57 protein-coding genes and 1 riboswitch (2 of these 58 running past the window's edge) are annotated in these 57,193 nt (G+C 63.6%); of the genes, 30 read left to right on the top strand and 27 right to left on the bottom strand.

Going from position 1 to position 57,193, the window contains the following annotated elements; translation table 11 throughout:
- From RA302_RS17365 to RA302_RS17355, 3 genes are all read left to right on the top strand, one after another.
- Positions 1–105: the 3' portion of a PPOX class F420-dependent oxidoreductase gene (locus tag RA302_RS17365; RefSeq protein WP_042445944.1), read on the top strand. Its footprint begins 291 nt before the window's first position; 105 of the gene's 396 nt are visible here — the last part of the coding sequence; the start codon falls outside the window, past its left edge; the stop codon is at positions 103–105.
- Between the two features lie 96 nt (positions 106–201).
- Positions 202–660: a DUF5994 family protein gene (locus RA302_RS17360; RefSeq protein ID WP_042921868.1), complete on the top strand. Its 459-nt coding sequence runs from the start codon at positions 202–204 to the stop codon at positions 658–660.
- Positions 661–980: 320 nt separating this feature from the next.
- A complete protein-coding gene (locus RA302_RS17355; RefSeq protein WP_228232664.1) occupies positions 981–1,298 on the top strand; it encodes a hypothetical protein in 318 nt (105 codons plus the stop codon).
- 42 nt (positions 1,299–1,340) lie between these two features.
- Here RA302_RS17355 and RA302_RS17350 read toward each other — a convergent pair whose 3' ends face one another.
- Entirely contained in the window at positions 1,341–2,282 is a 942-nt protein-coding gene (locus tag RA302_RS17350; protein WP_042445952.1) for an alpha/beta hydrolase, read from the bottom strand.
- A gap of 110 nt (positions 2,283–2,392) precedes the next feature.
- Between RA302_RS17350 and RA302_RS17345 the strand changes: the two genes are divergently transcribed.
- Together RA302_RS17345 and RA302_RS17340 are read left to right on the top strand one after the other, a co-directional pair.
- Positions 2,393–3,358, top strand: a complete 966-nt coding sequence (locus tag RA302_RS17345) for a YafY family protein (RefSeq protein ID WP_007735427.1) — start codon at positions 2,393–2,395, stop codon at positions 3,356–3,358.
- 121 nt (positions 3,359–3,479) lie between these two features.
- A complete protein-coding gene (locus RA302_RS17340; RefSeq protein ID WP_070160807.1) occupies positions 3,480–4,100 on the top strand; it encodes a YdeI/OmpD-associated family protein in 621 nt (206 codons plus the stop codon).
- A gap of 143 nt (positions 4,101–4,243) precedes the next feature.
- Here RA302_RS17340 and glnA read toward each other — a convergent pair whose 3' ends face one another.
- On the bottom strand, positions 4,244–5,680 hold the full coding sequence (gene glnA / locus RA302_RS17335; protein WP_003941609.1) for a type I glutamate--ammonia ligase: 1,437 nt from the start codon (positions 5,678–5,680) through the stop codon (positions 4,244–4,246).
- A 213-nt stretch (positions 5,681–5,893) separates the two neighbouring features.
- Here glnA and RA302_RS17330 point away from each other — a divergent pair, with 213 nt between their 5' ends.
- Positions 5,894–6,367 carry an RDD family protein gene (locus RA302_RS17330; RefSeq protein WP_338477328.1) on the top strand — a complete coding sequence of 158 codons (474 nt, stop codon included), beginning with the start codon at positions 5,894–5,896 and terminating at the stop codon, positions 6,365–6,367.
- A 73-nt stretch (positions 6,368–6,440) separates the two neighbouring features.
- Here RA302_RS17330 and RA302_RS17325 read toward each other — a convergent pair whose 3' ends face one another.
- From RA302_RS17325 to sucB, 5 genes are all read right to left on the bottom strand, one after another.
- Positions 6,441–7,196 carry a DUF4191 domain-containing protein gene (locus RA302_RS17325; RefSeq protein ID WP_003941625.1) on the bottom strand — a complete coding sequence of 252 codons (756 nt, stop codon included), beginning with the start codon at positions 7,194–7,196 and terminating at the stop codon, positions 6,441–6,443.
- Positions 7,197–7,272: 76 nt separating this feature from the next.
- Entirely contained in the window at positions 7,273–8,283 is a 1,011-nt protein-coding gene (gene lipA / locus RA302_RS17320) for a lipoyl synthase (protein ID WP_003941610.1), read from the bottom strand.
- Between the two features lie 51 nt (positions 8,284–8,334).
- Positions 8,335–9,096 (bottom strand): lipoyl(octanoyl) transferase LipB, encoded by a 762-nt coding sequence (lipB, locus tag RA302_RS17315; protein WP_003941602.1) that lies wholly within the window; start codon positions 9,094–9,096, stop codon positions 8,335–8,337.
- 29 nt (positions 9,097–9,125) lie between these two features.
- Positions 9,126–10,013: a TIGR01777 family oxidoreductase gene (locus RA302_RS17310; protein WP_003941584.1), complete on the bottom strand. Its 888-nt coding sequence runs from the start codon at positions 10,011–10,013 to the stop codon at positions 9,126–9,128.
- Positions 10,014–10,133: 120 nt separating this feature from the next.
- Complete coding sequence (gene sucB / locus RA302_RS17305) at positions 10,134–11,882, bottom strand: 2-oxoglutarate dehydrogenase, E2 component, dihydrolipoamide succinyltransferase (RefSeq protein ID WP_058039509.1); 1,749 nt, start codon at positions 11,880–11,882, stop codon at positions 10,134–10,136.
- Between the two features lie 364 nt (positions 11,883–12,246).
- Here sucB and RA302_RS17300 point away from each other — a divergent pair, with 364 nt between their 5' ends.
- The gene (locus tag RA302_RS17300) at positions 12,247–12,597 is read left to right on the top strand and encodes a hypothetical protein (protein WP_003941713.1); all 351 of its coding nucleotides are present in this window, start codon (positions 12,247–12,249) and stop codon (positions 12,595–12,597) included.
- Between the two features lie 56 nt (positions 12,598–12,653).
- Here the strand turns inward: RA302_RS17300 and RA302_RS17295 are convergent, their stop codons facing one another.
- Complete coding sequence (locus tag RA302_RS17295) at positions 12,654–14,171, bottom strand: leucyl aminopeptidase (protein WP_019748919.1); 1,518 nt, start codon at positions 14,169–14,171, stop codon at positions 12,654–12,656.
- Between the two features lie 158 nt (positions 14,172–14,329).
- Here RA302_RS17295 and gcvT point away from each other — a divergent pair, with 158 nt between their 5' ends.
- Both gcvT and RA302_RS17285 read left to right on the top strand, forming a co-directional pair.
- On the top strand, positions 14,330–15,430 hold the full coding sequence (gene gcvT / locus RA302_RS17290; RefSeq protein WP_003941726.1) for a glycine cleavage system aminomethyltransferase GcvT: 1,101 nt from the start codon (positions 14,330–14,332) through the stop codon (positions 15,428–15,430).
- A gap of 32 nt (positions 15,431–15,462) precedes the next feature.
- Complete coding sequence (locus tag RA302_RS17285) at positions 15,463–16,566, top strand: branched-chain amino acid aminotransferase (protein WP_003941766.1); 1,104 nt, start codon at positions 15,463–15,465, stop codon at positions 16,564–16,566.
- Here RA302_RS17285 and RA302_RS17280 read toward each other — a convergent pair.
- The 6 genes from RA302_RS17280 to RA302_RS17255 form a co-directional block, all read right to left on the bottom strand.
- Positions 16,560–17,381, bottom strand: a complete 822-nt coding sequence (locus tag RA302_RS17280; protein ID WP_082661511.1) for a dienelactone hydrolase family protein — start codon at positions 17,379–17,381, stop codon at positions 16,560–16,562. The two genes, RA302_RS17285 and RA302_RS17280, sit on opposite strands and share 7 nt — an antisense overlap.
- A gap of 123 nt (positions 17,382–17,504) precedes the next feature.
- Complete coding sequence (locus RA302_RS17275; RefSeq protein WP_064113258.1) at positions 17,505–18,479, bottom strand: helix-turn-helix domain-containing protein; 975 nt, start codon at positions 18,477–18,479, stop codon at positions 17,505–17,507.
- A gap of 9 nt (positions 18,480–18,488) precedes the next feature.
- Entirely contained in the window at positions 18,489–19,256 is a 768-nt protein-coding gene (locus RA302_RS17270) for an adenosylcobinamide-GDP ribazoletransferase (protein ID WP_080961137.1), read from the bottom strand.
- Positions 19,257–19,258: 2 nt separating this feature from the next.
- Complete coding sequence (cobT, locus tag RA302_RS17265) at positions 19,259–20,404, bottom strand: nicotinate-nucleotide--dimethylbenzimidazole phosphoribosyltransferase (protein WP_050793993.1); 1,146 nt, start codon at positions 20,402–20,404, stop codon at positions 19,259–19,261.
- 23 nt (positions 20,405–20,427) lie between these two features.
- Positions 20,428–21,015, bottom strand: coding sequence for a bifunctional adenosylcobinamide kinase/adenosylcobinamide-phosphate guanylyltransferase (cobU, locus tag RA302_RS17260; RefSeq protein ID WP_064113259.1), 588 nt, complete (start codon positions 21,013–21,015; stop codon positions 20,428–20,430).
- A gap of 2 nt (positions 21,016–21,017) precedes the next feature.
- Positions 21,018–21,674, bottom strand: a complete 657-nt coding sequence (locus RA302_RS17255; protein WP_007730051.1) for a DUF3043 domain-containing protein — start codon at positions 21,672–21,674, stop codon at positions 21,018–21,020.
- A 134-nt stretch (positions 21,675–21,808) separates the two neighbouring features.
- On the opposite strand from RA302_RS17255, the gene RA302_RS17250 reads away from it, so the two are divergent.
- The 3 genes from RA302_RS17250 to RA302_RS17240 all read left to right on the top strand — a co-directional run bounded on the left by RA302_RS17250 (position 21,809) and on the right by RA302_RS17240 (position 24,551).
- On the top strand, positions 21,809–22,876 hold the full coding sequence (locus tag RA302_RS17250) for a glycerate kinase (protein WP_070160822.1): 1,068 nt from the start codon (positions 21,809–21,811) through the stop codon (positions 22,874–22,876).
- Between the two features lie 150 nt (positions 22,877–23,026).
- Positions 23,027–23,377: an iron-sulfur cluster assembly accessory protein gene (locus RA302_RS17245; protein WP_007730053.1), complete on the top strand. Its 351-nt coding sequence runs from the start codon at positions 23,027–23,029 to the stop codon at positions 23,375–23,377.
- 196 nt (positions 23,378–23,573) lie between these two features.
- Positions 23,574–24,551, top strand: a complete 978-nt coding sequence (locus RA302_RS17240; RefSeq protein WP_003941700.1) for a carbohydrate kinase family protein — start codon at positions 23,574–23,576, stop codon at positions 24,549–24,551.
- 63 nt (positions 24,552–24,614) lie between these two features.
- Here the strand turns inward: RA302_RS17240 and asnB are convergent, their stop codons facing one another.
- Positions 24,615–26,540 carry an asparagine synthase (glutamine-hydrolyzing) gene (gene asnB / locus RA302_RS17235; RefSeq protein WP_070160819.1) on the bottom strand — a complete coding sequence of 642 codons (1,926 nt, stop codon included), beginning with the start codon at positions 26,538–26,540 and terminating at the stop codon, positions 24,615–24,617.
- Positions 26,541–26,859: 319 nt separating this feature from the next.
- Between asnB and RA302_RS17230 the strand changes: the two genes are divergently transcribed.
- Positions 26,860–27,924: a cytochrome c oxidase subunit II gene (locus RA302_RS17230; protein ID WP_030537048.1), complete on the top strand. Its 1,065-nt coding sequence runs from the start codon at positions 26,860–26,862 to the stop codon at positions 27,922–27,924.
- A gap of 39 nt (positions 27,925–27,963) precedes the next feature.
- Positions 27,964–28,380, top strand: a complete 417-nt coding sequence (locus RA302_RS17225) for a cytochrome c oxidase subunit 4 (protein WP_003941723.1) — start codon at positions 27,964–27,966, stop codon at positions 28,378–28,380.
- Between the two features lie 109 nt (positions 28,381–28,489).
- Here the strand turns inward: RA302_RS17225 and RA302_RS17220 are convergent, their stop codons facing one another.
- Entirely contained in the window at positions 28,490–28,879 is a 390-nt protein-coding gene (locus RA302_RS17220; protein ID WP_030537047.1) for a DUF3224 domain-containing protein, read from the bottom strand.
- Between the two features lie 66 nt (positions 28,880–28,945).
- Between RA302_RS17220 and RA302_RS17215 the strand changes: the two genes are divergently transcribed.
- Complete coding sequence (locus RA302_RS17215) at positions 28,946–29,242, top strand: antibiotic biosynthesis monooxygenase (protein WP_019748908.1); 297 nt, start codon at positions 28,946–28,948, stop codon at positions 29,240–29,242.
- A 149-nt stretch (positions 29,243–29,391) separates the two neighbouring features.
- Here RA302_RS17215 and RA302_RS17210 read toward each other — a convergent pair whose 3' ends face one another.
- The 4 genes from RA302_RS17210 to RA302_RS17195 form a co-directional block, all read right to left on the bottom strand.
- Positions 29,392–30,996 carry a cytochrome bc complex cytochrome b subunit gene (locus tag RA302_RS17210; RefSeq protein WP_007730057.1) on the bottom strand — a complete coding sequence of 535 codons (1,605 nt, stop codon included), beginning with the start codon at positions 30,994–30,996 and terminating at the stop codon, positions 29,392–29,394.
- A 59-nt stretch (positions 30,997–31,055) separates the two neighbouring features.
- A complete protein-coding gene (locus tag RA302_RS17205; protein ID WP_007730058.1) occupies positions 31,056–32,198 on the bottom strand; it encodes a ubiquinol-cytochrome c reductase iron-sulfur subunit in 1,143 nt (380 codons plus the stop codon).
- Positions 32,195–33,046, bottom strand: a complete 852-nt coding sequence (locus RA302_RS17200) for a cytochrome c (protein ID WP_003941682.1) — start codon at positions 33,044–33,046, stop codon at positions 32,195–32,197. Before RA302_RS17200 ends, RA302_RS17205 begins: the two co-directional genes overlap by 4 nt.
- Positions 33,047–33,110: 64 nt before the next feature.
- Positions 33,111–33,722 carry a heme-copper oxidase subunit III gene (locus tag RA302_RS17195; RefSeq protein WP_007730060.1) on the bottom strand — a complete coding sequence of 204 codons (612 nt, stop codon included), beginning with the start codon at positions 33,720–33,722 and terminating at the stop codon, positions 33,111–33,113.
- A 127-nt stretch (positions 33,723–33,849) separates the two neighbouring features.
- Between RA302_RS17195 and RA302_RS17190 the strand changes: the two genes are divergently transcribed.
- Together RA302_RS17190 and trpD are read left to right on the top strand one after the other, a co-directional pair.
- Positions 33,850–34,338 carry a hypothetical protein gene (locus tag RA302_RS17190; RefSeq protein ID WP_054826532.1) on the top strand — a complete coding sequence of 163 codons (489 nt, stop codon included), beginning with the start codon at positions 33,850–33,852 and terminating at the stop codon, positions 34,336–34,338.
- Between the two features lie 139 nt (positions 34,339–34,477).
- Positions 34,478–35,569, top strand: a complete 1,092-nt coding sequence (gene trpD / locus RA302_RS17185) for an anthranilate phosphoribosyltransferase (RefSeq protein WP_003941751.1) — start codon at positions 34,478–34,480, stop codon at positions 35,567–35,569.
- Positions 35,570–35,577: 8 nt separating this feature from the next.
- Here the strand turns inward: trpD and RA302_RS17180 are convergent, their stop codons facing one another.
- Positions 35,578–35,853, bottom strand: coding sequence for an Lrp/AsnC ligand binding domain-containing protein (locus tag RA302_RS17180; RefSeq protein ID WP_003941677.1), 276 nt, complete (start codon positions 35,851–35,853; stop codon positions 35,578–35,580).
- A 78-nt stretch (positions 35,854–35,931) separates the two neighbouring features.
- A complete protein-coding gene (locus RA302_RS17175; protein ID WP_176741994.1) occupies positions 35,932–37,692 on the bottom strand; it encodes a DEDD exonuclease domain-containing protein in 1,761 nt (586 codons plus the stop codon).
- Between the two features lie 521 nt (positions 37,693–38,213).
- A riboswitch (cyclic di-AMP (ydaO/yuaA leader) is annotated at positions 38,214–38,392 on the top strand.
- Positions 38,393–38,406: 14 nt separating this feature from the next.
- Between RA302_RS17175 and RA302_RS17170 the strand changes: the two genes are divergently transcribed.
- The 4 genes from RA302_RS17170 (at position 38,407) to RA302_RS17155 (ending at position 42,980) form a co-directional block, all read left to right on the top strand.
- Positions 38,407–38,964: a C40 family peptidase gene (locus RA302_RS17170; protein ID WP_003941754.1), complete on the top strand. Its 558-nt coding sequence runs from the start codon at positions 38,407–38,409 to the stop codon at positions 38,962–38,964.
- 324 nt (positions 38,965–39,288) lie between these two features.
- A complete protein-coding gene (locus tag RA302_RS17165; protein ID WP_003941704.1) occupies positions 39,289–40,341 on the top strand; it encodes a C40 family peptidase in 1,053 nt (350 codons plus the stop codon).
- Positions 40,342–40,415: 74 nt separating this feature from the next.
- Positions 40,416–41,774: a hypothetical protein gene (locus tag RA302_RS17160; protein WP_230691661.1), complete on the top strand. Its 1,359-nt coding sequence runs from the start codon at positions 40,416–40,418 to the stop codon at positions 41,772–41,774.
- 78 nt (positions 41,775–41,852) lie between these two features.
- Positions 41,853–42,980: a glycosyltransferase family 4 protein gene (locus RA302_RS17155; RefSeq protein WP_064444143.1), complete on the top strand. Its 1,128-nt coding sequence runs from the start codon at positions 41,853–41,855 to the stop codon at positions 42,978–42,980.
- A gap of 96 nt (positions 42,981–43,076) precedes the next feature.
- Here RA302_RS17155 and RA302_RS17150 read toward each other — a convergent pair whose 3' ends face one another.
- Positions 43,077–44,888 (bottom strand): long-chain fatty acid--CoA ligase, encoded by a 1,812-nt coding sequence (locus RA302_RS17150; RefSeq protein WP_070160817.1) that lies wholly within the window; start codon positions 44,886–44,888, stop codon positions 43,077–43,079.
- Positions 44,889–45,047: 159 nt separating this feature from the next.
- Between RA302_RS17150 and RA302_RS17145 the strand changes: the two genes are divergently transcribed.
- From RA302_RS17145 to RA302_RS17110, 8 genes are all read left to right on the top strand, one after another.
- On the top strand, positions 45,048–45,434 hold the full coding sequence (locus RA302_RS17145) for a polyketide cyclase / dehydrase and lipid transport (RefSeq protein WP_054827545.1): 387 nt from the start codon (positions 45,048–45,050) through the stop codon (positions 45,432–45,434).
- Between the two features lie 63 nt (positions 45,435–45,497).
- Positions 45,498–45,935 carry an SRPBCC family protein gene (locus RA302_RS17140; protein WP_003941701.1) on the top strand — a complete coding sequence of 146 codons (438 nt, stop codon included), beginning with the start codon at positions 45,498–45,500 and terminating at the stop codon, positions 45,933–45,935.
- Positions 45,936–47,186, top strand: coding sequence for an ArsA-related P-loop ATPase (locus tag RA302_RS17135; protein ID WP_007730068.1), 1,251 nt, complete (start codon positions 45,936–45,938; stop codon positions 47,184–47,186).
- Positions 47,183–47,578, top strand: coding sequence for a hypothetical protein (locus RA302_RS17130; RefSeq protein ID WP_042453569.1), 396 nt, complete (start codon positions 47,183–47,185; stop codon positions 47,576–47,578). Before RA302_RS17135 ends, RA302_RS17130 begins: the two co-directional genes overlap by 4 nt.
- A gap of 124 nt (positions 47,579–47,702) precedes the next feature.
- Entirely contained in the window at positions 47,703–48,743 is a 1,041-nt protein-coding gene (locus tag RA302_RS17125; RefSeq protein WP_020969875.1) for an ROK family protein, read from the top strand.
- A gap of 94 nt (positions 48,744–48,837) precedes the next feature.
- Positions 48,838–49,644, top strand: a complete 807-nt coding sequence (locus RA302_RS17120) for a lysophospholipid acyltransferase family protein (RefSeq protein WP_003941692.1) — start codon at positions 48,838–48,840, stop codon at positions 49,642–49,644.
- A 66-nt stretch (positions 49,645–49,710) separates the two neighbouring features.
- A complete protein-coding gene (locus RA302_RS17115) occupies positions 49,711–50,202 on the top strand; it encodes a polyadenylate-specific 3'-exoribonuclease AS (RefSeq protein WP_003941683.1) in 492 nt (163 codons plus the stop codon).
- 90 nt (positions 50,203–50,292) lie between these two features.
- Entirely contained in the window at positions 50,293–51,678 is a 1,386-nt protein-coding gene (locus tag RA302_RS17110) for a 3-deoxy-7-phosphoheptulonate synthase class II (protein WP_007730070.1), read from the top strand.
- Positions 51,679–51,761: 83 nt separating this feature from the next.
- On the opposite strand, the gene RA302_RS17105 is transcribed toward RA302_RS17110, so the two are convergent.
- Both RA302_RS17105 and pknB read right to left on the bottom strand, forming a co-directional pair.
- A complete protein-coding gene (locus RA302_RS17105; RefSeq protein WP_003941706.1) occupies positions 51,762–52,190 on the bottom strand; it encodes a protein-tyrosine phosphatase family protein in 429 nt (142 codons plus the stop codon).
- A 27-nt stretch (positions 52,191–52,217) separates the two neighbouring features.
- Entirely contained in the window at positions 52,218–54,281 is a 2,064-nt protein-coding gene (gene pknB, locus RA302_RS17100; protein WP_003941667.1) for a Stk1 family PASTA domain-containing Ser/Thr kinase, read from the bottom strand.
- A 334-nt stretch (positions 54,282–54,615) separates the two neighbouring features.
- Here pknB and RA302_RS17095 point away from each other — a divergent pair, with 334 nt between their 5' ends.
- On the top strand, positions 54,616–54,984 hold the full coding sequence (locus RA302_RS17095; protein WP_003941747.1) for an Rv2175c family DNA-binding protein: 369 nt from the start codon (positions 54,616–54,618) through the stop codon (positions 54,982–54,984).
- Positions 54,985–55,004: 20 nt separating this feature from the next.
- Here RA302_RS17095 and RA302_RS17090 read toward each other — a convergent pair whose 3' ends face one another.
- Complete coding sequence (locus tag RA302_RS17090; RefSeq protein WP_070160815.1) at positions 55,005–55,949, bottom strand: phytoene/squalene synthase family protein; 945 nt, start codon at positions 55,947–55,949, stop codon at positions 55,005–55,007.
- A gap of 10 nt (positions 55,950–55,959) precedes the next feature.
- Positions 55,960–57,193: the 3' portion of an alpha-(1->6)-mannopyranosyltransferase A gene (locus RA302_RS17085; RefSeq protein WP_003941737.1), read on the bottom strand. Its footprint extends 344 nt past the window's final position; 1,234 of the gene's 1,578 nt are visible here — the last part of the coding sequence; its start codon lies off the right edge, out of view; its stop codon occupies positions 55,960–55,962.

Raw genomic sequence — 57,193 nt, 5'->3', positions numbered from 1 at the left:
GGTGTGATGGTGCCTATTTCGAAATTCTTCAACACCCTTGGTCACATCGGTAATGGTCCGTTCCCGTACGGCGACACCGGCGTGATCATTTCCGTCGATGCGTAGTCGGGATTGCGTAGCGGAGTAGTCTGAAGGTATGGAACCCACGACCGGGCACCTCTGCCTGACGGTTCCACGAATCCTCCGTCAAGGAGCCTCGTCATGGCGCACATCAGCACTCTCGACTATGCAATGGAAGCGCCGCAGCGCCATGTCGGGCAACCTTTCCCGTCGCCGACGCGGACTCCGCGATTCCTGCTTCGTGGGCAAGGTGCCGTCAAGGCATCGGTTGACGGCGCGTGGTTCCCGTGGACCACGAACGTCACGGCGGAGCTTCACGATCTGATATCCGCACTTTCGCTGAGGTTGGGGCCGATCGCGCGGGTTGCGTTCGACTGGAACACGATCAGCAGCGCGCAGCGTCGTATCGACGAGGTCGACGGACTGGAAGTGCGGGGTCCGTACCCTGGCCAGCCCCACGATTTGATGTATCTCGACGATATCTATGGTCGTCAACTCGTTTTGATGATGATTCCGCCGTACACGGATCCGGACCGCGCGTACGAGGTCATGCGGCGGTTGGTGGATCCTGTCCGCAGCGAAACCTATCGGGTGCAGTGAGATCTTTCTGACGTGCGGGGGTCGAATCTCGCGATTCCTGAACATGCGTCCAGTTTGTCTGGTTTGATGGTTCTCGTAACCACGATCTCAGGCGCATTCCTTCAGGTCAGCGCTTGGGCGCGGCAGCTTGACTCCCTGCCGTGTCGTCGGTCCGGCATGTCCACCACCCTCCCACTGTGCGTGAGCGCCGGACCAGAGGAAGCCCCGCCCTCCCCACGGGGGTGGGGCTTCTACTCTGTTCGGGCTGAGCGGCGTTCGCATCGCCGAATCCGCCCGCTTGTTCGGCAGTTCGGGACGCCCTGGCCCGTAGCATCGCCACCGTGAACATTTCCCTACTCGGTGCGGCTGGGCTTCAGGACTGCGCCGACAGTGGAATGGACTGCATGGACGGATTCGAAGCATTCTTTCTTCTGTACGGCGGCGGATTCATTCTCGCCTTGATTTGGCTTTCCCTGTGTCTTGTCGGAACGGCCGATGTGGTTTCTGTGTCCGGGCGAGTCGGTGTGTGGCGCGCTGTCGCCTTCTCTGTCGGGATTTGGCTTGTGCCCATCGTCGGGTTGAGTGCATGGTTTGTTTACCGCCGCTCTCGCCAAATCTCGAAGACGGTCGGTCCGGATCAAGCCCCCTACTGGACTTGAATGAGACTGACATTTTCACTGAGACCGCACCTAGCCTTGAAACTATGTGGCATCCTGCCGTTCCAGCCAGTTCAAGATCGCTTGGTTGGTCTCTTCGGGTCTTTCTTGTTGGATCCAGTGACCGCAATCGAGATTGACTACTTCCACATTGGGCACGAACTCTGTCAGGTTCTCAGCTCTCGCGATCGCGTCACGGTCGCCGTAGATCATGAGTGTGGGCTGTTGGATGATCGGGTCCACCTCCGCCAGCAGATGCCAGTTGCGGTCAAGGTTCCTGTACCAGTTCACACTGCCCGTGAATCCTGTCGATTCGAAGGCGGAGACGAAAACGGCCAATTCTCTATCGCTCATCAGGGGCTCACCGAGTGGTGTCTCTGCTTTGGCGAGATCGATCAGCGCCATACCCGGCTGAGGTTCCCTGAGGGGTTCGTTCTTCCGGTACAGGTTGCGGAGGAACCGGAAGGTGTTGTCTTCGAACACCGCGTCCGCGACGCCCGGCTGTCGATTGAAATGGACGAAGTAGAAATCACCGCCAAGCACGGCTTCCATGAACTCAATCCACGGCTGCTCTCCGCGATCCTGGTAGGGCAGGCTCAGGTTGATCACTTTGTTTACCCGGTCCGGGTGCAACAGGGTAAGGCCCCACACGACAAAGGCACCCCAATCGTGACCGACAAAGGTGGCATCGTCGTAGCCGTAGTGATCGAGAAGTGCGATGAGATCACCCGCCAAATGTTCGATGTCATAGTCCGTCACTTCGGTCGGACGTGACGAATTGCCGTAGCCGCGTTGGTTCGGGACGATGACGTGGTAGCCCGCCTCGACAAGGGCGGGCACCTGGTATCGCCAGGAATAGGCGTGCTCTGGCCATCCGTGACACAACACGATGGGTTTCCCGGCATTGTGTCGCCCTGCTTCGAAGACTTCGAGTTCCACGCCGTTCACTGGGATGAGGACGGGCCTGGGGAAGTCGGATGGATTCACGGATGCTCCTTTGAGTCGAGTACCGATCTCGTGTCTGGATCGACCGGTTGCTCCGACGATAGGGAGCATCGTGGACACATAAAGTCCTAGATCGCTGGCAATCTGAAGAAATGCGGAACGATCCCACAGGCCGAGCACTGCAACTGCTCTCGCTCCTTCAGACTCATCGCTTCTGGCACTGTGCCGAACTTGCCGCACGACTCGATGTCACGCAGCGGACGGTGCGCCGCGACATCGATCGCCTACGCGACCTCGGCTATCCGGTCGATTCCACGTCCGGAAAATACGGGGGCTACCGACTTGCAACGGGGGCGCACGTGCCGCCCCTGATCCTCGACGATGACGAGTCCGTGGCGGTAGCCGTCGGACTGCGCTACGCCGCCGAGGCCGCCATCGGAGGCATCGAAGAAACGGCGCTGCGCGCGCTGACGAAGATCGAAACACTCCTGCCCCATCGACTACGCCGACGTGTGTCGGCACTGCATTCGAGCGTCAGTTCCATGCGGCGGGCAAATGACGACATCGTCGATCCCGAAGCACTCAGTGTGCTCGCTGCGGCATGTCGCGACCACGAGCACGTTCGTTTCGACTATCGGCGAGGTGATGGCGAGAGCAGCAGACGACTCGTCGAGTCGCACCGCCTTGTCACGGCGGGGCGTCGTTGGTATCTCGTAGCATGGGACCACCATCGTTCGGATTGGCGAACATTTCGACTGGACCGGCTCTCGGAGCCCTGGCTGGCAGGCAGTCATTTCACGCCACGCGAGATCCCGGGCGGTGACGCGGCAGGCTTCGTCGCGAGATCAGTTGGCTCGCCACCCCGTCACCACGATGCAAAACTCGCCATCGAAGCTACGTTCGCCGACCTCGAGGGCGTACTCAGATGGATTGACCACACACCGATCGAGGTGGCAGCGGACCGCTGCCTTGTCGAGATCCGCAGCGAAGATCTCGGCAGGCTCGCCATGACGGTTGCGCGCATTGCGCTCACCGCCCCAGTGGTCGTCATCGAACCAACCGAGCTTGCCGACACCGTCAGTCGGCTCGCCCTTCACCTCAGGGTCTCGCCACCATGACAGTCAGAAGAGGATTGCGCGACAAGACCATTCACGTCCAAGTTGCCGCGGGGACGTGTTCCCTGCGCAGGCCCCTCGTCTATCGAGACACGTATCCGATTCCCTCTAGGCTGGAGAGTAAGTGACCGATTCGAAATCATCGCCGCCGGCTTCCGTCCACCCTCAGACGTGGAAGTTCGACTACCCGATCATCCACGCCGAGACTCGCGAACAGTGGCGAACTTGGTTGACGGACAATCACACGTCAGGCCGCGGAGTGTGGTTGTGCTCCTGGCGCACCACCACCAGCCGACCACGCTGCCCCTACCCTCAGGCCGTTGAGGAAGCGATCTGCTTTGGGTGGATCGATTCCACCAACACCGTCTTCGACGAAGAGCGCAATTTGCAACTGTTCACACCGCGGAGACGCAAGAGTTCCTGGACCCGACTCAACCGCGAACGCGCAGCTGATATGGAGGCGCGTAGCCTCATGACCGCTGCTGGTCGTGGTGCCATTGCTGCCGCGAAATCCACTGGTTGGTGGACGATTCTCGACCAAGTCGAAGACCTCGAGGAACCATCTGACTTGCAGGCGGCGCTGGACCTGGACACGCAAGCGCGAAGCAACTGGGACAGTTTTCCGCCCAGCGCCCGCAAACAGATGCTGTGGTGGATCGTCAGTGCCGCTCGAGACGCAACACGGGCAGGTCGAATCGCCCATATCGTCAACAATGCGGCCATCGGTCAACGTGCCCGCGGCTGATCCGCGATTCGACCGCGTCCGGTATGAAGGCCGGTCATCATCTGTCCGAGGGGTTTCCCTCGGACGAAACAAGTCCACCCGCCCCGCAGAAGCGGGACGGGTGGACTCGGTACTCGCAGGTCTGACTTACGTCAGGATGCGGATCACACGTCGTAGTAGAGCTCGAACTCGTACGGGTGCGGACGCAGGTTGACCGGAGCGATTTCCTGCTCGCGCTTGAGCGAGATCCAGGTCTCGATCAGGTCGGTGGTGAAGACGCCACCCTCGGTCAGGTACTCGTGATCGGCCTCGAGGCGGTTGATGACCGTCTCGAGGCTGGTCGGAGCCTGCGGGATGTTGCGAGCCTCCTCCGGGGGAAGCTCGTAGAGGTCCTTGTCGACCGGAGCCATCGGCTCGATCTTGTTCTTGATGCCGTCCAGGCCGGCCATCATCTGTGCAGCGAAGTTGAGGTACGGGTTACCCGAGGAGTCGGGTGCGCGGAACTCGAGACGCTTTGCCTTCGGGTTGTTGCCCGTGATCGGGATACGGACAGCTGCCGAGCGGTTGCGCTGGCTGTACACGAGGTTGATGGGGGCTTCGTAGCCCGGCACCAGACGGTGGTACGAGTTGATCGTCGGGTTGGTGAAGGCCAACAGCGACGGAGCGTGGTGCAGGATGCCGCCGATGTAGTGGCGAGCCATGTCCGAGAGGCCCGCGTAGCCGGACTCGTCGTGGAAGAGGGGCTTGCCGTCCTTCCACAGGGACTGGTGGACGTGCATGCCCGAGCCGTTGTCACCGAAGAGCGGCTTCGGCATGAAGGTTGCGGACTTGCCGTGCTGCCAGCAGGTGTTCTTGACGATGTACTTGAACAGCTGCAGGTCGTCAGCAGCTGCGAGCAGCGTGTTGAACTTGTAGTTGATCTCCTGCTGTCCGCCGGTGCCGACCTCGTGGTGGCCGCGCTCGAGCTCGAAGCCTGCGTTGGTCAGGTTGGTGGAGATTTCGTCGCGCAGGTCCACGTAGTGGTCGTACGGAGCGACGGGGAAGTAGCCACCCTTGGCGCGAACCTTGTAACCGAGGTTGGGGGAGCCGTCGGCGTTGGTCTCTGCGCCGGTGTTCCAGGAACCGGAGATGGAATCCAATTCGTAGAAAGCGGAGTTCATGCCGGAGTCGTAGCGAACCGAGTCGAAGATGTAGAACTCGGCCTCGGCGCCGAAGAATGCGGTGTCCGCGATGCCGGTGCTGACCAAGTACTCCTCGGCCTTGCGGGCAACGTTGCGCGGGTCGCGGCTGTAGGACTCACGAGTGAACGGGTCGTGCACGAAGAAGTTGATGTTGAGGGTCTTCGCCTTGCGGAAGGGGTCGATCTGCGCCGTGGTGACGTCGGGAAGCAACATCATGTCGGACTCGTGGATCGACTGGAATCCGCGGACCGAAGATCCGTCGAATGCGAGGCCGTCCTCGAACACGTCCTGGTTGAAAGCAGACGCCGGGATCGAGAAGTGCTGCTGGACGCCGGGCAGGTCGCTGAACCGAATGTCGACGTACTCGATGTTCTCGTCCGCGATGTACTTGATGACCTCTTCGGCCGTGGTGAACGCCACGCTTGTGCTCCTTAAGTCGCTTCAGCCAAGTGATGTCGGTTGAATCCGTCGAGGCAGACGGTAGGGAGCTGGTGTTGCCCGCTCGTCAACCCTTTGTTTCGGCAGTGTTACGCGTCGCAGCATCCTGGGGATTTCCGAAGTCCATGTGACCGGCCACACAGTTAAAACCCGGCAAATCTGGACTACGGTGCTGCGACGCCTATCCTGGACAGCATGGCACGTATCACCGGAACTTGGCTCTCTGGGCCGCAAGCAGCTTTGCCGAAGAGCGCGGACGGCCGTGAGCAGTCGTACCGTGGCGAGCTCCTCGGTTTCCCTCAGGAGGGTCCGGGTTCGCTGGTCGGTTCGGGCCGTCGTATCGCGGCACTGTTGGTGGATTGGGTGATGGCTGTGGGAGTGGCCTCGCTCATCACCGGCGACTTCTTCGACGGTATGACCTCGACTGTCACGCTGATGGTGTGGTTCGCAGTCGGCGTCGTCACGGTGACGCTGTTCAACTTCTCCCCTGGGCAGTTCGTCCTCGGACTTCAGGTTGCGCGAATCGAAGGCCCGATCCGAGTGGGCTTCGTGCGCGCGCTCGGGCGTCAGGCGCTGCTTGTGTTCGTCATTCCCGCGACCATCACCGACATCGACGGTCGCGGTATGCAGGACCGCGCGACCGGCACTTTGCTCGTGAAATCGCGCTGACACAAATCTCTCGAAGTAAAGAAAGACCCGGGTCCGTGTGGGCCCGGGTCTTTCGTTTTGCTGTGGGGGAGTGTCAGCGACGACGAATGGTCCGCTGCATTCCCTTCATCTTCGCGCCTCCGGGCATCGGTCCCTTGGGAAGCGCTGCTCCGCCGCCGCGTGCGCTGAGCGCAGCGAGGCGACCTTCGATGTTGTCCATGCGCTTGGTGTCGATGTTGCGGGGCAACTTGTTCAAGTAGCGCTGGAGCTGCGAGAGCGGAACCTGGCCCTCGTCGTTGCCGATGATGATGTCGTAGATCGGGGTGTCGCCGATGAGGCGGGCGGTCTTCTTCTTCTCCTGCGCGAGGAGGCCCTTGACGCGTTGCGGCGAACCCTCGGCGACGAGGATGACACCCGGCCGTCCGACGACGCGGTGAACGGCGTCGAGTTGGGTAGTGCCGGCGACGGCATTCGTGACGCGCCACGCACCCTGCATGTTGTCGAGCGCCCACGCAGCGGCACCGGCCTGACCTTCAGCCTTCTTGTACACCGATTTCTGGACGCGACGACCGAAGATGATGAAGGCGCCGAGGAGACCGAGAACGATGCCGATCGGCAGCAGGAACCACTGAAGGCCCCAGATGAGGCCGACCAGGAAGAAGACCAGAGCTGCACCGACGAGGGTGCCGATCATCAGCGGAAGGAGGAGCTTGTCGTCCTTGCGCTGCATCTGGAATGCCTGCCAGAGCTGAGTTCTACGTTCCTTGGAAGCCTGCTTGCGGGCAGCCTTCGCTGCAGCCTTTGCCTCTTTGGTGGGTTTGCCCTTACCGGATTTGCTGCCGTTCGCCATGTACCCAGGATACGTCCATTGCTGTGCGCCTTTACTAACCGCCCGCGGTTAATAAAGGCGCACAGCAAAAAGTGGATCAGCGATTCAGGCGCGCCATGAGTGAGCTGGCTTCCTGGGAAGCGTCGCCGCCCTCGGTCAGATGACGCTGCGCCTCGGGAAGTTCACGGCCGTGATGTGCCATGGCCTGCGCATACAGGCGGCCGGCGCGGTACGACGAGCGAACCAACGGACCGGCCATGACGCCGGCGAAGCCCATCTCTTCTGCAGCCTTCGAGTGTGCGACGAACTCCTCGGGCTTGACCCACCGCTCGACGGGGTGGTGCCGGGGCGAGGGGCGCAGGTACTGGGTGATGGTGAGGATGTCGCAACCGGCGGCGTGGAGATCTGCCATCGCCTCGGTGACCTCTTCAGGGGTTTCGCCCATGCCGAGGATCAGGTTGGACTTGGTGACCAGTCCGTAGTCGCGTGCTGCGGTGATGACGTCGAGGCTGCGCTGGTACCGGAATGCCGGACGGATCCGCTTGAAGATGCGGGGGACGGTCTCGAGGTTGTGTGCGAGGACCTCGGGGCGTGAGGCGAAGACCTCGTCGAGCAGTTCGGGCTTGCCGTTGAAGTCCGGAACCAGGTTCTCGACGCCGGTGCCCGGGTTGAGTTCGTGGATCTTGCGGACGGTCTCGGCGTAGAGCCAGGCGCCGCCGTCGGGGAGGTCGTCGCGGGCGACGCCGGTGATCGTGGAGTACCGAAGGCCCATGGCCTGAACGCTTTCCGCGACGCGACGGGGCTCGTCGCGGTCGAGGGCTTCGGGCTTGCCGGTGTCGATCTGGCAGAAGTCGCAGCGGCGTGTGCACTGCTCGCCGCCGATCAGGAACGTGGCTTCGCGGTCTTCCCAGCACTCGTAGATGTTGGGGCAGCCCGCTTCCTCGCAGACGGTGTGCAAACCTTCACGCTTGACCAGGCCCTTGAGCTCCGTGTACTCGGGGCCCATCTTTGCTCGGGTCTTGATCCAGTTGGGTTTGCGTTCGATGGGCGTCTCCGCGTTTCGGATCTCGAGACGGAGCAGCTTACGTCCTTCTGGGGCGATAGTCACGACAGTGATCCTACGCCCGGTGATTACTGCAACGGGGTTCGGGCGAGCCCGTCAGCTGTACTGAACGGTAGTAAAAGTCGGAGTAGGCGAGGCGCTTTCGAAGGTGACGCGCTCGACGTTCCGTTCGGTGACGGGCATGGTTCCGTCGAGAGCAGCGATCACTGCCTCGGTCACAGCGGGAGTGACTTCGTCCACGGTGACGTCGCGACCGAGTTCATGCGACAGCGTCGTGACCCCGGCGTCACGGATGCCGCAGGGAATGATGTTGTCGAATCCGGTCAGGACCGAATTGCAGTTCAGGGAGAAGCCGTGCAGTGCCACGCCCCGTTGGACGCGCACGCCGATGGCAGAAACCTTGCGCTCGGGCTTCCATTGCCCGTTTGCGAGTTCGGCGGGCAGCCAGACGCCGGAGCGGCCGTCGATGCGCCCGCAGTTCAGGCCGAGGTCCGTGCACACCGTGATCAGTGCTTCCTCGATGCGTCGGACATACCGCACCACGTCGATGGGCTCGGCCAGTTTCACGATCGGATATCCCACCAGCTGGCCGGGGCCGTGCCAGGTGATCTTCCCGCCGCGGTCGACGTCGATGACAGGCGTGCCGTCGACGGGACGATCTTCGGGTTCCGTGCGTCGTCCTGCCGTGTACACCGGCGGGTGTTCGAGGAGCAGTAGCGTGTCCGGTCCGATGTCGTCCGCCCGCGCAGCCGCGAGCTCACGCTGGCGGTCCCACGCGGCGTTGTAGTCGATCGAACCGAGTTGCTCGACGGCGATCGGCAGTTTCGAGAACCGGGCGGAAACGGCAGCGCTGCTCATGGACGTAGAGATTACGCCCGACTTCGGAATCAACCGAGTGCGGCCGCCAGCGCTTCGCCGATCGTGTTGTGGCGGAAAGAGAATCCCGCCTTTTCCAAAGCTGCGGGAATGGCGCGCTGGCCACCGAGGATGCCGCTCTTGGCGAATTCTCCGATCAACGCTTCGAGTGCGAACCCGGGAACGATCCAGGGAGCCGGGCGGTGGACCGCACGGGACATGGCGTCATTGAACTGGGCATTGGTGACAGGGGCCGGACCGGTCAGGTTGACGGGACCGGAGAGTTCGGAATTCGTGAGCGCGAACTTGATCGCGTCGCACTCGTCCTCGAGTGAGATCCACGGAAAGTACTGGCGACCGTTGCCCAGTCGCCCGCCGAGGCCGAACGAATAAAGGCGCCGAAGCCGACCGAGCATGCCCCCATGAGGTGAAATCACGACGCCGGACCGCAGATTGACGACGCGGGCGCCCGCCGCACGCGCCGGTTCGGTGGCAAGTTCCCAATCGCGACACGTCGTGGCGAGAAAGTCTGTGCCTGCCGGCGAATCCTCGTCGACGATCTTGTCGCCGGTGTCGCCGTAATAGCCGACGGCGCTCGCGTTGGCGAGGACGGGAACCTTCTGACTCGCGACCGCTTCGGCCAAGACGTCGGTCGCGACGATGCGGCTGTCACGGATCGCTTGCTTGTAGGAACCCGACCACCGTTTGTCGCCGATGCCGACGCCGCAGAGGTTCACGACGGCGTCGGCGCCCTGCAGGACGGAGAGGTCCAGACGGTCGTGGTCCGGGTCCCAACGCGATTCGTCGGGGCCGGCGGTCGAGCGTCGCACCAGACGCACCACGTCGTGGTTGTCGGAGCGCAACGATGACACCAAGGCCGTTCCGATCAAACCGGACGAGCCGGCGATGACTACTCGCATTCGGAAAGCCTCCTTCGATTCAGCGTGCTTCGATATCCGAACGTATATCTCCGACCGTACTGAAAAAGCCGGGGCGCCACCTCCTGATGGAGATGACGCCCCGGCCGGCCGAGCAGTTGCTTACAGGCCCAGATCAGCTTCGAACGAGGCTTCTTCCAACCGCTGCTTCACAGTGGTGAGGAATCGGCCGGCGTCGGCGCCGTCGACCAGACGGTGATCGTAGGTCAGCGGCAAGTAGATCATCGAGCGAACGCCGATGGACTCGTTGCCGTTCTCGTCGGTGACCACCATCGGGCGCTTGACGATCGCGCCGGTTCCGAGCATGGCCGCCTGCGGCGGTACCAGGATCGGGGTGTCGAACAGCGCGCCCTGGCTGCCGATGTTGGTGATGGTGAAGGTGCCACCCGAGAGCTCGTCCGGCTTCAGGCCACCCGAGCGTGCACGCTTGGCGATGTCGGCGATGGCGCGGGCCAAGCCGGCCAGGCCGAGATCGCCGGCGTTGTGGATGACGGGGGAGAGCAAGCCCTGATCGGTGTCCACTGCGATGCCGAGGTGTTCAGCGTCGTAGTAGGTGATCTGCTTGGCAGCCTCGTCGTAGCTTGCGTTGATGTTCGGGTGCGACTTCAGCGCCTCGACGACTGCCTTGGCGAAGAACGGAAGGAACGTCAGGTTGACGCCTTCGCGCTCGATGAAGCCGGCCTTGGCACGGGCCCGCAGGGCGACGATCTTGGTGACGTCCACCTCGAAGGTCTGCGTGAGCTGAGCGGTGTTCTGCAGCGACTCACGTGTCTTGGTGGCCGTGATCTGCCGAATACGGTTGGCCTTCTGCGTGGTTCCACGCAGGTGTGCCAGTTCGGGTCGGACGCCTGCGGCTGCGGTGGCGGCCGGTGCGGCCGCGGGTGCTGCAGCAGGAGCAGCGGCGGCGGGAGCCTTCTTGGCCTCCGCAGCGGCGAGCACATCCTGCTTGCGGATGCGGCCGCCGACGCCGGTGCCGGTGACGGTCGCGAGGTCGACGCCGTTGTCCGTGGCGAGCTTGCGCACGAGCGGGGTGACGTACGGGCTGCTGTCACCGGACGCTGCGGGGGCAGCCGCCGGTGCGGGAGCCGCAGCAGGCTTCGGAGCGGGTGCGGCCGGTGCGGCGGCAGGCTTGGGTGCTTCAGCCTTGGGTGCTTCGGCCTTCGGAGCTTCGGCCTTGGGGGCAGGGGGTGCTGCCGGTGCTGCGGGAGCGGCCTTGGGTGCCGGTGCCGCGGCGGGTGCGCCGGAGCCGACGACGGCCAGCTGGCCACCGATCTCGACGGTGTCGTCTTCCTGCGCATTGATCTCGAGCAGGATTCCGGCGACGGGGGACGGGATCTCTGTGTCGACCTTGTCGGTCGAGACCTCGAGCAGCGCCTCGTCGACGGCAACCTCGTCGCCGACAGCCTTGAGCCAGCGGGTGACGGTGCCTTCGGTGACGGACTCGCCGAGGGCGGGCATCGTCACGGCGGTACCTTCAGCGGAACCGCTCGAAGCAGCGGGTGCCTCGGCAGCGGGAGCTTCTTCAGCGGGAGCTTCGGCAGCCGGCGCTTCCTCGGCGGGAGCTTCCTCGGCGGCGGGGGCGGGTGCCTCTGCCGCGGGTGCTGCGGCTTCGCCGGCTTCACCGATCTGGGCGAGCTCGCCACCGATTTCCACGGTGTCGTCTTCCTGCGCGACGATCTTGGTCAGGACGCCGGCGACGGGAGACGGAATCTCGGTGTCGACCTTGTCCGTGGAGACTTCGAGCAAGGGTTCGTCGACTTCGACCGTGTCTCCTTCCTGCTTGAGCCACCGTGTGACAGTTCCCTCGGTGACGCTCTCACCTAGGGCTGGCATCTGGACGGAGAAGGCCATGTCTTTTGACTCCTCGACAGTTGTGTTCGGGTTGTTGAATTTTGTCGACTTGTGGTCGTAATGCATTGTGCTCGAGTGGCGCGCGACGTGCGGCTACTTGTAGCTATTTTGCCGATGTCGACGCGCGAGCGCGGCGTCACCGTCGTTCATCTTTCCATTGATACGCCGGGCGTGTCCGATGAGGGGGATGCCGTCCGTTTCGGGTGTGTCGGCTACTGGCGAGTAGGTATGCGTCGGGGGTCCGGCTGTAACGTCGTAAGCGGACCAAACGGTATGTCGTGCGCAGGCACAACGGACATCGCCTGGCAAACTTGACATATCGCCGGGGTGCATCCGCGGCGTCGGTACCGAGGAGGGTACGACCGTGGGACTGTTCGATCGTTTCAAGCGTCCGCCGAGTGCGGCTCAGGCCGCAGCGCAGAGTGATGCGGATCATCTGGCGAATTGGGCGCACTCGCACGAAGGCGTCGAAGCCTATGTGGAACCGCAGACGACGGTGACCGAGGTGACCGTCGTCCTGGTTGCGAAGGACGGGGAGTGGACTCGTCGTCGTGTCGGCGGCGAACGTGGTGCCCGCAAATTGGGACAAGACCTGAAGATCCCGGTCTACGACGTCCGAAAAACGGGATATCCGCAGCGTATGCGCGATCACGACGAACGTAAGCGAATCGAACGCAAGCGGGCACGAGAGCAGGAATTACGCGACGGCGCCTGAACTGCTGTGCGCCTTTATTAACCGCGGGGGGGTTAATAAAGGCGCACAGCAAGGGGTCAGCCGTTGACCGCGATGTCCTCCAGGACCGAGATCATCGTGCGAACGGGAACGCCGGTACCGCCCTTGCCGGTGTAACCCCACGGCCCTGACGTGTTGTAGGCCGGACCCGCGACGTCGATGTGCGCCCACTGGACACCCTCGGGAACGAATTCCTTGAGGTAGTGAGCTGCGACCAGCATGCCGCCCCAGCGGTGCGGGGTGACATTGGCCATGTCGGCGACCTTGGAGTCGAGATCTCCGCGCAATTCCTCCGGCAGCGGCATGGCCCAGCCGTTCTCGCCGACGCTCTGCGAGATGGAGGCGACGCGGTCACGGAACTCGTCGGTGCCCATGACTCCGGGGGTGCGGTTGCCGAGCGCGACCATCTGCGCACCGGTCAGGGTGGCGGTGTCGATCATGTAGTCGGGATCGTCCTCACCCGCGCGAACCATCGCGTCGGCAAGAATCAAACGGCCCTCGGCGTCGGTGTTGACGACCTCGATGGTGATTCCGCCGTACTGGGTCAGCACGTCGCCGGGACGCTGCGCGGTCGCGGACGGCATGTTCTCGGCCATCGGTACGTATGCGACGACGTTGACGGGCAGGCCGAGCTTGGCGGCAAGCACGACGGTGGAGATGACGGCTGCGGCGCCGCCCATGTCCGAGGTCATGTTCTCCATCCCGGCGGCGGGCTTGATGGAGATTCCGCCGGTGTCGAAGGTGATGCCCTTGCCCACCAGTGCGACCTTGCGGGCACCACGCTTCTTCGACGCGTATTCGAGGCGGACGAGACGCGGCTGGCGTGACGAGCCCTTGCCGACGCCGATGATTCCGCCGTAGCCACCCTTCTCGAGTGCCTTCTCGTCGAGAACCTGGACGGTGAGCCCGGCCTCGACGCCCAGTGCCTTCGCGCGCGCGGCGAACTCGGCGGGGTAGAGGTGGCTCGGGGGAGTGTTGACGAACTCGCGTGCGGTGGCGACGGCCTCGGCGATGGCGGCCGACCGTGCCAGCGTCGCTTTGGTCTCCTTCGTGCGCGGCGACGGCACCAGAAGTTCGACGCGGGCCAGTGGCTGCGAATCGGGACCGGGAGCCGTCATGGACGACTTGAATTCGGTGAAGCTGTACGCGCCCAACGCAAATCCCTCGGCGGCTGCACCGAGGTCGAGGATCGAGAGCGTGGTTGCGACGGTGTCGATGCCGGACAACGAGCGAGCTGCGGCGCCGGCGGACTTACGGATCTGCTCGCTGCCGAGCTTGTCGGCAGAGCCGAGTCCGACGGCGAGAACGCTGGTGACCGACAGTTCGCTCGGTGCCGGGACACGAGTGAGCTGCTCGGGCTTGCCCGTGGCGCCGACGGCGATGAGGCTGTCGAGGATCTCGGCGAGTACGTCTTCGGCGACGATGCCTTCGCTGAGTGCGATTTCGGGGCCGTCCGGACCCGACGTCAGACCGACGACCAGTATCTCTGCGCGCTTGGCGACTGTGCCGGCGAGAACGAGGTCGGGTCCCAACGATCGGGCTGTGCGAGTGCTCAAGGTGTCTCCTGTGAGGTGAGTGTGCGATGCGTCCGGTTCTGGCGGATGCCTGAGTCGATGTTAGGCCCTTTGCAGTTTGCGGACGGGCGATCGTCACGGCCGGGTGAGCTCTCGCTGCGGACATGTTTCGATCGGCGAAGTCCGATAGGTTGTGGGCCATGACCGACGAACAACTGTTGCAGGGCCCGATCCACCCCGTCCACGTCGAACTCGGCGCGACGTTCGCGCCGTTCGGGGGGTGGCAGATGCCGGTTTCGTACGCCGGCGTCGTGGCCGAACACACCTCTGTGCGTGAGAATGTCGGACTCTTCGACGTCAGTCACCTCGGCAAGGCCGTCGTGCGTGGCGCGGGCGCCGCGGAATTCGTGAACTCCGCACTGACCAACGATTTGAACAAGATCGGGCCGGGTAAGGCTCAGTACACGTTGTGCTGCAACGAGTCCGGTGGTGTCATCGACGACCTCATTGCGTACTACGTCAGCGACGACGAAATCTTCCTCGTCCCGAACGCAGCCAATACCGCGGACGTCGTTGCGGCTCTGGTCGCCCTCGCACCGGACGGAATCACCGTCGAGGATCAGCATCGTGCCTACGGTGTGCTGGCTGTGCAGGGTCCGAAATCGGTGGCGGTTCTGACCGCTCTGGGACTTCCCACCGAGATCGAGTACATGGCGTACGAAGATGCGGAATGGAACGGCGTGCCTGTTCGTGTGTGCCGCAGCGGTTACACCGGTGAGGTCGGCTACGAACTCCTGCCGCGGTGGGAGGACAGCGAGCCGTTGTTCCGCGCGCTTCTCGAGGCAGTGCGCGCCGAGGGTGGGCAGGCCGCCGGACTCGGCGCCCGTGACACTCTTCGTACCGAGATGGGGTATCCGCTGCACGGGCATGAGCTTTCGCTCGAGATTTCTCCGCTCGAAGCGCGCTGCGGATGGGCGATCGGTTGGAAGAAGCCGACATTCTGGGGCAAAGAGACCTTGACCGACGAGAAGGCTGCCGGCCCGGCTCGCAAACTCTGGGGGATCAAGGCTCTCGATCGCGGCGTGCTTCGTGCCGGCCTCGGTGTTCTGCGTGACGGCGAGGCAATCGGCGAGACCACCTCGGGGACGTTTTCGCCCTCGCTCAAAGTGGGAATTGCGTTGGCGCTCCTCGATTCCGGTGCCAATGTCTCGGCCGGCGACGAGATCGAAGTCGACGTCCGTGGTCGTGCTCTTCGGTGCGTCGTGGTGTCTCCTCCGTTCGTGGAGACCAACACCAAGTAGAGAGCTTTTTCACGTTCGATAGGATTGCGCCCATGACAGGTGCCGCCGATTTCGTTCGTGTTCAGAGCTCGTCCCCGAAGTCCGACGCCGAGCGCCGTGACATTTTGGCGGCGCCCGGCTTCGGGCGGCACTTCACCGACCACATGGTCTCGATCGACTACACCGCGGGCAAGGGCTGGCACGACGCCCAGGTGTTGCCGTACGGAAACATCGAGCTCGATCCGGCCGCAATGGTTTTGCACTACGGACAGGCCATCTTCGAGGGCCTCAAGGCATACCGTCAGCCGGGTGGCGAGATCAGCTCGTTCCGCGTCGAGGCCAACGCCGAGCGTTTCGCGGCATCTGCGCGCCGTCTGGCCATGCCGGAGCTCCCGTCGCAGATGTTCATCGATTCCATCACCGAACTGATCGACGTCGATCTCGACTGGGTTCCCGCAGCCGGTGGCGAGGACGCGCTCTACCTCCGTCCGTTCATGTTCTCCACCGAAGCCGGACTCGGTGTCCGTCCCGCCGACGAGTACCGCTACCTGCTGATTGCCTCGCCTGCCGGTGCGTACTTCCCGCGCGGCGTCAAGCCGGTCAGTGTGTGGCTGTCCACCGAATACGTTCGCGCGGCCCCCGGTGGTACCGGCGCGGCCAAGTTCGCCGGCAACTACGCCGCTTCACTCCTCGCCCAGGCGCAAGCCGCCGACGAGGGGTGCGACCAGGTGGTCTGGCTCGACGCCATCGAGCGCACGTACGTCGAGGAAATGGGTGGAATGAACCTGTTCTTCGTCTTCGGCTCGGGCCCCGACGCTCGCCTCGTGACGCCGTCGCTGTCCGGTTCGTTGTTGCCAGGCATCACGCGCAACTCGTTGCTCGCCCTTGCCGCCGATTCCGGTTTCGCCGTCGAGGAGCGCAAGATCAGCACCGACGAATGGCGCACTAAGTGCAAGAGTGGTGAAATCACCGAGGTCTTCGCTTGCGGCACAGCAGCAGTCATCACCCCCGTCGGACGCGTCAAGTCCGCCGAGGGCGAGTTCACCATCGCCGACGGCGAGCCGGGTGAGGTGACGATGGCACTGCGCGACACCCTCACGGGTATCCAGCGCGGAACCTTCGCCGACACCCACGGCTGGATGACGAAACTTCACTGATCGCTGGTTCGTTCCGCGAGCAATCGCTCCCGGAAGAACTGCAGAATCTCGTCTCGTGCGACGGTGGTGGGCGATCCCGCCTCGTCGACGAGATGAGCCGTCACCACGCTGTGTGGATTGGCAATGACGTGTTCGAAGAACGGCGACGTTGTCGCGTTGGCCGCTTCGTCGGGTAGTACCTTCCCGACGAAGCGCTCGCCCAAGGCCTTCGAATAGGCGGCGAATCGTTGTGCGCGGCAGAACGAGTCACCTCGAAAGCGGTATGCAAGCACCGTGAGGTCTTCGGCCTCGAGTCTCGAGCGCACGGCTTCGAGTTCTTCGGGCCCGTTGTCGGTTTCGTCCGGTCGATCGAGCGGTAACGACGGTTGGGCGAGAACCGGCGCGATGACCGAGGGTTCGAGCATCATCGACAACGCGAAGTTACCGGTGAAGCACATTCCGATCACGCCGACGCCAGGTCCGCCGCTCTCCTCATGGGCGGAAGCGGCGAGTGAACGCAGCCAACGGACCGCCGGACTCGGTTCGTCGGCAGCGAGGGTGCGGAATTCTGCACTGACGCAGGCTCTCTTGAACACCGTCAGCCCCTCGTTCACTGTGGGGACCGCGCCGTCGCGGCCGAACAGTGACGGAACGAAGACAGTGAAACCGGCGTCGCGCACCCAGCGGGCGAATCGCGCTACATGCGGGCTGATGCCCGGCATCTCCGGCATGACGATTACTGCGGGACCGGTGCCGGCCACGTACACGGACTTCGCCACTGCGTCGATGGTGATCGTTCGACGGTCGAAGTCTTCGAGCGGATCGTCTTCGGTCATGCTCCGGTTCGGCACGGTGAGCCCTCTCAGTAGTCGAAACAATTCCTCTGCACAGTCTTTCGGCGCGGGATCGACTACAGAAGAGGGCGGTTCGCCATGTTTTCGGGCGGGCTCGCCACGCACCTATCCGGCGCCGCCGTTGCGGAATCGCTTTCGGTAGTCGGCCGGGCTGATGCCGACGCGGTCGGTGAACAGGCGACGGAAGGTTCCAGGATCCTGATAGCCGATGTGCCCCAGGATCTTTCCGAGAGACCAGTCGGTCGATTCCAACAACCGTTTCGCTTTTCGGATCCGTGCACGCTGCAGATAACTGCGCGGCGATTCCCCGGTCTCGTCCTTGAACTTCCGAAGCATGGTTCGGGTGCTGACACGAAAAGCACCCGACAGCAGATCCAAGTCGTAAGGCTCCGCCATCCGTTCGACCAGCCACCTTCCGACGTCGTCGGCAAACTGTGTGTGTTTGGCGGGCAGCATCGAGTCGACGATGTACGGAGATTGACTGGTTCGGTTTTCCGGCGCCAGAGTAATTCTTGCAGTCCTTCGCGCAATCTTGTCGCCGAGATGCTCGCGCACGAGTGCTGTTGCGAGGTCGAGCGCGGCGGTGAACGCAGCAGTGGTGGTGACGCCGTCGTCCTGGACGATCAACGAGTCGGTTCGAACCGTCGCACCGGGGTAACGACTCGCGAGGTCCGCACCGTACAGCCACGACGTCGTACATCGGCGTCCGTCGAGCAGTCCCGCCTCGCCCAGCAGATACGCGCCGACGCAGACTGACGACACCCGAACGCCGTGCGCCTCGCACGCACGGATGAACTCGATTTCTCCCTCCCACAGCGACAAGCGCGTCGCAGGGTCTTCGGACGGCACGAGTTCGAACCCCGGCACAACCAGGTGATCGATGTCGTGATGCCCCTCCTGCACGCCGAGCGAAAATCCACCTGCCGCAACGACGGGCGTGCGGGACGCTGCGATGACCGATACCTCGAAGGGGTCGGCGGGCGCTCCATCAGCGACGCGATTGGCGATCAGGAGAAGGTCGGTGAAAACGAAGATCTCGGCCGCGAGGCAACCTTCGTACGCAAGGACACCTACTCGCACGACGTCGGATCACAGTCCGAGAGTGAGGCCGACGGCCGTCAGCGTCACAGTGAGTTCGAGTGCGAATCCGAGAACGTCTCCGTTGAGTCCGCCGAATCTACGGACGCAGTGACGCACGCACAGCACACTGATCACCAGCGCCGACGCGGTCACGAGAGGGCCGAGCCACCACCGGTCGGTGGCAAAGCCGGAAGCGGCGATCAGCGGAACCGACCACACGATTGCGGCCCACAGCGGTTGTGAATCGGCGACGAGCGCACCGAATCCGCTCGGGCTCGACGCGAGAATACCTCGGCGGCAGGCAAAAACGACGGCCACACGACCCGCAGCGACAGATACGAGAACGGCGATCCACTGCGTGGGGGAGTCGGCAACAGCGAGGACGCCGAAGGAGACCGATTGCAGCCCGAGGAAGATGAACAGCGCCGCGACCCCGAACGGTCCGGCACCGCCGCTGTGCATGACTTCGCGGGCGCGCTCCGGTGGACCGTAACAACCCAGTCCGTCGACGGAGTCTGCCAGTCCGTCCACGTGCATCCCGCGTGTCCCGAGAGCGAGCGCACCGACCGTCAGCAAGCCTGCGAGATAGGGATTCAGGCCGATACTGGTTGTGCCCCAGAGCAGAAACGTCGCGGCAATGCCGAGAGCGATCCCGGTGAGCGGAGCTGCCGCGATGGCGCGACGGCCGGCAGTTCGATCGATGTCGGAGGGACCACGAACCGGAAGGACCGTCAGCCACGAGAAGGCCAGCGGCACTCCGGACAGCGGGCCCGCCACGCTCACTCCGCCGTATCGGTCTTGGTCAGGTCGATCGACTCCGGTTCGTCGGCAGGTGCGCTGCCCTGAGTGCTGACACCGGCTTCGGAGAATGTCGCCATCTTGCCCAGGATTGCCACTGCGCCCTGAAGAATCGGGAGAGCTGTGACTGCACCTGAACCTTCACCGAGACGCATGTCGAACTCGACGATCGGGTCGAGACCCATTCGGGTCAATGCGATGGTGTGGGCAGGTTCGGTGGAGCGGTGTCCGGCGACCCACCATTCACGTGCGCCGAAAGCCAGTTCGTCGGCAACCATGGCGGCTGCGGTGACCACAACGCCGTCGAGGATCACCGGCGTACGACGCGAAGCTGCCTGGGCCAGAAAGCCGGCCATCGCGGCGAGGTCAGCACCCGAAGACGTGCGCAGCAGCGCGACTGTGTCGCGAACGTGCGGACGGGCACGCCGGAGAGCGTCGCGAATCGCTGCGGTCTTGCGGATCCATCCGGCGTCGTCGATACCGGTACCTCGACCCACGACCGCGACGGGTTCACTGTCCGTGAGTGCGGCGATGAGTACGGTTGCGGGCGTCGTATTGCCGATGCCCATGTCGCCGGCGATGAGAAGATCTGCGCCCCCGTCGATTTCCTCGTCGGCGATCGCTCGGCCGGCGGCGATGGCCTGAAGGGTTTCCTCGTTCGACATGGCGTCTTCGCGGTCGATGGACCCGGAAGACCTGCGCACCTTGTGGTTCGAGACGGACGGATCGGTATCGCCGTCCACTGCGATGTCGACGACGCGTACCGTGGCGCCGGCAACCTCGGCGAGGACGTTGACTGCCGCGCCGCCCCCGAGGAAGTTGGCGACCATCTGTGCGGTCACTTCCGGCGGATAGGCGGAGACGCCGTTGCGGGCGATTCCGTGATCACCCGCGAACACGACGACGCGAGGCCGAGCGAAAGCGTGTGGGGGACAAACTCCTTGGCAGGCTGATGCCCAGCCGGCGAGAGCCTCCAGTCGGCCCAGCGAACCGGCCGGCTTGGTCAGATCACGCTGACGCGCATCGGCCTGCGCTCGCACCTCGCGGTCGGGCGGGGTGACGGGTTCGAAGTCGGCGCTACTGACTGGCGCGACGTCAGGGTTGGCATCTGGATTCGCCCCTGAAATGGCCCCTGGATTGGCCTCGGTACTCACATCGTGCCTTCCGGTTGTGCAGCAGTATCTTTCAAGATGAGCGGTAACCCTGCAACCACTAGTACGACACGATCGCACACCGCGGCGATACGAGCGTTGAGAGTGCCGATCTCGTCGCGGAACAATCGTCCGGACCGCGTCTCGGGGATGACGGCCAAACCCACTTCGGGGCTGACCAGCACCAGGTGTCCGCGGTAGTTCTCGACACTGGCGACCAGGCTGTCCGCCGCGGGCGTGACGGTGCCGCGCGGTGCGTCCCAAGCGCCTTGCCGATCGAGTTCCGCGGTCAGCCACGTTCCCAGATCGTCGACCAACGTCGCTGTGTGTGAATCGCTTTCGAGCTGCGCCGCGAGGTCACCGGCAGCTGCGGTTTCGACAGTCGACCAATGAGAAGGCCGTCTGTTGCGGTGCTGGTCGATCCGGCTTTCCCAGTCTGCGTCGGAGACATCACGTCTGGCTGTCGCCAGGTACCGGACCGGTGCCGAACTTTCGGGTAAGTGGCCTGCACAAACCAAATCCTCGGCGTGCGCGGACTTACCAGACCGCGCGCCGCCGAGGACCAAAGTTCTATACGTGTTCGTCACGCTCAGATTGCGTCGCCCGGCCCCACACGAGGCTTCGGTGCGCGCAGCTTACGGATCTGCGACGCGCGAACGAACGCGTACCAGCCGAGCTTGAATCCGCCGTCGGTGCTGTCGGGGAAGCGCTCGGCGACGCGGTTGTTGATCATGCGACCGAGCCAGATGCCTTCACCGACCATGAAGAGCATCATCACGAGCATTGCCAGTGTGACGATCTGCTGGAGCGCGGGCGTGACGAACATGGTCATGATGAGGATCAACGCGAGCGGCATGAACAGCCCGACGAGGTTGCGGCGAGCGTCGATGAAGTCACGGACGTAGGCGCGAACCGGTCCCTTGTCGCGGGGGAGCAGGTACTTGTCCTCGCCGGCGAGCATGCGGGCGCGGCGGTCTGCCGACGATGCGCGACGCTCGGCGGCTTCGGCCTTGCGGTCCTCCTTGGAGCCGCGGGTCGCCTTGCGGCGGGCGCGGGCTTCCTTCGCGGTCAGCGGGGCAGGGGCAACGGGGCCACGCCTCTTCGCCTCGGCGTCACGACGCTTGGGTGTGGGGCGGCCCTTGCCCACCTGCTCGATGGGCGCCTCTTCGGAGGCCGAGGATGCCTCAGTGCCCTCGACGTCACGTTTGTCGGAGTTGTCTGAGTCACCGCGGCGTAGCAATTTCACACCTCCAGGCTATTGGATAAGTGCACGGTCTGGGAAACCGACCTCGGTCTTTCTGAAAAACCCAATCGCCCGAGGCACTGAAACGCGCGAGATCGTGAAACATCGGGGTCATTCGGGACTCTTAGACTTCGGCTATGCGGGTAATAGTTGCTCCAGATTCGTTCGGCGAAACCCTGACTGCCGTCGCGGCGGCCGAATCCATTTCTGCCGGCTGGCGGCGCGGTAGACCCGGCGACGACGTCGTCATCGCGCCACAATCCGACGGTGGTCCGGGATTCGTCGACGTCTTGGCCACGGCCGGGGGCGACATCCGGACTGCACGGGTGTCCGGGCCTTTGACCGCCGCCGTCGACGCCACGTGGCTTTTCGAGTCGGACACGGCGTACATCGAGTCCGCCGAGGCCGTCGGGCTCGGCCTGCTCGGGGGTCCGCCGACGCGGGACACCGCACTCGCCGCGCACAGTCGCGGCGTGGGAGAGCTGATCGCTGTCGCGCTCGAGGCAGGCGTGAAGACGGTTGTCGTAGGACTCGGTGGGAGTTGCTGCACCGACGGGGGACGTGGACTGGTGGAGGCGCTGGGCGGCCTGGAGGCTGCAACGGCGGCTATGGCAGGCATTCAGTTGGTCGCCGCCACCGACGTCGAACACGTACTTCTCGGCGAGCACGGTGCGGCAGCGGTGTTCGGCCCGCAAAAGGGCGCCGACGCCGAAGCCGTCGCAGTCCTCGAAGCGAGCAACGCGAGATGGGCCGAACAGTTGGAGTCCGTCACCGGAAAACGAGTGTCGAATTTTCCGGGTGCCGGCGCCGCGGGTGGTATCGGTGCCGCGCTCTTTGCACTCGGTGCACAGCGGCGATCCGGGGCCGACGTCGTCGCGGATCGCACCGGACAGGCCGCGCTACTGGCTTCCGCTGACCTGGTGATCACAGGCGAAGGCAAGTTCGACCACCAATCTCTGCGCGGCAAACTCGTCACAACGCTCGCTTCGGCGGGGGCAGCGCACGGCGTTCCGACGCTCGTCTTTGCCGGCCAGGTGACGCTCGACGAGGCGGACTATGCGTCGACCTCGATAGTCGCGGCGAGGTCGGTGACGGATTTCGCCGGGTCGGTGGAACGTGCGATGGAGGAAGCGTCGGCGTGTCTCGAGGGACTCGCCGAACACACGGCACGCGAGTGGAACTTCTGGCGCGGCGTCCGGAGGTGAGGATCCACAAGCGTCGACGCGCCGTTGCCGTGTCTGGAAGACCGGATAGGATGAAGACGAATCGCACCCGGTAAAGGACTGGCGGGAATAAGTCGGCAGCGGCGTACCGTTGAAGCGTTCACGGGTTGGTACGAACATTAGGGAGAGCCCATGACTGTGCAGAACGAGACCGCCACCCACGGCGTCAAGATGACCGAGGCCGCGTCCGCCAAGGCGAAGGCACTCTTCGATCAGGAGGGTCGCGACGACCTCGCGCTGCGTATTGCAGTGCAGCCCGGCGGCTGTGCCGGACTGAAGTACCAGCTGTTCTTCGACGACCGCACGCTCGACGGTGACCTCACTGTCGACTTCAACGGCGTCAACCTGGTTGTCGACCGGATGAGCGCGCCGTACGTCGAAGGTGCGTCCATCGACTTCCTCGACACCATCGAGCAGCAGGGCTTCTCGATCGACAACCCCAATGCAACAGGCTCCTGCGCCTGCGGTGACTCGTTCAACTGAGTCCGTCGATCACAACTCAATTCACGAACAACTGACGCGGAACCGACATTCGGTTTCGCGTCAGTTGTTTGTGGTGACTCGTACGTAGACCGTTCCGATCCGACAGCTCGGGCGCCGATGACGGCGCTACGGGCGGTAACGTGAACTTTTGCTCCTGTTTCATTCTTGTACTCACTTCGCTGAAAGGCCACGATCCGTGACTATTGCGGTAACCGGTTCCATCGCCACCGACCACTTGATGCGCTTCCCCGGCCGCTTCGCCGATCAGCTCCTCGCCGATCAGCTCGCCCACGTTTCGCTGAGTTTCCTGGTCGACGATCTCGTGATTCGCCGCGGTGGTGTCGGCGGCAACATCGCATACGCGATGGGCGTGCTCGGCGGGTCCCCGCTACTCGTCGGCGCAGTCGGTGCCGACTTCGCCGAGTACCGCACGTGGCTCGAGGACAACGGCGTCGACTGCAGCGCGGTCCGTATCTCGGACAAGGCACATACGGCGCGTTTCGTGTGCACCACCGACGAGGACATGGCGCAGATCGCGTCGTTCTACCCCGGTGCGATGAGCGAGGCTCGCGAGATCGAACTCGCGGCAGTGGCCAAGACTGCAGGCGCAGTCGAGTTGGTGCTGATCGGCGCCAACGACCCCGAGGCCATGGTTCGCCATACCGACGAATGCCGTCTGCTCGGGATTCCGTTCGCAGCGGATCCGTCGCAGCAGCTTGCCCGCCTGTCCGGTGACGAGGCCAAGGCGCTCATTCACGGCGCGAAGTACTTGTTCACCAACGAGTACGAGTGGGGTCTGCTTCAGCAGAAGACTGGTCTGAGCGAGGAAGAGATCCGCGCGCAGGTCGGCATCCGTGTCACCACCCTCGGCTCCAAGGGTGTGGAAATTGTTGACGCCGAAGGTAATTGGGTGCGTGTCGACGTAGTGCCCGAGACCGGCAAGGTGGATCCGACGGGCGTTGGTGACGGCTTCCGCGCCGGATTCCTGCTCGCACACGGCGCCGGTCTGAGCTTCGAGCGTGCTGCACAGTTGGGATCTTTGGTCGCTGTGTTGATTCTCGAGACCGTGGGAACGCAGGAGTGGGTGTTCAATCGCGACGAGGCACTCAAGCGCCTTACCGACGCATACGGCAGCGCGGCAGCGGACGAGATCGCGACGATCCTGCCGAAGTAGGGCTCCGCCCCGTGAGTGGTTGAGGAGTCCGGAGACTCCCTAACCGCTCACGGGGCCGAAGGCCTAGATATTGACCGGGTACACCGGTTCCTGGATCTGCGGCACGATGCGCTTCTCCACGAAGATTCCGTGCCAGACCATGAAGGTCAGGACGGTCCAGAGGCGTCGGCTGTGGTCGGACACGCCCTCGCGGTGATCGTTGAGCATCTTCACGACGGCCTGCTTGTCGAAGATGTGGTCGGTTCCCGACTCCTCGATCTGCAGATGTGCCCAGTCGAAGAGTTCGGTGCCGCGCAGCCAATGGCGCAGGGGAACCGGGAATCCGAGCTTCGCGCGGTGCAGAACATGGTGCGGCACAATGCCTTCCAGGGCCTGGCGCAGTGCGTACTTGGTCGTGTCCTTCGTGATCTTCTGATCGAGCGGTACGCGTGACGCGACGTCGAAGACCTCGGGATCGAGGAACGGCACACGCAGTTCCAGCGAGTTGGCCATCGTCATCTTGTCTGCCTTGACGAGGATGTCGCCGCGCAGCCAGGTGAACAGGTCGAGATGCTGCATCCGCGCAACCGGATCCCAGTCCCGTGACTGCGCGTAGATCGGCGCAGTGACGTCCTGGTGAGTCCACTCGGGGCGGAAATCGCGCAGGACGGCGCGGAGCTGAGCGTCGTTGAAGCTACGAGCATTTCCGTAGTAGCGCTCCTCGAGCGTCAAGGAACCGCGGTTGAGCAGACTCTTGCCGCGAGTGCCGTCCGGGATGCGTTCGGACAACTTGCCCGCGGCCCGACGCAGTCCCTTGGGGAGGTACTCGAAAGGCTTGAGCGACAACGGCTCACGGTAGATCGTGTAGCCGCCGAACAGCTCGTCGGCACCCTCGCCGGACAGCACGACCTTGACGTGCTTGCGCGCTTCCTTCGCGATGAACCACAGCGGAATCAATGCCGGATCGGCTACCGGGTCGTCGAGGTACCAGACGATCTCGGGAATGGCAGCGGCGAACTCGGCGGGGGAGACCACCTTGACGACGTGCTTCGCGCCGATCGCTGCGGCAGATTCTGCAGCGACGTCGACCTCGGAATAGCCCTCACGTTCGAAACCGGTCGTGAAGGTGATCAGGTTGGGGTTGTGGCGCATCGCCAGCGCCGCGATCGCCGTGGAGTCGATACCACCGGACAGGAACGAACCGACGGTGACGTCGGCGCGCATGTGCTTGGCGACCGAATCCTCGAGTGCCTCGGCGATTTCCTGGTAGCGCGCCTTCTCGGTGCCAGGTGCAAAAGGCTTGGCCGGGAACTTCGGCGTGAAATACCGCGTGAACGTGGGCTCCTCGCCCGGACGCACCCGAGCGAAGCTGCCCGACTCCAGGCGTCGGATCTGCTTGTGCAGTGTTTCCGGCTCCGGTACGTACTGCAGAACGGTGTAGTGCTCGATGGCACGCGGATCCAGCTCGGTACCGATGCCGATCAGATCGGTGAGTTCGAGCAGGCTCTTCTTCTCGCTGCCGAACGCGGTGCCGCCGTCGCCGGACGCGATGAACAGTGGCTTGATCCCGAACGGATCGCGCGCGATGAACAGTTCGCGTGTGTCGGTGTCCCAGATCGCGAACGCGAACATTCCGCGCAGGCGCCGGACCGCGTCCTCACCCCAGTAGTGGAATGCAGCGACGATGGCCTCGGAGTCGCCCTCGGTGAAGAACTTGGCGTCGTGGTCCTTGACCAGTTCGGCGCGGATCTCCAAGTAGTTGTAGATCTCGCCGTTGAACGTGAGCGCATAACGCTCCGGGTTCTCCGGTGGGCCCCAACGCAGCGGCTGGTGGGAATGAGCGATGTCGATGATCGCCAGGCGGTTGAACCCGAAGACGAGGTGATCGTCGTTCCACGTCCCGTGTTCGTCCGGCCCGCGGTGACGAAGGCAATGCATCGCCTGGTCGACCCGCGAAACGGCGTCCTCGCTGGTTCCGCCAGATGTCAGTAGCCCGAGCAGTCCACACACAGCGTCCGGTTCCTCGATTCAGAATTTTTGTACAGAAGGCTCCCGGACACGAGTGTCGGGGAGAGGTCAACGAACTCTTGACGAAAGTATGCCGCAGATCGACGTCCCTGCCGATCGCGGCGGAACGAATCGACGTGATGTGCGTCGCCGAAACGACCTGAGCCGTTCCTGAGCAGCACCTGAGAGAGCTGTGTGACGTCCGCCGCGACACGGGCGAGGACCCGAGGATGGATAGCGCCCGGCTTTGGTCTACGCTGCGTAGTAATTGGGCCTTCCCTCCGGGCATGCCCTAGTTGAATTTTGTGGCGATCAGGAAGGCGTGAACGTGGCGCAAGGTCGGATCCTTCGGCGAGCGGGGCTGGCAGTATCTCTGGGCATTGCTGCCTTGCTGCTGTCGGGTTGCTCCATCGACAACGAAGTGCTTCGTTTCGGGTGGCCTTCGGGCATCACCCCGGAGGCGACGCGCATGCGTGAGCTGTGGACGTGGTCGGTTGTAGCCGCCCTCGTCATGGGTGTGCTGGTGTGGGGGTTGGTCTTCTGGGCCGTCATCTTCCACCGTAAGAAGAAGGACTCGCCGGAATTCCCGCGTCAGACGGCATACAACGTGCCGCTCGAACTCGGTTACACGGCAGTTCCCTTCGTCATCATCGCGGTTCTCTTCTACTTCACCGTCATTGTTCAGAACCATGTTCTGGACAAGACGGACAATCCTGACGTCGTCGTAGACGTCACGGCCTTCCAGTGGAACTGGAAGTTCGGCTACCGCTCCATCGAGTTCGGTGACGGCTCCGCCAAGTACAACGGAATCGACGTCGAGGCCGAAGAGGCTGCAAAGACCGAGGGCTCCACCGTGAACGAACACGGGGAAGAAGTCCCCGGCCCGATCCACGGCAACAGCACCGAGGACCTGAGCTACCTGCACTACGACAAGATCGAGACCGTCGGTTCCAGCCAGGAGATCCCGATCCTCGTTCTGCCCACCGGCAAGCGGATCCAGTTCGAACTTGCTTCCTCGGACGTCATCCACGCTTTCTGGGTGCCTGAGTTCCTGTTCAAGCGCGACGTTCTCCCGAACCCCAAGGAGAACCACTCGGACAACATCTTCCAGATCAGTGAGATCGAGAAGGAAGGCGCGTTCGTCGGGCGTTGTGCAGAAATGTGTGGCACGTTCCACGCGATGATGAACTTCGAGGTTCGTGCGGTTTCGCCCGAGGACTTCGCCAAGTACATCGAACTGCGCAAGGGTGACGCGGAGGGCAAGGGTGGTCTGACGACCGCTGAGGCTCTGCAGGCAATCGGTCAGTCGCCGGTGGCTACGTCGACCACGCCGTTCAACACCGACCGCGAGTACCGTCAGGCAACCGTCGCCACTGCAGGCAACTGAGCCGGCCAGCCTCTTCACTGAACAAGGACAAGTGCTGATATGAAGATCGAAGCCAAGCTCTTCGAGATCCTGACGATGTTCTTCATTCTCGTCGCGATCATCTACGGAGTGTTCACCGCTCTGTCACGCACAGGTATCGAGTGGGCCGGACTGACGGCCATCGTCCTGTCTGCAGGTCTGACGCTCATCGTGGGTACCTACTTCCGCTTCGTCGCCCGTCGTCTGGACACCCGTCCCGAGGACTACGACGACGCTGAAATCTCGGATGGTGCAGGAGAACTGGGCTTCTTCAGCCCGGGTAGCTTCTGGCCGATCCTGCTTGCCGCTGCTGCTGCACTCGCGGCAGTGTCGCTGGCGTACTTCCAGCCGTGGCTCATCGCAGTCGCAGTTGTCTGTGTGCTCGCCGCAGCCGCAGGCCTGGTGTTCGAGTACTACACCGGACCCGAGAAGCACTAGTTTCACCCGCACTCGAACAGAGGCGCCGCACCCACCCGGGTACGGCGCCTCTGTTGTCGTTTATGTGAGTTTCGGTGGTAGGAGGGTGCCTGTCAACAACTGCTCTCTGTCAATCGTGGAGCGAGTATTCGAGGTCGTAGCGGTGCAGACCGTCGACGACCTCCAGCTCGAGAGTGCCTGCGATGCCCTTCAACTCGCCGGTTCCGGACCCCGGCACGATCTCGTACAGAAGCTTCTGCGTTCCGTCGATCATCTGACCGAACTGCTGCAGGGCGAACGATCCCACAGCTTCGTCGACCTGCCCCGTGACAAACTCCAAAGCGACATAGCCCGCTGCACCGGCTGTCGGATCGCCCGCGGACAGCATCAGGCCGGACGACGTGCCCTCGACGCCGCCGATGAACGTCTTGTCGAACTCGAAGCGTCCGACGCGTCCGGAGAGCTCAGGATCGGCGGGGCGAAGATCGATCTCGAAGGTGCCGCGTGCATGGGATGTCATGGTCCGAGTATCTCACCAGGCGACAACGCCTCGAGGGGACTCCCGAGAACGTGCAACACTCGGTAGATGATTCTCGAACATGCCGTCCTGCAGGTCGATCCGTCGCAGTCAGCGCGTTTCGAGGCCGCATTCGACGTGGCCCGAACCATCATCTCCGAGGTTCCCGGATTCATCAGGCTGCGGCTCTCGCACTGCCTGGAATCACCGGAGCGATATCTCCTGCTGGTCGAGTGGGAAGACGTGGAGTCACACACCATCGGGTTCCGTAAGTCGCCAGGATACGAGAAGTGGCGAGAACTTCTCCATCACTTCTACGAGCCGTTCCCGACGGTGGAGCACTATTCGACTGTGCTCGAGGTCTAGCAAAGCGTAGTGCCTGCTGTTGTCGGCGCTCAGACGACGAACCGGGGGAGTGGTGCCCACTTGGAGGTTGTCCATACTGAATCGCTCAGAGAACGAGTGAGGCCCCGAACCGGAATCCGGTTCGGGGCCTCACTGGTCAACTGACGTTCTTAGTGGAGTTCTCCACTGGAACCATCGGACTTGCCGTTGGTTCGGTTCTGGTAGTCCAGAAGGATCTGAAGCTGCTCGTGCTCAGCTTCGTGATGAGCGGCTTCGAGAGCCTCGCTCTCCTCGACTGGGTCAGCGGTGATCAGGCTACCGCTACCGGGCTTGCCGGCGAGGCCGAGCTTGTTCATCTTCTTCGGGACAGCAGCACCCTGGTACTCGAGCGGGATCGGGTGTCCGTGCTCGTCGACGGGGCCGAGCGGCTGGTGGATCTCGATGTACTGGCCGTTCGGCATCCGCTTGATGATGCCGGTCTCGATGCCGTGTTCGAGGACTGCACGGTCACTGCGCTGCAGGCCGATGCAGAACCGGTACGTCACGAAGTACGCGATGGGCGGAAGGATGACCATGCCGATACGGCCGATCCACGTCATTGCGTTCAGCGAGATGTGCAGGTGGTACGCGATGATGTCGTTGATGCAGGAGATCGTGAGCACCAGGTAGAACGCGATGGACATCGCACCGATAGCGGTACGGACCGGCACGTCGCGCGGGCGCTGCAGGATGTTGTGGTGAGCGTCGTCTCCGGTGAGACGCTTCTCGATCCACGGGTACGCGATCAACAGTGCGAAGACGAGGCCCATGATCAGGGCGACGGCGAACACTGCAGGGATCGTGTACCGGTTGAACAGGTAGATCTCCCACGCCGGCCACAGTCGAGCAAGGCCGTCCGTCCACATCATGTAGATATCGGGCTGGGAACCTGCCGAGACCTGTGACGGGTTGTACGGACCGATGTTCCACACGGGGTTGATCTGGAACAGACCACCGAGCAGTGCGAGCACGCCGAAGGTCATGGCGAAGAACGCGCCACCCTTCATCGCGAAGACCGGGAGGATGCGGACGCCGACGACGTTCTGTTCCGTACGGCCGGGGCCGGGGAACTGCGTGTGCTTCTGGTACCAGACCAACGCGAGGTGGCCGGCGATCAGAGCCAGGATGATGCCCGGGAACAGCAGCACGTGAGCGACGTAGAGACGCGGGATGATGAGGTCGCCGGGGAAGTCGCCGTCGAAGATCAGCCAGTGCATCCAGGTACCGACGATCGGGATACTCATCGTGATACCACCGAAGGCGGCGCGGAGGCCGGTGCCCGAGAGCAGGTCGTCGGGGATGGTGTAACCGAAGAAGCCTTCGAACATCGCCAGGATGAGCAGCAGGCAGCCGATGACCCAGTTCGCTTCACGTGGGCGACGGAAGGCGCCGGTGAAGAAGATGCGAGCGAGGTGAACGATGATCGACGCCGCGAACATCAGTGCAGCCCAGTGGTGAATCTGGCGAACGAAGAGACCGCCGCGCACCTCGAAGGAGATGTTCAGGGTCGTCTCGTAGGCGCGAGACATCGTGACACCACGAAGCGGCTGGTATGCGCCCTGGTAGACGACGTGTGCCATCGACGGATCGAAGAACAGCGTCAGGAACACACCGGAGATCAGCAGGATCACGAAGCTGTAGAGCGCGATCTCGCCGAGCATGAAGGACCAGTGCGTCGGGAAGACCTTGTTGATCTGCCGGCGCATGCCTGCGGCGAGGTGGTAGCGGGAGTCCATAGCCTCCGCTTGTCCAGCCGCTGCCGCGCTGATCTTGGACGGTTTGGTTGTTGTTGTGGTCACGGTCGACGCTCCCAAAATGCCGGGCCGAGTGCTTCGATGAAGTCACCGTCGGCGACCAGGAAGCCCTCTTCGTTCACTGTAATAGGCAACTGCGGAAGTGCGCGAGCAGCGGGACCGAAGATCGGCTTGCCGTAGGTCAGTGCGTCGAACTGCGACTGGTGGCAGGGGCACAGAATACGGTTGCTCTGCTGTTCGTAGAGCGAGGTGGGGCAACCCAGGTGGGTGCAGATCTTCGAGTAGGCGAAGTAATCGCCGTAGTTGAAGCTTTCCTGGCCCTTACGCTTGGTGACACGCGCGGTGTCTTCCGTGCGGAGGCGGATGAGCATCACCGAGTTACGAATGCCGCGCAGTGCTGCGAGCAGAGCGTGCTCGTCGCCACGGTCGGACTCGCGGAACGGGAAGACCGTTTCCATCGAACCGGCATCGAGATCTTCCGGGCGAACGAGGACGATGTCCTCGGGACGGCCGGTGTCACGACGCAGGTAGATGGTCTCGCCCGGGTAGTTCGGGGTCCAGCCGGACACCCACAGAGGTGAGTCGTCGCCCTTGGCCCACGGGTTCTTGATGAGTCCGCCGAGGGGCATGACCATCATGACGCCGAGTGCGCCGCCGCCGAACATCAAGCTGCGCTTGATGGCCTTGCGGCGGGGGAGGGTGGACGTCTCGAGGGTGTCGCCGAGCTCGGCGACGATCGTGCGACGATCGACCTCGGTGGAACCACCGTCGTGGCGGTCCTGGATCGAGACCTCTTCGGGGATGAACTTCTTCGTGAACTGAACGGCACCGATGCCGACGCCGAGGATCGCCAGACCCATGGTCAAGCCGATCAGCGGGGTGTACAGGCTGTACTTGCCGTAGTTCTCGTCACCGGCGCCTGCGTACTCCCAGGGCCAGAACAGGTAGATCGCGATGAACGCGATCGCCGAAACGCCGGCGAGGCCGAACCAGAAGGCGACGTTGCGCTCGGCGCGCTTTTCCGCCCTGGTGCCCTTTACCGACCAACGATCACGGCGGTAGACGACATCGACGCCATCGAGATTGGTACCCAGCTTGACCAGGTCGTCGCGTGACATCGCGTCGAGCTCTTCATCTGTGTACTTCTTAGGCGTATCGCCGCCATGCTGGCCAGCGTCGCTCATGACCTTGCTCCGATCCACAATGCTGCACCGACGACAGCGATGATTCCGACGGCCCACATGGCGAGACCCTCAGAGGCCGGACCGAGGCCACCGAGCCCGTACCCACCGGGGTCCTTCGACTCGCCCGACGACTTGACGTAGGCGATGATGTCCTTCTTCTCCTCGATCGTCAGCTGACGATCCGAGAACTTCGGCATGTTCTGGGGACCGGTAACCATGGCAGCGTAGATCTGCTGCTCGCTGGCCGGATCCAGGACCGGGGCGTACTTGCCCGAGGACAGTGCGCCACCGCGGCCGGTGAAGTTATGGCACGACGCGCAGTTGAGCCGGAAGAGCTCACTGCCGCGTCCGACGTCGCCACCGCGCAGCGAGGACTGGGCGATTTCGCCGTTCTCGTCGCGGATGAGCGTCGGGCCGCCGCCGTTGGCCTGGATGAAAGCGCCGAGGGCGTCGGTCTGCGCAGCATCGAACTTGGGGTCCTTGCGTGCAGCCTGGGCCTCGTTGCGAGCTGCCGGCATACGACCAGAGGAGACCTGGAAGTACACGGCTGCTTCGCCGACGCCGATGAGGCTGGGACCGCGGTCCTGCACGCCCTGCAAGTTCGCGCCGTGGCACGTGATGCATGACGTGTCGTACAGCTGCTTGCCTTCACGAATCAGGGCTGCTGAATCGTCACTGGCGGTCGCAACCTGCGGAGCTGGTGTCAACGCCGAAGCGAGGAAACCTGCGCTGATCAATCCCATCATCAATACGAGCGCGCCAGTGACGCGCCGGCGGATTTTCCGCTGGCGACGCGACTTCGCGGCATTCGCTGAGTTATCGGATGCGGGAGGGGGGGATGAACTCATCTGTATCCCTTTGGTATGTCGGGACGGAACTGGACGTCAGGGGCTGCCTGGGGCGTACAGCTGATTAACGGATGAAATAAATCGTGGCAAACAGCGCGATCCACACGATGTCGACAAAGTGCCAGTAGTACGAAACAACGATCGCGGCGGTGGCCTGGGCGGGCGTGAACTTGCTGACCCGGGTACGTGCGATCAAGAAGACGAAGGCGATGAGACCGCCGATGACGTGCAGACCGTGGAAGCCGGTGGTCATGTAGAACACCGAGCCGTACACGCTGCTCGAAATCGTGGTGCCCTCGTGCACGAGGTGGTAGTACTCGTAACCCTGGCCGGCGACGAAGAACGCCCCCATGACCAAGGTGATGGTGTACCAGCGACGAAGTCCGAAGACGTCGCCACGCTCAGCCGCGAAGACACCCATCTGGCAGGTGAACGAAGATGCGATAAGCACCAAGGTCACCGGCACGGCCAGATAAAGGTTCAATTCGGTTGGCTCCGGCGGCCAATTTCCGTTCGCCTGAGCTCGTGCCACGAAGTACATGGCAAAGAGCCCTGCGAAGAACATGAGCTCACTTGACAACCACACGATGGTGCCAACGCTGACCATATTCGGCCGGTTCAGCGAGTGCACGCGTTGGGTGATTGCCGATCCTGAAGTCCCTACTGCGCTCGTCACAGACAGAAGTATGACGCTTCGTCGTAAGAGACGACCACTCGGGTCCACCATCGGCGCGTCGCTCGGCTCGAGTTCGCGGGATCGGGCGGCGAACGCGCTGGTGGCGTGGTCGGAATATGCTGGCGCGATGGCAGCTACACACAAGAGTAGACCGTGGTTCCTGAGAATTTTCGGCACGAAGATTCCGACACCGCTCGATGCAGGGCGGTCGGATCTGGTCGTCGTTGCCGAAGGCTTCGACGACGCCGAGGCGAGCTCGACGGCTCTCGAACGTGCCGCCTCCACCGAGCCGGAGTTCAGGGCGGAGTCCGAAGTGGTTCTGCGGCATCATCTCGACCTCCCGGAGGGCTCGGTAGCCGATGCCGAGAGCATCGTCGCCCAGGACGGATATGTGCGAGGCTCGAGTCGGCCCGAGGACGTGACTCCGGTGGTCGAGAATTCGGTTCGCGTCGTCTTCGAGCGTGTCCAGGTGCTTGATGCCCTGCATTGCTCCCAGGAGCGGTCACGAATGGCCGGTCTGGCGCAGCGACTCGGTGGTTCGGTCGCCGGGTGGGACGCGCTCCAGCCCCCGATACTTGCGGAGGCGCCGCCCAAACGCGGTCGCAGAAAGTCCTGAGCGGCCCTATTCGGTTTCCTCGTTACCTCACTGACTAGGCTGCGAGGGTCATCGGCAGCACAAAATGGCAGCGCGAAACGACAGCTCGAAACGACAGCTCGAAATCCAGCCCACATGAACGACAGGGGACCAAGGCACTATGGCCGGCACCGACGCATCCAACGCCGTGAACGTCGATTCGAGTGCAGTGGTGCGGTCCTGGCCGATGATTCTCGGTTTGCTCACGGACGGCAGTGACTTGTCGGAAGCCGACAGTCGCTGGGCTATGGGCGAGATCATGTCGGACAACGCCACCTCCGCTCAGATCGCTGCTTTCGGGGTCGGTCTGAAGATGAAGGGAGAAACCCCCGCGGAGTTGGAAGGGCTCGCCGCCGCGATGCTCGAACACTCCAGGCGCGTGCCGGTCGATTCCGACGTCGTCGACATCGTCGGCACGGGTGGTGACCGCTCCAACACGGTGAACATCTCGACGATGGCCTCGATCGTGGTTGCCGCGTCCGGTGTGCGAGTTGTCAAGCACGGCAACCGCGCTGCTTCGTCCAAGAGCGGTGGCGCCGACGTGCTCGAGGCGCTCGGCGTTCGCATCAACCTCGGGCCGGAGCAGGTTGCGAGGTGCGTCGAAGAGGTCGGCATCGGCTTTTGTTTCGCGCCGGTCTTCCATCCCGCACTGCGCTTTGCGGCGGTGCCTCGCAAGGAAATCGGCATTCCGACGGCATTCAACGTGCTCGGTCCACTGACCAATCCGGCTCGTCCGCGTGCCGGGCTGATCGGGTGCGCATTTCCGAAACTGATCTCGGTCGTCGCGGGAGTCCTTGCGCAGCGCGGCAATTCGGCGTTGGTGGTACGGGGAGACGACGGACTGGACGAACTGACCACATCGACGACGTCGACGGTTCACATCGTCGGCGGTGGAAGTGTGCGAACTGTCACGCTGGATCCGCGTGACCTCGGAATCGACCGCGTTCCTCTCGAAGAGTTGCGTGGAGGCGACGCCGAAATCAACGCCACCGTCGCCAGAACGCTGCTTTCCGGGCAGAAGGGGCCGGTCCGGGACGCGGTCCTGCTGAACGCGGGAGCAGCCATCGCGGCATTCAACGGTGTCGGCGACGATCTCGAGAGTGCGATCTCTGCCGGGATGACTGCAGCCGCTGCCGCGATCGACAGCGGCGCGGGCGCTGAACTGCTTCACAAGTGGGCGGCGCTCACCGCCGAGCTGGCCGACCAAGCCTGATCGAGGGGCTATTCACCCAGCGAGAAACCGGCCTCGACGTCTGCGCTGGAGAATGACTGGAACGCAATGTGTGTGGCGGTTCGGAGAACGCCGGGCACCTTGTTGATTCCTCCGGTGACCACGTCGGCGATCTGGGCGTGGTCACGCACTTTCACGATGGCGATCAAATCGACGTCACCTGCGCACGAGTAGACCTCGGTCACTCCGGACAGGTCGGCGACGGCCTGCGCGGTTTCCGGGATCCGAGCGGACTCGGCGTGAATCATGACGATGGCGTTGATCATTTCTCTCCTCGATTTCCCTGCGGGTTGTGATGACCCGGTGGTTTCGATCGAGCTTAGGGGTGCCGCCCCGCCGTTACGTCATCGATGTTCGGATTCGGTTCCGGCTCGGGCGAGTCGGCACCAGGCTTCCCACTTGCCGGCGCCGCTCACAGGTTCGACGTATCCGGATGTCGCCGACACGATTCGGACACCGTCCGACGAGAGCCACCTTGCGATCAGTCCCAGTTCTTCGGGTGACGCGCCGCGGAACGGGGCGTCGTCCGGTAGGACGGTTTCGGCCGCCGCGGTGATGGCGTCGACGACGGGCATCGGGTGAGTCCCACGTCTGGCGAGCCCGGCGGACGCGAGACGCCCGGACCGGATCACCGACAGCTCCCAGCCGCCGTCTCCGGTGGGGCGGGCGAGAACGAGTTGTTCGATCGCCGCGACTGCGGCGAGTCGCTGAGTGCGCCGCACTGCGGTGGCGACTGCGACCGTTCGGTCACGCAGACGAGCAGCATTCTCGAACAACGCGTGTGCGGACAGCTCGTCGATCCGGGCCTGCATCTGTTGGAGGGGAGCGTCGTTGGTTCCTCGGAAGAATCCACGCACGGCCTCAGGGGCGGCCGCGTAGTCCTCTGCGTTGATTTCCGGGGTCCAGGAGGCTGGACACGCCCCCAGTTCGCGAGCGGGGCAGTCAGGGCCGTGAACGGCGCCGCGTCCGAGACGCTTGGTACACGTGCGCAGACGACTGAACTCTGCGACGGTGTCGGCGACGTCGACTGCGTCGCCGCGAGAGGTGAACGGGCCGATCGAATCGGCCGTGGGCGTGCGAACCACGGACAGTCTCGGAAACGCTTCGTCGGTGAGGGTGATCCACCAACCTCGCTTGGGAAACTTGGAGCGACGGTTGTACGGCGGCGCATGCGCGCTCAGCAGTCGTAGTTCACGCACCCCGGCTTCGAGAGCGTGCGCGCACTCGACATGGTCCACGCGGGTGGCCAGCGCGACCATTTCCTTCATCCGGCCGCGGGTCTCCGAACCGGTGAAGTAGTTGCGGACGCGGCGTCGAAGGTCGGTAGCAGTTCCAATGTAGAGGGCTTCGTCGGAAGGACCGCGGAAGAGGTAGACACCGGGGCTTCGCGGCAGGTTTGCGGCGAAGGACCGTTTGGCCCGTTGATGCGAGGAAATGTTGGGCAGGTAGTCGACTAGTTCGCTGTAACTGTGGACACCCTGGTTTCCGACCCTGTCGATCAGTCCGTGGAGGACGTCGACGGTCGCACGCGCGTCGTCGAGAGCCCGGTGCGTCGGCTGGGTGGTCACTTGGAAGAGATGGGCGAGTGCGGAGAGCTTCACCGAAGGTGCTTCGTCGCGTGTGAGTACGCGCCGGGCGAGTTTGACGGTGCACAGGACACGGAACGCAGGCCACGGGCGCGCGCTGCGTGACGCCGCTGCTTTGAGGAAACCGATGTCGAACGGCGCGTTGTGTGCCACCAGCACCGCGCCCTCGGCGAACTCGAGAAATGCAGGCAGGACACGTTCGATGGGAGGTGCGCCGATCAGCATCGCTGTGGTGATTCCGGTCAGTTCGACTATGTAGGGCGGAATCGACCGGCCGGGGTCGACGAGTGTTGCCATTTCGCCCAGTACCTCGCCGCCGCGGATCTTGACGGCGCCGATCTCGGTGATGGAGTCCTGGTCGGCGCTGCCCCCTGTGGTCTCGAGGTCGACGACGACAAATGTTGTCTCGCTCAGCGGTGTGTCCAGTTCGTCGAAGCTCAGTTGCCGCCCGACGTCGAACTTCTCCCCGTCGGAGAACGGGGGCGGAGACGGAAATTCTCGGGCCGAGGCGGGACTCACACCGCAGACAGTAGAAGTACCCCCCGACACGAATTCGAGAGTGCAGACACGGAATCCGACCCGCACGGACTTCCATTGCGAAATCGGTGGATGAACGCCCGACAAAAGTAGGAGAGACGAGGATCACACTTGCGGTGGGAACTCGCGAATGTGGACGCGCGCCTACTTGTGAGTAGGGCGAGTCGAGGGGTCGTTGGCGCGTCTGTCGATGGCTGAAACCGCGTCCGTGACCGGAACAGGTTCTAGTTTCAAGTAATCGTCGTTGAACTGCATGGAAGATCGGATTGTCGGGTTTGGTGAGCCTTGGCAGTGGGTACAGGGCGCGGGTTTGACGGCCTGGAGTGGGTCGCCGAACCGACCTGTTGTTATCTCCCCGTGACCCGCCGGGCGTATCGCGGGCGCGGCACCACGATTTCCGGCGAATCGGGCGCGATTGTCACGAAGCGGTCGACATCGTCGCGATCATTTCGTAACCTTCCTGAGACCTAACGAAGTCTTGCCGGACCAAACAGGACCGGCATCGTCAGGAACCGCCTAATCGGGATCTCCGCGAGGAACCCGAACCGGGAACCCAAGTTTCCACTGGGGTGAATCCCGCCTGGGGTGCAGCACGCAGGATCGCTGCAGACCACGCGGGTAGGGCTGATCTTCCCAGCCCGAACCCGTCAGCTAACTCGGTCGGCGGATGAATGGAAGAAATGGAGTACCCCTTAAGTGGCGTCACAGAGTTTCAAGCGTTCAGCGCAGTTGGCAGTAGCCGGCGCGCTCGCAGTCGGAGCATTCGCTGCAACCGCTGCACCTGCCTCGGCAGACCCCATCACCATCCCCGGCGTCGGCACGTTCGAGGTTCCGGGCGTTTCTATTCCTCAGTTGCCGGTCATTCCGGGCATCACCGACATCGCACCGGCTGCACCGGCCGCTCCCATCTCCAGTGTTGGTGAGCAGGCAGTTCGCGCCGCAGAGAGCAAGCTGGGCTCCCCGTACGTGTACGGCGCAGCCGGCCCGGACGCATTCGACTGCTCCGGTCTCGTTCAGTGGGCATACAAGCAGGCCGGTCTCAACCTGCCTCGCACGAGCTACGACCAGGCTGCAGCCGGCGTTGCCGTCGCACAGTCCGATCTTCAGGTCGGCGACGTGATCTCCTTCTACGGCGGATCGCATTCGGGCATCTACGCCGGTAACGGCAATGTCATCCACGCGTCGACCGCTGGTCAGCCCGTGAAGCTCGCTCCGGTGTCCTCGATGCCGTACGACGGCGCTCGCCGTTACTGATTTCTGAACACGCTCGACGGCTGTCTCCGGTAGGCAGTCGGAACGATCCGCCGCTGTGATGCGGCGGAGCTCGGGGGAGCTCCGGATCTTCGAATGTGGGCCTCGAATCTTCGATTCGGGGCCCACATTTTCGTTTCGCGACAATTCGCCCGGTACTTCACCCCGACACGTCTACCGGCGAGTAGACACAAACGTATGCCGTTCCGTAACCTTATCGAGACATTGCGCGGCCGAGACAGGTACTGTGGATAGTTGACAGCCAGCTAACAGATCGTCGACCGGTCCCGGTCGGCGTCGCTTCACCGAGACGGAGAGTTGCATTCCGTGGTTTCATCGAAAAACAACAGTCGAGTACGGGCCGCATTGACAGTGGGAGTGCTGGCGTTCGGACTCGTTGCAGGGCCTTCGATGCAGGCCGGTGCCGACCCCGTCATCACCAACCCCACCGAGGCGCTCGACAAGCTCGGTGAACTGTCCCGGGTTTCCGAGCAGACCAACGAAGCGCTGCACAACGCGCAGATCGACCTCGACGCGAAGCTGGCAGTCGCGAATGATGCGGACGTGCGATCGGCAGCCGATCAGGGTCTTCTCGACGCGGCTTCGGCGCGCGTCGCCGAGTTCGCGCCGGCGGTAAACCGTATTGCAACAGCGAATTACCAGGGTGCGCGAACCAATCGCCTCTTTGCGTTGATGGTGAGTGACTCGCCGCAGCAGTTGCTCGACCAGATGTCTGCGCTCGACGTGATTTCCAACGACGCGGCAGTACAGGTCTCTCAGTTCAACCAAGCCACTGCCGATGCGCGTGCCGCCTCGGAAGCATCGAAGCGATCGGCCGAAGAAGCGCGAACCGCCGCCGATCAAGCCCGCGCACTCAGTGACGATTTGCAGCGTAAGCAGAGTGAACTGCAGACGCAGATCGCCGACGTGACCAAAGCCTTCCAGAATCTCACCGACGACGAACGTAACCAACTGAGCGGTACGCCTTTCCCGCCGGACGTCGATCTCAGCAAAATTCTGGCTAACTTGACCCCTGGCTCGGGTGCTGCTGCCCTGCAGGCAGGCCTCACGCGGATCGGTGACCCGTACGTCTGGGGCGCGACCGGGCCGAACGAGTTCGACTGCTCAGGTCTGGTGGTGTGGGCCTACAAGCAGATCGGAAAGACTCTGCCGCGATCGAGCCAAGCGCAGGCGCAGGGCGGTGTACCGGTGTCGAGGGACCAACTACAGCCCGGCGACGTCGTGACTTTCTACAGCGACAACTCGCATGTCGGCATCTACGCCGGCGACGGAAACATTCTGCATGCGTCGACGTTCGGCGTACCGGTGAAGGTCCAGTCGATGGCAGGCATGGAGTTCTCCACTGCGCGTCGTTACTGACGGCTTGCTGCGCCCGAGCGGCGTGTGGCCAGCCGCCGTGAAGCGTCGAGTCGAGTTCTCCTACACTCGGCACCGTGCCGACTGAACCGATGACGACGCCAGACGTCGGCGCAGATCGACCACGCCGTTGGGAGTATCCGGCCCTCGTGGCGCTCGGTGTAGCCGTGGTGCTCGTTCTGGGCCTGACGATCTTCCTGACGAACAGGTCCGATTCCGACGAAAACGCCGCCGCCGAACAGGACGCGGAACGCAGCGCTCAAGTCCAGAGCTTTCTCGATGCATGGGCCGCGGCTCAGATGTCCGACGATCCGTCGGGGCTGGCGAAGTTCGTCGACAGTTCCGCCGCACCCGGTGTGCTCGAGGCGGAAGTTCGACGAGCCACTGCAGCGGGAGCGCTCGAATTCTCCGACTGGGGATACGAGATTCCCAGCGGCGGCCTGACTCCGGCGCCGCGAACCGGTGCGCCGGGCGGAGACGTCGAAGTATGGAATGCGCAAGTTCTGTTGCGGTACGCCCTCGACGGCGTCGACGCATTGCCCACGCGCAAGGCAGTGTCCATGACACTCGCGAAACGCGGCGATCAGTGGTCGGTTCTTGCGGACGGGTCGATCGTCGGACTGGACGGCGCCCGAACGGCGGGCGAATCCTGGAATGGCCCCTGGGACTTCGGCCCGCTTGCCGTCGCCGAGAATTCTGCGGGTAACGCGCTGGTGATCGGCCACCCGGGTCAGCAGGCGTTCGTCGACGCTTTGGCTGCCGATGTGGACTCAGCCATCGAGAACACGACGCAGTTGTGGGGGCCGTGGTGGTCCGAGCGCGCGGTGCTCATGGTGGCGGGGTCCGCTGAGGAATTCACCGCACTGGTCGGCTCCCATCACGACGGCGCTTCGATTGCCGCAGTGTCGGTCGCGGATGCGACGGCGGACGGGTCATCCGACGTGAGCGGCCAGCGAGTGGTCTTCTCGCCTGCCGCGGCTTCGAGGTTGACCGACATCACCAGGCGAACGGTGTTGCGCCACGAACTGATGCACATAGCCGCCCGATCGAAAACCCGTGACGGGTCGCCGATGTGGGTGTTGGAAGGGTTTGCCGAATACGCGGGAAACCGTGGATCCTCGCGGGCCTGGGGTGAGATCGCGCCGACTCTGGCAGCAGCGGTACGCTCCGGCGATACTCCGACCGAGTTTCCGGACGACACGCAGTTCAGCGGTGTACCGGTCGTGAGTTCACTGGCGTACGAATCGGCGTGGTCGATCAACGCGTATATCGCCGATCGATTCGGAGAAGCAAAGCTGACCGACCTCTTTCGCGCTCTCGCCTCCGGAAAGATGACGGCCGAAGACCTCGATTCGCGGATCCGAGCGGTCGTTGGCGTCGGAACCGAGGAACTGCGAGCCGGATGGGTCGACTGGACCAACAGCCATCTGGGCTGAGCGGTTCGCGGCTGGGTCGATTGCAGCGGCGAGGTGCCCTTCGCACGTTTGAAGCACCGAGTGCCCTACGGTGGACGGATGCGCCGGACCCTCTTGGTGACCAACGATTTTCCTCCTCGCCCCGGAGGTATCCAGTCGTATCTCCACACGTTCGCCGGGCATCTGCCGCCGGACAAGTTGGTGGTGTACGCACCGCGGTGGCGGGGCGACTCGCACAAGAAGTTCGATGCGGCACAGCCTTTCGAGGTCGTTCGGCACCCGACGACGCTGATGCTGCCGTCGCCTTTTGTCGCTCGTCGAGCCGCGAAGTTGGTCAAGAAGCACGACTGCGAGTCGGTCTGGTTCGGTGCGGCAGCGCCGTTGGCGTTGTTGGCACCGGTTGTTCGACGCGCCGGAGCGAGCCGAGTGATCGCGAGTACTCACGGCCACGAGGTCGGATGGTCGATGATTCCCGGTGCGCGGCAGTCGTTGCGTGTGATCGGTGACCACACCGATGCGGTGACGTTCGTCAGCAAATACACCCGTGGGCGGTTCTCGGCGGCCTTCGGCCCGCAAGCGGCGCTCGAGCACCTTCCTTCCGGAGTGGACACGTCAGTGTTCCACCCGGACTCGGTCGCTCGCGCGGAACTGCGTAAGCGATACGGGCTGGGTGAGCGGCCCACGATCCTGTGCCTGTCGCGGCTCGTGCCACGCAAGGGGCAGGACATGCTCATCAAGGCGCTGCCGACCGTACGCAAGAGCATTGACGGGGCGGTACTGGTGATCGTCGGAGGTGGGCCGTACGAGGACTATCTCCGCCAATTGGCGCGTAAGACCGGGATGGACGATCACGTCGTCTTCACGGGCACGGTGCCCGCCGCAGAGTTGGCGGCGCACCACACGATCGCCGACGTGTTCGCCATGCCGTGCCGTACCCGAGGCGCCGGATTGGACGTCGAAGGACTGGGAATCGTCTACCTCGAGGCCTCGGCTACCGGTGTGCCGGTCATCGCCGGGCGCAGTGGTGGCGCTCCGGAAACGGTGCAGCAGAACAAGACCGGGCTCGTGGTCGACGGCACCTCGGTTCGCGACGTCGCCGAATCCGTGATCGAGGTGCTGTCCGATCGTGATCGCGCGGCCGCGATGGGAGCAGCCGGCCGGGCATGGGTTGCCGAAGACTGGAAGTGGGACACGCTCGCTTCGAAACTGCGTAATCTCCTCGGCTGAGCAACCGGGACTCGAACGCGAACGGCCCGCACCGAATTCGTGTCGGCACGTTCGTGTCGGCACGTTCGTGTCGGCAGAGGACTGATCGGCGAAAGACTACTTGGCGTAGATCTTTTCGATGTCGGCGGCAAAGCTCTCGTGCACGACGTTGCGCTTGAGCTTCATCGTGGGCGTGAGTTCGCCTGTGTCCTCGGAGAAGTCGACCGGAAGAATGCGGAACTTCTTGATCGCCTCGGCGTGTGAGACGAGCTTGTTGGCCTCGTCGATGGCGTCCTGGATTTCGCCGACCAGTTCGCCGTCCGAAACCAGGTCGGCCGCTGTGGTTCCTGCGGCCTTGTTGTTGCGCTCGTTCCAGGCGGGAAGAGCTTCTGCGTCGATGGTGATGAGGGCGCCGATGAAAGGCTTCTGGTCGCCGACCACGATGGCCTGGCTGATCAGCGGGTGCGCGCGAAGGGAATCTTCGAGCTGAGCGGGGGAGACGTTCTTGCCGCCTGCCGTGACGATGATTTCCTTCTTGCGGCCGGTGATGGTGATGTAGCCGTCCTTGTCGACGGTGCCGAGGTCGCCGGTGTGGAACCAGCCGTTCTCGATCGACTCGGCGGTGGCCTTCTCGTTGCGCCAGTAGCCGGTGAAGACCACCGGTCCCGAGAGGAGGATTTCGCCGTCTTCTGCGATACGAACGGAGTTGCCGGCCAACGGCTTTCCGACAGAACCGACCTTCTGTGCGCCGATGGTGTTGACGGCGAAGGCCGCGGTGGTTTCGGTCAGTCCGTAGCCCTCGTAAATCGTGACGCCGATACCGCGGAAGAAGTGGCCGAGTCGAGCGCCCAGAGGTGCACCACCGGAAATGGCCAGCTGGCACTGCCCGCCGAGCGCTGCGCGCAGCTTCGAGTACACGAGCTTGTCGAAGAGAGCGTGCTTGGCCTTGAGAACGATGCCGGCGCCGCCCTTGTCCTGCGCCTCGCTCCACGCGACGGCAGTGTCTGCGGCCGCGTCGAAGATCTTTCCCTTGCCGTCGCCGTGCGCCTTGGCGCGTGCGCTGTTGTAGACCTTCTCGAACACGCGCGGCACCGAGAGGATGAAGTCGGGCTTGAACTCGCCGAACGTCGGAACGAGGTTCGGGATATCGCTCGTGTGCCCCAGCGCTGCACCGGCATCGAACGACGCGATGCTGACTGCGCGAGCGAGAACGTGCGCGAGCGGCAAGAACATCAGAGTGCGAACGCCAGGAGTCTTGAGCAGCGTGCCGAGGTTGGAGTCGAGGATGCCCTTCGACTCGGCAATCAGGTTGGAGTGCGTCAGCTGGCAGCCCTTGGGTCGGCCTGTGGTGCCCGACGTGTAGATCAGGGTCGCGGGATCGGATGCCTTCAGTGCAGCGACGCGGGCGTGGACGTCCTCGTCGGAGATGTCGGCGCCCAGTGCGGTCAATTCCTCGACGACACCCTTACCGCCCGCCGCGGCATCGATCTGGTAGACCGTGCGCAGCGCGGGTGCGGCTGCAGCGACGTCCTTCACGGTCGCGGCGTGAGTGTCGTTCTCGACGATGAGGTCGATTGCTTCGGAGTCCTCGAGAATCCAACGAACCTGCTCGGCTGCGGAGGTTTCGTAGATCGGAACCGTCACGCCACCGGCTGCCCAGATGGCGTAGTCGACGAGCGGCCATTCGAAACGCGTCGCCGACATGAGGCCGACGCGGTCGCCCTGCTCGACTCCGATCGCGATGAGGCCCTTGGCGACGGCAGTCACCTGAGCGGCGAAATCGCCTGCAGTGACATCGACCCATGCATTTCCGACTTTGCGCTTGTAGACAACCGCCGCCGGCTTCGTCTTCGCGAAGGCGAAGACCGAGTCGACCGCGGAGGCATCCTCGGGAATGGTGAACGTCTGGGGTGCGCTGAACTCAGGCACGAAATACCTCCGACACTGCGAAATACTGACGAGTAGGGTTTTCGTCTCCTACTGTAGTCGCATGTCCGACGCAGTTGTGGCCAGGCTTACAGTCTGTCCGGTATGTAGTGTTGCGACACCCCTCGACGCTTCGCGGACGCGATATGTGAAGCTACTTCGGTGAGCAGCATTCAGGTCGCAGACCAGACTTTCATCGCCGCCCCGCCCGAGCGGGTCGCCGAACTGTTGTCCTCGCGCGCGCAGTGGCGTCGCTGGTTCAGTGATCTCGAGCTCGAAGTCCGGGAAGATCGCGGTCCCGCAGGATTCCGTTGGGGAGTGTCCGGTCAGCTGGTCGGCACCATGGAGGTGTGGCTCGAACCGGCCATGGACGGGACGATCGCGCACTACTTCCTGCACTGTGAGCCGGTCGGCGTATCGCCGTCCGATCTGGCGACCCTCGACCTCGCCGGGATGAACCGCAAGCGTCGGGTCGATGGCAAGGTCATGTCGTTCCAGCTCAAACGCGAACTCGAAGCGGGACGTGCCGCCGGAGTAGCACCGGACTGATAATCGAAGCACTGCACGTTGTGCAGGTTCTGGACTTTTGACGAAGGAAGGTAGCGCAGTCGTATGGCCGAGAAGACCAAGGGGTTGATCAGCATCGACGCTCCTGCCGACGCCGTGATGGACGTCATCGCCGATTTCGAGCGGTACCCCGAGTGGGTGGCCGCGGCGAAGTCCGTCGAGGTGACGGCGCCGGGACAGGGCGGCCGCGCGGACCGAGTACGTTTCGTCCTCGACGCGGGGATGGTGAAGGACACCTACGAACTGCAGTATTCGTGGGCACCGGACGGTATGGCGGTGAGTTGGGAGCTGATCTCGGGCGAGATTCAGAAGTCCCAATTCGGTTCGTACACACTCGAGCCCGGCCCGAACGGCACCACGTCGGTCACCTACGAGTTGACGGTCGACCTGACGATTCCGATGATCGGACTGTTCAAGCGCAAGGCCGAGAAGATCATCACCGACACAGCTCTGAAGGAACTGAAGAAGCGAGTCGAGGGCTGAGTGCCGGAGCAACGATCGCGCGTCCAACTGTTCGTCGGTAAAGGCGGAGTAGGCACGACGACGCTTGCCGCAGCGACTGCTGTGTCGGCTGCGACCGATGGGGCGAGAGTGCTGCTCGTGTCGATCGATCAGGCAGGTTCTCTTGCAGACGTCCTGGGCGTGCCGAATCCGCGAACGACCACATCTCTCACCGAGCGTCTCGACGTCCGGCAACTCGACACGTCAGCGCTCCTCGAGGACAAGTTCCGAGGATTGTCGGGGTTGCTCGACGCTGCAGGAACTTTCGGAGCGGGAGATCACGAACACGGTTCGTCGTTCGAGGGCTTGGAACCGGAAGAGTTGACGGGATCCCTGGGCATCCAAGACATGCTCGGGCTCGCCGAGATCGTCGACCTCTCGGACAGCGGCGACTACGACCTCGTGATCGTGGACTGTCCGGCCGCCGCCGAAGCGCTGCGGATACTCGGCTCGCCGTCGATGGTGTCGGAGTATCTCGAGCGATTGTGGCCGCGGCACAGGCGGATGGTCGCTGTGACAGGTACGGACATGCGGCTGCTCCTGCTCGTGTCCGTCGTCGAACGCGTGCTCGCGTCGGTGGATCGGATCGCGGTTCACCTCTCGGATCGGGAGAACACCGGCGTGCGTGTGGTGACGTCGGCCGACGGCGTGTCGGTCGCGGCGACTCGTCGGACGTTGTCCGGGCTGGCTCTGGCCGGGTTGCGAGTTGACGGGATTGTGGTCAACAACCTTGTCCCGCAGTTCAACTCGTCCGCCGGGAAGGGTGTCGACGATTCACCGGCGGCGCAGTGGCTCGCGTCGATCCGGGCGGCTCAGGCACTCGTCGTGGACGAACTGCGTGGATCAACCGATGGAATGTCCGTCACAACGGTCGAACGCGCTTGCGCCGAACCGGTAGGGTTGGCCGCTCTGGGCGAGATCGCGGCCACGTTCGAGGGTGGAACGGGCACGGATTCGGGCACCGTCGGTACCGCGGACAACATCGTGGTGTCGTTGGAGTCCGGGACCGGAGTCGATTCGGTGTACGTGATGCGGATGTACCTTCCGCTCGTGGATCCGTCGTCGTTGTCGTTGGGCCGGGTGGAGGACGATGTGCTGGTGGGAGCAGACGGCGTACGACGCAGAGTTCGTTTGGCGTCGGTGCTGCGTCGTTGTGTCGTGAACGGGGCGGAGTTGGACGGCAGTTACCTGATCATCCGGTTCAGCCCGGATCCCGCGGTGTGGCCGGTATGAGCGAAGAGCACGAGCGCCTCGTCGCGGAGTTTCGCGCGCTGGCGGAAACCGTTCTGACGCGCCTGGAACCGGTGCTGCAGAAGGCCGCAGCAGCGACGGCAGACGTTGCGAGTGACTCGGCGTCCACGGACACGCAGCCGGTGTTCACCGGCTGCAGCTGGTGCCCGGTGTGCGCCCTCGCCGCACTGGTTCGCGGTGAGCACCACGAACTGTTGGCATTCCTCGCGGGTCAAGCAGCAGCATTCCTTGCGTTGCTTCGTGAGATTCTCGACGAGTTTCTCGGGGGGCCGTCAGGTCCCGATCGTGGACCGGACGGCGGTCCGACGACGCCAGGTGCGGAGCGAACTCGCACGGCGGCATTTGTCCCGATCAACGTGACGGTCAAGGACTGACTCAGTACCCCGGGTAGAGCGAACGGCCCGAGATGAGCACAATCGACACAATGGTCACCGACGCACGAGGCACCGATTCAGGGTGCGCACTCCAGCGGACGCCGCTCGCGCGGGAATCGTCGCGATGAGCGCGCGCCGCTTGAAAGCGGTCTCCGACTCCACCATGGACGACATCTTGACGGTCGGCATCGACGTCGGCGGGACGAGTATCAGGGCCTCCGTCGTGGACGTCGACGGACAAGTGCTCGAGATGATTCAAGCCCCGACCCCGCAGTCGGCCAGGGCACTCGAAGACGGTCTCGATCGCGTCGTGCGCGAATTGGTCACCAGGCACGAGGTATCGGCCGTGGGGTTGGCGGTCGCCGGCTTCATCACCTCCGATCGAAGCTCGGTTCGGTTCGCTCCGCACTTGCCGTGGGTGGACGCGCCGGTCGGAAGTGACTTGAGCAAGCGGCTCGGCTTGCCGGTCGTTCTCGAACACGACGCCAATGCGGCGGCGTTCGCGGAGCACCGATTCGGCGCGGCCGCAGGTGGCCGCAATGTCGTGATGGTGGCGATCGGGACCGGAATCGGTGGAGCGCTGCTGATCAACGGTGAGCTGTACCGGGGGAGTCACGGAGTCGCTCCCGAACTGGGCCACATCCAGGTCGTTCCGGGCGGGCGTCAGTGCGCGTGTGGCAAACGTGGGTGTTGGGAGCGCTATTGCAGCGGAACGGCGCTCGTCGACACGGCAATCGAACTGCTTGCCGCCGACCCGGCCGCGTCGACGGTCCTGGCGCGTGAGGTAGCGGTGGATCCTGGTTCGCTCACCGGTCGCCGGATCGCCAACGCCGCGCAGGACGGTGACCCACTCGCGCTGGCAACGATCGCCGAGTTCACCCGTTGGCTGGCCGTGGGTCTGGCCATGGTCGGTGACGTCTACGATCCCGATCTGGTCGTGATCGCCGGCGGCGTCGCGAGTTCTGCCCCACTGTTTCTCGACGACGCCCGCGAGCAATACGCGACATTGTTGACCGGGGCGAAGCACCGCCCACTGGCCCGCATCCGTTCCGCTCAGCTGGGCGAAGCTGCGGGCATGGTCGGCGCCGCCGCTTTGGCCCGATCGGTAGTGCCTCAGGATCTCGGTGGGGTCGACGGCGCTGGAACCACGTCTGCCGGACTGTGATCGGGTCGATCCTGCAGGGGCGTGTGTAGCGGGGGTTACCGGTCGGCAGTAAGGTCGTACTCAGCGAAATTCAGCTGTGAATGGGAGGGACGCCGTGTGGTATTGGCTCTTCAAGTATGTGTTGCTGGGGCCGATTCTCTGGCTGCTCGGGCGTCCGACGGTCAAGGGTCACGAGAACATTCCGACTGACGGGGCGGCCATTCTGGCCAGCAATCACCAGGCGGTTCTGGACTCGTTCTACCTTCCGCTTCGCGTCAACCGCCGCATCACGTTCCTTGCCAAGAGTGAGTACTTCACCGGTTCCGGTCTGAAGGGCGCTTTCCAGAAGTGGTTCTTCACCGCGGTCGGTCAGGTCCCCATCGACCGAACCGGTGCAGACGCGGCGCAGGATGCACTCAACGCCGGTCTCAAGGTCCTCGGTTCGGGCAGCCTGCTGGGTATCTACCCCGAGGGGACGCGCTCGCCTGACGGTCGCCTCTACAAGGGCAAGACCGGAATGGCGCGCCTCGCACTTGAATCGGGCGTCAAGGTGATCCCGGTAGCGATGGTCGGCACCGACAAGATGAATCCGATCGGCTCACGGATGTGGCGTCCCGCCAAGGTCACCGTGATTGTCGGCGAACCCATCGATTTCTCCCGCTTCGAAGGCATGGGCGGAAACCGCTTCGTCGAGCGCGCTGTGACCGACGAGGTGATGTACAAGTTGATGAAACTCTCCGGCCAGGAGTACGTGGACATCTACGCGGCAAGCCTCAAGAACCAGGCGCCCACGAAACCTGAAGCTGCCGTCGACGTTCCGGCGGAAGGCGGCGAGTCGGTTGTCGATCTCGTGGCCTCGGCCGAGTCGAAGGAATCCGCGAAGTCCGACAAGGATTCGCTCCCGGACGCACAAGCCAGCTAGAGATTTCCCACACCGGCCGCACGCGCATTGGCTCCAGAGCCTGCGCGTGCGGCATAGTTTTCGGACGTGCGCTACTTCTACGACTGTGAATTCATCGAAGACGGTCGAACCATCGATCTCGTGTCCATCGGCGTTGTCTGTGAGGACGGCCGAGAGTATTACGCTGTCTCGACGGAGTTCGATCCCGCCCGTGCCGGAAGTTGGGTGCGCAAGAACGTGCTGCCGAAGTTGCCGCAGCCTTCGTCGCCGCTGTGGAAATCACGCGAGAAGATCCGCGACGATCTTCTGAAATTCTTCGTTCCGCGGCCGATGGTGGTTCCGGAGCTCTGGGCGTGGGTCGCCGCCTACGACCACGTCGCGCTGTGCCAGTTGTGGGGCGATATGACCGAACTACCGCAGTCGATGCCGCGGTACACCCGCGAACTCCGACAGTTCTGGGAAGACAACGGCAGTCCTGCCCTCCCGTCGGCGCCCGCCGACGCACACGACGCACTTGCCGACGCCAGGCACAACCTCGTGAAGTTCGACGCCATTTCGGCTGCACGGTCACTTCGCTGACCCAGGTTTCGGTGCGCGGGAAGTGTTCCGATTGGGCTGCGATCGAGAGCCTGTGTGACGCGCCGACGAGCGAGCGAATATCCTGTAGAGGTGAACTGGACTGTCGACGTGCCGATCGACCGCTTGCCCGAACTCCCGCCGCTGCCTGCCGGACTGCGTAAGCAGCTCGACGAGGCGCTCGCGAAGCCCGCTGCTCAGCAGCCCTCGTGGCCCGCTGACCAGGCGGCCGCCATGCGGACTGTGCTCGAGAGCGTGCCTCCCATCACGGTGGCCAGCGAAGTCGAGGCGCTGCAAGAGCGTCTCGCGCAGGTCGCGCGTGGCGAGGCATTTCTGCTCCAGGGCGGTGACTGCGCCGAGACCTTCGCGGACAACACCGAGCCGCACATCAAGGGAAACATCCGCACGTTGCTGCAGATGGCCGTCGTGCTCACCTACGGTTCCTCGATGCCGGTCGTCAAGGTCGCTCGCATCGCCGGCCAGTACGCCAAACCGCGCTCGGCCGACATCGACTCGTTGGGTCTGAAGTCCTACCGCGGCGACATGATCAACTCGCTCGTCGCCGACGAGGCAGTCCGCGCCCACGATCCTTCGCGACTGGTGCGTGCATACGCCAACGCCAGCGCCGCGATGAACCTGGTTCGCGCACTCACCGGCGCCGGCATGGCCGACCTGCACAAGGTGCACGATTGGAACCGCGAATTCGTCGCAGCGTCTCCCGCGGGCGCACGCTACGAGCAACTGGCAGCCGAGATCGACCGCGGCCTGCAGTTCATGAACGCGTGTGGCGTCACCGATCCGAGCCTGCACCAGGCACAGATCTTTGCCAGCCACGAGGCCCTGGTTCTCGACTACGAGCGCGCGATGCTGCGTCTCGACAACGACAGCGATCACCCCAAGCTCTACGACCTGTCGGCTCACTTCCTCTGGATCGGTGACCGCACTCGTCAGCTCGACGGCGCGCACATCGCCTTCGCCGAGTTGGTGTCCAACCCGATCGGCCTCAAGATCGGCCCGAGCACGACGCCGGAAATGGCGGTGGAATACGTCGAGCGTCTCGACCCCACCAACAAGCCAGGTCGTCTGACTCTGATCTCGCGCATGGGCAACGGCAAGGTCCGCGACCTGCTGCCGGCGATCATCGAGAAGGTCCAAGCCACCGGTCACCAGGTCATCTGGCAGTGCGATCCGATGCACGGCAACACCCACGAAGCCTCCACCGGGTACAAGACGCGCCACTTCGACCGCATCGTCGACGAGGTCCAGGGATTCTTCGAGGTCCACAACGGTCTCGGCACGCATCCGGGTGGCATCCACGTCGAGCTGACCGGTGAGAACGTCACCGAGTGCCTCGGCGGCGCGCAGGACATCTCCGACCTCGATCTCGGCGGTCGCTACGAGACGGCGTGCGACCCCCGATTGAACACCCAACAGTCGTTGGAGCTCGCGTTCCTCGTGGCCGAGATGCTGCGAGGCTGAAACCCTGCTTCGCCGAAGCTGATTCGCGCCGGCATAGATTTTCGGCAAACGCCCTCACCCGCTCGCGCAGGTGGGGGCGTTCGCTATTGCGTGAATCGTGTGACGAATCGGCGCTGCCAGGGCATTTCGACGGCGCGAGGTGAGTAACGTGCGCGAACGTACGCGGTGGCGTCCTTACTGGGCACTCCGTCCATGACGGCAAGAGCGGCCAACGCTGTTCCGGTGCGGCCGTATCCACCACCGCACGCGATCTCGACTCTTTCGGTTTCCGAGCGCACCCACACTTCGTGCAAGGCCCTGCGCAGCGCATCGGGATCGCTCGGCAACCAGAAATCTCGCCAGCGGACCCACTCCGACTCCCACTCGGTGTCGGGAGGTTCTTTACCGGTCAGATAGACGCCGAAGGTGGGGAGAGGTCCCGAAGGAAGTGGATTGCGGAGTCCTCGACCCCGAATCGATCTCCCCGACGGCAAGTCGAGTATCCCAATGCTCTCGGGTTCCCACGTGGCCATGAATTCAGATTAGGCCGAAGCGGACTGTCAGGGAATTGCGACGACGCTGATGTCGGTGCCCTTGGCAACGAGGTCGTTCTTGACGCTCTGGCTGATGATGACCGAGCTGTCGTTCTGGGTGAGCTGACGCACGGTGATCTCGAGGCCGAGGCGGCCGAGTTCTTCGCGTGCTGAGGAGACGGAGCGGCCGATCAGCGAGGGAACCTTGACGGAGTCGGAGATGAGCAGAACCACGGAGGTGCCGGCGTTGACGGAGGACCCGACTGCGGGATCGGTGCCGATCACGCTACCGCCCTCGACGGCGTCGTCGAACGTTGTTCTGGTGGTGCTGACTGAGATGCCTACCTTGTCGAGGGCGGCGCGCGCAGCGTTCTCGGACATGCCCTTCACATCGGGAATGTCCACGGGCGGTGACCCTTTGGATGTGATGACCTTGACCGAGGAGCCCACGGCAACTTCGGTTCCCGGTGCCGGGTCGAGCGCGGCCACGCCGCCGATCGGGATCTTGGAGCTGAATGTGTCCCCGCCGTCGACCGCGACGAGAGTGCGGTCGGCGAGTTGTGCGCCCAGGGCCGAGACGTCGCCGCCGGCCGGAATGGGCGGGACAGTCGGACGCCCGAGCGAAGTCAGCAGCGCGACGGTCGAGCCTTTGGTAACCCTCGAGCCGGAGGCCGGGTCCGTCCCGATCACCGTGTCGATGGGTTGGGCGTCGGAGTACTGACCCTGGACGTCGGGGGAGAGCCCGGCGTCCTGCAGAGCGGTGACCGCAGTGTCCTTGGTCAGCCCGTCGATCGAGGGAACAGCTGTATAGCGGCCCGAGCCCATCCACCATCCGCCGAAGCCCAACGCGAGCGCGAGGACCGCGATGACGAGCAGCCAGATCAGGGTGGCTCGTCGCGATTTGCGTCGTGCCTCGACAAAATGAGCATGCGGATCGTCGTGCCCCGGGTGGTCGTCGCCGAAATCGGAACCGTCGTCGAAATCCGAGTCGCCGTCGACCGTCGCCGGACGAGCAGTTTGTGCGGTGACCGCGCGAGTGTGCTGGATACCGCCAGGGGGAGGAGAGCCCGTGCCGAGCGCCGTGGTGGCTGCCACAGCCGGGGCCACGCCGGACGCCAATACCGTCGTGGCAGCAGGGTTCGGGCGCGCAGCAGAGTTCGGGTGTACCTCCGTGGGAGGCGCAGGCGCCGGTTGTGGCCGGGCCGGGGCAACTTGCGCGCTCTGGTGCTGGGCGCTTCGACGCGGAGCGGGAACGCGGTATGACGGAAGTTCCAGTTGCTCGCTCACACTGCGAAGTGCAGCTGCCATCTCACCGGCGTCGGCGAAACGATGTGCGGGCTCGCGGTGAGTGGCTTCGGCGACCAGACGATCGAACTGCGCCGGTACACCGGGGATACGTGAACCTGGGCGCGGGACATCGTCGTGGATGCGTTGGTAGGCGATGGAGAGTGACGTATCGCCGGTGAACGGTGTTGTACCGGTGAGAAGTTCGAACATCAACACGCCGGTCGAGTAGACGTCGCTTCGAGTGTCGGCAATTCCTGACGTCACCTGTTCCGGCGACAGATAGGCCGCGGTGCCGAGGATCACGCTGTTGGAGGTGGTGGTTGCTGCCGCAGCTGCACGCACCAATCCGAAGTCGGCGATCTTCACTTCGCCGGTGTCCGAGATCAAGATGTTCTCGGGTTTGACGTCACGGTGAACCAGTCCCGCTCGATGCGCCACCGCCAACGCGTCCAGGACAGGTGCCACTACTGCAGCGACTGCGTGTGGCGGCATCGGTCCGCGCTCACGAAGGAGTTCACGCAAGGTTCCACCGTCGACGAGTTCCATCACGAGGAACACGTGATTGCGATCGCTGCCTTGGTCGTAGACGGCCACAAGGGCCGGATGCTTGAGTCGGGCCACGGCCCGGGCCTCGAACTCGAAACGAGTCAGGAACGCTGGATCGCCGGCGAATTGCGGATCCATCACCTTGATCGCGACAGGTCGATCCAACCGTGTATCGAGGCCTCGATACACGGTCGACATACCGCCGCGCGCGATCGGTGCGTCCACTCGATAGCGGCGCTCGAGCATTTCGCCGATCAACCCTCGACCTCCGTAATGACTGTTCCTCCGTGCTTGCGATCTGCGTGCTTGTGATCTGCGTGCTTGTGATCTGTCTGCTTGCGGTCTGGGTGGTAGCTGTCAGCAATGTGGGTGGTTGTATACCGCGTACCGGTTCCCGCAGTGAGGGCACCCATTTACATCCACCGCGAAATCCCGGTTACTGATATGCCGCATCCCGTCCATCGTAGCCAGCGATACCGACGCGGAAGTCTCGAGAACGTCACAGAGCGTTGTGACCTGAGCGGAGCGGCAGTTTCGAGCACTGCACCGGGCGGTACACAGCGGGCTCGCCGGACCGGATAAACTTCTCGCGGTGAGCGCGATTCCTTATTGTGATGATGTCCTGGATTCTTCGGTTTCCCTGTTCCAGCTTGTGGATGTGGCGAAGAACGTCGGGTTGCCGGTGAGCAAGGTTCACCAGTTGCTTCGCGATCACAAGATCATCGCAGTCAAGCGGCATGGCGTTCTCGGTGTCCCCGAAGTGTTCTTCGGCGAGGACGGCCAGATCGTCAAGTGGCTGCCCGGTCTGCTGGCGGTGCTGCACGACGGCGGCTACACCGATGTCGAAATCCTCCGCTGGTTGTTCCTGGCCGACGATTCCCTGCCGGGGCGCCCGGTGGACGCACTGCATGGTGATCTCGCGCGTGAGGTCATCCGCCGCGCACAGGCCATGGCTTTCTGAGCTGCCGGCCTTCTGACAACTCACCGCATGCGGTTTTTCGCCGCGTAGGTTGCCGACCGGACCAGACCCGGCGCAGCGACTCGAAGTCGCGTGCGTCCGGGAACGGACACACGTCGATGCAGTATCCGGAAGTCGGCGCGCTCGACCTGGTCGAGAATTGCTCCGTACAACACGAAAGCCGTGCGGATCGACGGCTGGACCCGTCGGTCGAGCAGCGGGATGCCGGATTCGGCGGTCCGATACCGCCCCCGCGTCACGGCGATGAAGTGTGCCAGCGCGCGCTTCACCCGAACGTCCACCGTTTCGGTTCTTCGCCCATGTTCGAGCATCTCGATGTCGACCCCGAATGCGGCGAACTCGCCCGCCGGTAGATACAGACGTCCCCGGTCGAGGTCTTCACCGACGTCGCGGATGAAGTTGGTCAGCTGAAACGCCTCACCGAGATTCGACGCGGGCACTACCGCTTCCTGCTGCGGAACGCTCACTCCGAGAATCGGGAGCATCTGCAAACCGATGACGACGGCAGAGCCGTACATGTACTCGCTGAGTTCGTCCATCGTGTTGTAAACGGGTCGAAACTTCGCCGTGTCGGGGGCGTCCATCCGCATGGACTCGAAGAAGGCGTCGAAATATGCGCGCGGGATGTCGAACGTCTTCACAGCATCCGCGAAGGCCGGGAGTACGCGTGTCAGGTCGAGGGGAACCGTCGACGGGAAGCCACCTGTCGCAGTGGGGTTGTCGAGTGCGTTGACGGCTGCACGTTCGACGTCGGCGAGCACCGTGCCTCGTTCATGCGGACCCGAGGGTTCGTCCACGATGTCGTCGACGACGCGAGCAAATGCGTAGAGCGCGTGAACTGCGCGGCGTCGAGGTACGGGCAACAACCGGGTGGCCAGAAAGTACGTTCGGCCGTGTTCCCTCGTCACGCCCTCGCAGAATTCATAGGACGCAGGCAGTGCGTTCATGACACGCGGATCACGCAGATCCTGACGTCGAGGGCGCCGAGGCGGCTGACGTCATTTCGATCGGTTTCTCGTGTTTGCGTCCACGAAGTCGCAGTGGGTCTTCCGTCTGCAAGGACATCGCCGCGATCACGGCAGCGACGATGGCCAGAGCCACGTGCGGGAAGGTGTACAGGCCGATCGATCCGTCTGGCTGGAACACCAGCATCAGCCAGGTGGACAGCCCGGTCAGTACGGCGAGAGTCGTCGGCGACATTGCGAAACCGGCAGCTACTGCCAGCGGCCAGGAGTAGTACCAGGGGAGTGCTGCGGGGGACAGAACGACGATGGCGACCATCACGATCACGATGCCCATGACGGCGTCGCGCTCGGTCTTGCGGTAGCGCCACCACACGACGGCGATGATCGCGATCAACACAACCGCCGAGATGGTCCGGGAGACTTCGAGGATGTCGTTGAAATGGTCGCCGGCGAACCAGGAGGTTGCCATGGTTCCGATGTGCGCCACGATCGTGGGCAGCGAGAGCCAGTTGATGATCTTTGCCGAACCGGAGAGTGCCGTCGTCCAGCCGAGGCCGACTCCGGCGATCAGTGAGGTGGATCCGAGTACCGCCACGAACACCGCGAAACCTGCGCCGGCCGTTTTGACGAACGATCGGATCGGTGACGCCGGTTCTCGCCCGGCGGCTGCGGCGTCCTCCCGCTCATGGATCATCCAGATCCAGACTATGAAGGGAAGTGCGACGCCTGCGGTTGCCTTGATCGCGACGGCGAGCGCGATCAGCCCGATCCCGAAGAGGTGCTTGCGTTCGAGAGCGAGCGCAATGCCTGCGGCCATGAGGCCGACCATGAGCATCTCGTTGTGAACGCCGCCGATCAGGTGGATCAGGACGAGGGGATTGAGTACTGCGAGCCACAGGGCGATCGAGGTGTTTCCGCCGAGCTTCGTCGCGAGATGGGGAACGGCCCACATCATCAGGGCGAGTCCGGGGAGCATCGTGATCCGCAACAGCATCGTGCCGGCGATGACGTTCTCACCGGTCAGCCGAACGATGGCGTCGGCAAGGAGAAGGTGAACCGGACCGTACGGGGTAGTTGTCGTCGTCCACACGTTGGAGACGTTGTCGAGCAGGATTCCCGGATTGACGACGGGGCCGACGGCATACGGGTCGAAGCCGTTGCGCAACAACGCGCCTTGCGCCAGGTAGGAGTAGGCGTCACGGCTGAACATGGGCACCGCGAACAGC

Source organism: Rhodococcus sp. DN22, from assembly GCF_036669995.1.
Classification (GTDB): domain Bacteria; phylum Actinomycetota; class Actinomycetes; order Mycobacteriales; family Mycobacteriaceae; genus Rhodococcus_F; species Rhodococcus_F erythropolis.
Note: the sequence above shows the minus strand (reverse complement) of the source record. Positions and strands in the feature narration are given on the sequence as shown.

Bases quoted from the DNA above. Each gene is read 5' to 3' on its own strand.
- RA302_RS17360 (WP_042921868.1), top strand. From the start codon at position 202: ATGGCGCACATCAGCACTCTCGACTATGCAATGGAAGCGCCGCAGCGC.
- RA302_RS17345 (WP_007735427.1), top strand. From the start codon at position 2,393: ATGCGGAACGATCCCACAGGCCGAGCACTGCAACTGCTCTCGCTCCTT.
- RA302_RS17330 (WP_338477328.1), top strand. From the start codon at position 5,894: ATGGCACGTATCACCGGAACTTGGCTCTCTGGGCCGCAAGCAGCTTTG.
- RA302_RS17325 (WP_003941625.1), bottom strand. From the start codon at position 7,196: ATGGCGAACGGCAGCAAATCCGGTAAGGGCAAACCCACCAAAGAGGCA.
- lipB (WP_003941602.1), bottom strand. From the start codon at position 9,096: ATGAGCAGCGCTGCCGTTTCCGCCCGGTTCTCGAAACTGCCGATCGCC.
- RA302_RS17310 (WP_003941584.1), bottom strand. From the start codon at position 10,013: ATGCGAGTAGTCATCGCCGGCTCGTCCGGTTTGATCGGAACGGCCTTG.
- sucB (WP_058039509.1), bottom strand. From the start codon at position 11,882: ATGGCCTTCTCCGTCCAGATGCCAGCCCTAGGTGAGAGCGTCACCGAG.
- gcvT (WP_003941726.1), top strand. From the start codon at position 14,330: ATGACCGACGAACAACTGTTGCAGGGCCCGATCCACCCCGTCCACGTC.
- RA302_RS17285 (WP_003941766.1), top strand. From the start codon at position 15,463: ATGACAGGTGCCGCCGATTTCGTTCGTGTTCAGAGCTCGTCCCCGAAG.
- RA302_RS17280 (WP_082661511.1), bottom strand. From the start codon at position 17,381: ATGACCGAAGACGATCCGCTCGAAGACTTCGACCGTCGAACGATCACC.
- RA302_RS17250 (WP_070160822.1), top strand. From the start codon at position 21,809: ATGCGGGTAATAGTTGCTCCAGATTCGTTCGGCGAAACCCTGACTGCC.
- RA302_RS17245 (WP_007730053.1), top strand. From the start codon at position 23,027: ATGACTGTGCAGAACGAGACCGCCACCCACGGCGTCAAGATGACCGAG.
- RA302_RS17225 (WP_003941723.1), top strand. From the start codon at position 27,964: ATGAAGATCGAAGCCAAGCTCTTCGAGATCCTGACGATGTTCTTCATT.
- RA302_RS17220 (WP_030537047.1), bottom strand. From the start codon at position 28,879: ATGACATCCCATGCACGCGGCACCTTCGAGATCGATCTTCGCCCCGCC.
- RA302_RS17215 (WP_019748908.1), top strand. From the start codon at position 28,946: ATGATTCTCGAACATGCCGTCCTGCAGGTCGATCCGTCGCAGTCAGCG.
- RA302_RS17210 (WP_007730057.1), bottom strand. From the start codon at position 30,996: ATGGACTCCCGCTACCACCTCGCCGCAGGCATGCGCCGGCAGATCAAC.
- RA302_RS17205 (WP_007730058.1), bottom strand. From the start codon at position 32,198: ATGAGCGACGCTGGCCAGCATGGCGGCGATACGCCTAAGAAGTACACA.
- RA302_RS17200 (WP_003941682.1), bottom strand. From the start codon at position 33,046: ATGAGTTCATCCCCCCCTCCCGCATCCGATAACTCAGCGAATGCCGCG.
- RA302_RS17190 (WP_054826532.1), top strand. From the start codon at position 33,850: ATGGCAGCTACACACAAGAGTAGACCGTGGTTCCTGAGAATTTTCGGC.
- trpD (WP_003941751.1), top strand. From the start codon at position 34,478: ATGGCCGGCACCGACGCATCCAACGCCGTGAACGTCGATTCGAGTGCA.
- RA302_RS17180 (WP_003941677.1), bottom strand. From the start codon at position 35,853: ATGATCAACGCCATCGTCATGATTCACGCCGAGTCCGCTCGGATCCCG.
- RA302_RS17155 (WP_064444143.1), top strand. From the start codon at position 41,853: ATGCGCCGGACCCTCTTGGTGACCAACGATTTTCCTCCTCGCCCCGGA.
- RA302_RS17140 (WP_003941701.1), top strand. From the start codon at position 45,498: ATGGCCGAGAAGACCAAGGGGTTGATCAGCATCGACGCTCCTGCCGAC.
- RA302_RS17130 (WP_042453569.1), top strand. From the start codon at position 47,183: ATGAGCGAAGAGCACGAGCGCCTCGTCGCGGAGTTTCGCGCGCTGGCG.
- RA302_RS17125 (WP_020969875.1), top strand. From the start codon at position 47,703: ATGAGCGCGCGCCGCTTGAAAGCGGTCTCCGACTCCACCATGGACGAC.
- RA302_RS17105 (WP_003941706.1), bottom strand. From the start codon at position 52,190: ATGGCCACGTGGGAACCCGAGAGCATTGGGATACTCGACTTGCCGTCG.
- RA302_RS17090 (WP_070160815.1), bottom strand. From the start codon at position 55,949: ATGAACGCACTGCCTGCGTCCTATGAATTCTGCGAGGGCGTGACGAGG.